This is a genomic window from Devosia riboflavina (assembly GCF_000743575.1).
Taxonomy (GTDB): domain Bacteria; phylum Pseudomonadota; class Alphaproteobacteria; order Rhizobiales; family Devosiaceae; genus Devosia; species Devosia riboflavina.
The window spans coordinates 111,376-162,653 of the sequence record NZ_JQGC01000012.1 but is presented as its reverse complement, the minus strand read 5'-3'; the positions used below and the strand labels follow the sequence as shown (position 1 = coordinate 162,653).

Sequence of the window (51,278 nt, the reverse complement as noted above, 5' to 3'; positions counted from 1 at the left end):
GCGGTTCCGGACGGGGCCGGTCGGGGCGCACCAGGCCCGCAGGTTCGTCGCTCATTATGTCCTCCTCCAGTTGGGGCCGAGAGCCCCGGCATAGGCTGCGCCGACGAGCCCAGCCCGGGCGCCGTGCTGAGCCGGCAACAGGGCAACGCCGCGCAGGTGCGGCGGCAGGCGCCGGTCGACGGCTTTGCGCAGCAGCGGTTCGATGACGTCAAAGGCATTGGCCACACCGCCTGCGATGATGATGGCTGCCGGATCGAGCAGAGCGACGGCCGAGCCAATGGCTGTGCCCAGCGCCTCCATGGGGCGGGCCAGCAGCGCGAGCGCGGCGGGATCATCGGCGCGAGCGGCGGCGATGAGGTCGTGGCCCCTGGCCAAGCCGATTGTCTGGCTTAATTGGTCGAGCGCGCGGCCGGCAGATTGGCGTTCGAGCCAGCCGCTGACGTCTTCGCCCGGATCGGCGAGATCGGCGGTGGCCCAGCCGAAGGAACAGGCGCCGCCGGCATGGCCGGCAATGATCGTGCTGGAGGCGAGTACGGCTGAGCCTATGCCAGTGCCGATGGCGAGGAGGACGGCGTCGGACAGTCCCTTCGCGGCGCCCGCACGGACTTCGGCAAGGAGGCTCAATTGTGCGTCATTGCCGAGGCCGATGGAGGTGCCGGGCAGAGCTTCGGCGAGGTCGAGGCCATCGAGATAAGGTAGGTTCGGCACCCAGCGGCAGATCGAGCCCTGGGCGAGGCCTGGTATGCCGAGGCCAAGGGCGTTGGCCTTGTGCCTGGTGAGCAGGGCGCGAACGAGATCCAAAAAGTCGGCACGCGCTTGCGGCGCGGCGACGTCTTCGACAGGCGTTACGTTGGCCGGGTCGGCGCTATCGGCTAGGCCAATGCGGCAGCGCGTGCCGCCGAGATCCACGGCAAGAACCACGCTCATCCCTTCACCCCCGTGGCAACGATGGAATCGACGAAGAAGCGCTGGAGGAAGACGAAGAGGATGACTGGCGGCAGCACGGCGAGGGTCGCCCCGGCCATGACGAGGCCGGTATTCATGGCGCCGCGATTGTAGCTGAGGAGCCGGCTGAGCGAGATGACGATGGGATATTGATCGGTATTGCCCTGCAAGACGGTCAGCGGCCAGAGATAGCTGTTCCAGTGATAGACGAAGGCAAAGAGAGTCAGCGCCGCTATGGCCGGCAGCACCGAAGGCGCGACGATCTTGAAGAGGATCAGGAATTCTGAGGCGCCATCCACGCGGGCGGCGTCGATGAGATCGTCGGGCACGCCCTTGATATATTGGCGCATGAGGAAAATACCGAAGGCATTGGCGAGGTTGGGCACGACCACGCCGAGCAGATTCGCATTGAGCCCGAGATAGCCGGTGAGCCGATATAGCGGGATCAGCGTCACGATGGGCGGCAGGAACATGGTGGCGATCAGGACCGCAAAGAGCCAGTCACGGCCCTTGAAGCGATACTTGGCGAAGGCATAGCCGGCCATCAGGCTCGTGACCACGATGGCGACAGTGGTCACGAGGGCGATGAAAGCGGAATTGACGAAGGAACGGCCAAGGTTGACGACGCCGGCGACCTCCGTAAAGGCGTTGAGATTGGGCGAGCCGGGCCACCAGACGGGCGGCACCTGCATGCTTTCTTCGGGGGTTTTTAGGCTCGACAGCACCATCCAGACCAGCGGGAAGGCTGCGGCCACGGCAATGGCGAGAATGACCACGGTCAAGGCGCCGCGCCGCCAGGTCCGGGGATGGCGCCGATAGGGACGCATGCTGCTCATCGTTGCTCTCCCCGGTCGCGGAGTAGGGTGAACAGGAGGACGATCACCACGATCAGCGACAGCATGAGCGTGACGGCCATAGCCGAGCCGAGGCCGCCCTGGGCGCGTTCGATACCGACGCGGCGGATGTGATAGGTCATCACATTGGTCGAGTTGACTGGCCCGCCCTGGGTGATGAGGGCCACCGGCTCGAACACCTGCACCGCATTGATGACGGCGATAACGGCCGAAAACAGCAGCGTATTGCGCAGGAGGGGCAGGGTTATGCGCCAGAACTGCATCCAGGCCGAGGCGCCATCGACCAGTGCGGCCTCATAGAGCGAGCGCGGGATTTGTGTGAGGCCGGCCACGGCGAGCACGGTAAAATAGCCCACCTGCTGCCAGACGTTGAGAAGGACGATGGAAACCAGCGCCGTTCTTGGCGAGGAGAGCCAGGTTTGCGGCGGAATGCCAACCCAGCCGAGCATCTGGTTGATCGGTCCCTCGGTCGGCGAATAGAGCTTTGACCAGACGAGCGCCACGGCGATCATCGGCACCATGTAGCTCGAAAAGAGCACAGTGCGCAGCAGGATGCCGCCGGGTGCAAAGGTCTGGTGGACCAAGAGGCCAAGCATCACCGACAGCGGCAGGATGAGGACCACCGAGAGCGCGGTATAAATTGCGGTATTGGCAAAAGCCGCGCGAAAATCGCGGCCGATGGAGGTTGGCCCCAGAAGATCGGCAAAATTGGCAAGGCCTACGAAGCTCGCGGTTTCAAAGCCGGTTTGCGTCGACCATTGCGTGAACGAGAGGCCGATGGTCAGCACCATGGGCACGAGGACGAAAATGGCAATGAGCCCCGTGGCGGGCGCGAGCATGCCGATGGTCGAGCGGGTCTGGCGGCCTGTCATCCGGAAAATCTGCTTGGGGTAAGATGTACGGGCGGGGTAAGTGGCCCCGCCCGCGGGATGGATGACTATTTCGCGTTGCGTTCCAGGATTTCCGTGGCGTCAGCCTGGGCATTGGCCTGGGCATCGGCAGCGGTCACCTGGCCGAACTGCAGCGCTTCAAGCGTCTGCTGCAGGGATTCGGAAAATTCCTGGCCGCCCAGAACCACCGGGAAGGGCTTTGCGTCGGATAGGGTCTGCGTATAGCCGAGGAGGAACGGATCGCTCGAAAGACGGTCGCCGAAGGCGGCAACGTCGGAAGTCCGCGAGGGTAGGATGCCCATGGACATCAGGATATCGCCCATGGCCGAAGCCCCGTTCTCGCCCGAATCCGGGCCATTGAGCCAGGAGAGGAATTTCCAGGCTGCTTCCTGTTCTTCGGGCGCTGCCTGGGCGTTGACCACGGTCATCCAGGAATAGGAGATCGAACGCGCCGTGTCGCCCGAAGGGCCGACCGGAATGGGCGCGGTGGCGATATCAGTGAAGGCATCGCCCATGCCGGCCTTGAGGGCGGATTCCCACCAATTGGCCATGATGATCATGCCGGTCTTGCCCGAGACGAAATTGTCGAGGAAGGGGCCGGTGGTATTGGCGTCGGCGGTTGCCATGGCCGGGTCCGAAAAGCCCGAGGTGATGAGCTTTTCATAGAGCTCAAAGGTCTCCTTGGCCGCCTGGCTGTCGAGCACCGGCTTGCCATCGACGATCAGGTCGCCGCCATTGGAGACCAGCAGCGAGGCAAAGGGATGCAGCACGCCCGCGGCCCAGGAATTGATGAGGCCAAAACCCTGCTGGCCCTTCGAGGCATCGGTCAGCTTTTCGGCAGCGGCGAGGAATTCGTCCCAGGTTTTGGGCGCCTCGGCAATGCCGGCTTCCTCGAAGAGGCGCTTGTTGTAGTTGAGCGCATAGACGTCGATTTCGTTGGGGATGCCATAGAGCGAACCGCCGACGGAGGCAGCGCTGACGACGCCAGTGGGCCAATTGGTCGTGGTATCGCTGGCAACGGCTTCCGGCGCGGCGCTGACGAGGCTGTCGCGCACGAGGTCCGGCAGCCAGGCGTCATAAATGCCGGCAATGGTCGCGCCACCGGCGCCCCCGCCCGACGTGCGGAGCGTCGTCAGCAGATCGCCAAAGGGTACGGCGCGGACGGTGATGGTGTCGCCGGCATTGGCGGCTTCATATTTGTCGATGGCGGCGTCGAGCAGCGCCACCGTATCCGGCCCCCAATGCGTCAGAAACGAAATCTCGGCTGCCTGCGTCCCCACGCTCGTCGCCATCATCAGCGCGCCGATTGTGGCCAGGTGCCATCCCTTGCATGCTTTCATTGTCGTTCTCCCATCCTCATGCCAGCGGCTTCTCCAAACCGCTGCACGAGGTAGTGTTATGACGTTATAACGACTCTTGCAAGACGAAGTTGTAGATCGGGCGCGGGCATGGCGTGAGCGGCGCGGAAATAGGGGTGTTTGCTGTCAGGGAGGTTTGGCGGGCGACGCGTTGGGCAGCGGCATCCCCAAGCGGAATGCCGCGCTTGCCGGAAGCTCAGGCCCCGAGGATAAAATTGTCGATAAGGCGCGTATTGCCGAGATAGGCAGCCAAAGCGAGGAGGCAACCGTTAGCGCCGACGGTCTCAAGCGGGGCGAGACTGCTGCGGTCACGGACTTCCCAATATTGCACCGCGATGCCTGGCTCGCGGGCCAGTATAGACCGGCCGATGGCTTCGAGTTTTCCGGCGCCGCGTTCGCCCGCGTCATAGGCCTCGGAGGCGGCGAGGAGGCTCTGGTAGAGTAGCGGGGCAATGGCGCGCTGGGCGGGCTCGAGATAGACGTTGCGCGAGCTCATCGCCAGGCCGTCTTCCTCGCGCACGATGGCGCCGCGGACGATTTCGACGGGAACGTTGAGATCCCGCACCATGCGTTCGATCACGGCACATTGCTGCGCATCCTTCTGCCCGAAGAAGGCGAAATGCGGCTGTGTCAGGTTGAACAGCTTTAGCACCACAGTGGCGACACCACGGAAATGACCGGGACGCAGGGCGCCACAGAGCGGCAGGGAGACCGCTTCTTCGATGACATAGGTGGAATTGTCGGCGGGGTAGACTTCGGCGGGCTCGGGCAGGAACAGCGCATCGACGCCTGATGCTTCGAGGAGAGCGATATCCCTCTCGATCGGTCGAGGATAGCGCGCGAGGTCTTCCGTGGGGCCGAATTGCAGCGGATTGACGAAAATGCTGGCAATGACCGTGTCGCAATGCGTGTGGGCAAGGTCCATGAGGCTGATATGGCCTTCATGGAGGGCACCCATGGTGGGGACGAGGCCAAGGCGGGCGCCGGCGGGCAGCGCATTGCGCCAGGCTCGCAGCTCGGAAATCGTGCGAAGGATTTTTGTCATTGAAGGGTGGTCCAGCTAGGTCAGGCAGCGCCGGCGCGCTTTTGCAGCGCCGAGGCCTTGGTCTCGGCGACATAGTCGGCCACGGCCGTTCGCACGAGCCCGGCCGCATCCGCCCGCGGCTTGGCAAAGCTCGGAGCGGGGCGCGTGTTGAGACCGATGAGGTCGTTGATCACCAGCACCTGGCCGGCGCAGCCGGGGCCAGAGCCGATGCCGATGGTCGGAATCGCCAGTTCGGCCGTGATCGCCGTCGCCACCTCGGCAACGATGCATTCGAGGACGATGGCGAAGGCGCCGGCCTCTTCGAGGGCGCGGGCCTCCCGAGAGAGACGATCGGCGGATTCAGCGGCCTTGCCGTGGGTGTAGTAGCCGCCCAACTGGTGCACGGCCTGTGGCATCAGCCCGATATGGGCCATGACGGGAATGCCATAGTCGGTCAGCCGCTTGATGACGGGCACCATGGAGAGGCCGCCTTCGATCTTGACCGCCTGCACGCCCGAATGCTGGAGAATGTCCACGGCGCTGCGAAGTGCCGTTTCCGGATCCGTGGTCGTGCCGAAGGGCATGTCGCAGACGACGAGCGCGTGTTCGGTGCTGCGCGCCACGGCAGCGGCATGGCGGATCATATCGGCCAGCGTGACCTTCAGCGTCGTTTCGTGCCCGAGCACGACATTGCCGAGGCTATCGCCGACGAGGATGATATCAATGCCGGATTGATCGACCAGGGTCGCCATGACGCTGTCATAGGCGGTCAGCATGGCGATGGGTTCGGCGCGCTGGCGCAGCCGGCCGATATCGCGAATGGTCAAACGCTTGGTTGCTGACGGGACTGACATCGTGGTCTCCACGGCTAATCTTCGAACCTGCGCCCTTGGACGCGACGCGTTGATACTCGGACATCAACGCCTATCCCAGCCCTATATAGGTATTAGGGGGCTGCTATGTCCAAACCGAGGTCCAGAATGGGCGCGCTATGGGTGAGCCAACCCGCCGAAATGATATCGACGCCCGTCGCGGCGATGGCGGGGGCTGTCTTGGCGGTGATCCGCCCGGAGGCTTCCTTGATGGCGCTCTTGCCGATGCGGCGGACGGCTTCGGTCAGGGTCGGAATGTCCATATTGTCGAGGAGGACGGCATCAACGCCGACAGACAGGGCTTCGTCGAGCTGGTCGAGCCGATCGACTTCTACTTCGATCTTGACCAGATGGCCCGCCCCGGCACGGGAGCGCTCGATGGCGGTGCGCACGCCACCGGCTATGGCGATGTGATTGTCCTTTATCAGGATGGCATCGTCGAGGCCAAAGCGATGATTGGCCCCGCCACCAGCCCGCACGGCGGCCTTTTCGAGCGCGCGGAGGCCGGGCGTGGTTTTGCGTGTGCAGGCGATCCTGGCATGGCCATGGGGGCGCACGGCTTCGACCAGTTCGGAGGTCGCGGTGGCGATGCCGGAGAGGCGGCAGAGGAGATTGAGGGCGACGCGTTCGGCCCCGAGAATGGCGCGGGCGGGGCCGAAGACATGGAGGATAGTGTCGCCGGGCGCGACCCTGCTGCCATCGGGCCGATGTACGGAAATCGCGATGGAGGGGTCCATGAGGGTGAAGGCGAGCCCGGCAAGATCCACGCCGCTGACGACGCCAGGATCACGGGCGACGATGGCGCAATTGGCTGTGGCTTCGACGGGGATGACGGCATCGCTGGTGATGTCGCCGGTGCGGCCAAAATCTTCGAGGAGGGCAGCGCGAACGATCGGCTCGGTGATGAGACGCGGCAGGGTCAGGGACGAAAAAGTATCGTTCATGCAAAGGCTTCCATGGCTTCGGCCCGGCTTTCAGCCAGTTCCCTGGCGCTGTCGAGGGCTTCGGTCAGCGTTATTTCGATGTGGCGGGGCGTGTTCGACGTTCGGGGGTGGTCGGCCCGCTGATGCGCGCCGCGGCTTTCGTGACGGCGCTCGGCCGAAACGGCGATGAGGAGAGCGACGAGCGTCGCGTCCGGCGCGTTCTCGTCCTGGGCGAACCAGAAGTTTCTTATGGCGCGTTGCAGGCCTGCGGCATCGCGGACCACGCCGACGTCGCGATCCATCTGCCGGCGCAGGCTGGCATTGGCTTCTCCCAAGGATGGTGTTCTGTGGGTCGACTCCAGGCGTCGTGTGTCAGGTGCAGTGCTGGACTTGATGTCCTCGGCAATCCATGCGGATTGAACCGCCGCTTCAAGAAGCGAATTGCTGGCCAATCGATTGGCACCGTGGAGGCCGGTGGAAGCGACTTCGCCGCAGGCCCAAAGGCCCGGCACGGTCGTTTGGCCGGAGGCATCCACCTTGACGCCGCCCATATGGTAATGCGCGGCCGGTCTGATGGGGATTGGCTGTTTTTCCGGGTCGAGGCCAGCCGATGCACAGAGAGCGGAAAAGCCGGGGAAGCGATTGTGAACGGTTTGGCCGAGGGTGGGGCGGGTATCGAGGAAGGCTTGTTCTCCGGCGACAATCTGCCGGAAGACGGCATTGGCGACGATATCGCGCGGCGCCAGCTCGGCGCCAGGCACGGTTTCCATGAAGCGTTCGCCGCTTGCATTGACAAGAATGGCGCCTTCGCCGCGCAGGGCTTCGGTGGCCAGCGGCATCGGGTCCTGGCCGATGGCGATGGCGGTGGGGTGGAACTGCACGAATTCTAGGTCGCGGAGCACCGCCCCCGCACGAGCGGCAAGCGCGAGGCCGGTGCCGATGGCGGTCACGGGATTGGTTGTGTGCGCATAGAGGCCGCCGACGCCGCCGGTCGCCAGCACCACGCTGCGGCCGGGAAGCACTATCGCGTCGGTTGCTTGTCGCCCTCCAGCGGGCAGATAAATGACGCCACCGACATGGCCATTTGCAGTCATGGCTAGGTCGAGCACTTTTCCTTCGAGAAGGGTGATCGATGGTGTGTTGCGCGCGGCGCCGATCAGTCCGTCTATGACGCGTCGCCCGGTGCGATCGCCGCCGGCATGAACAATGCGGCGGCGCGAGTGCGCGGCTTCGAGGCCGAGGGCGATAGCCTTTCCATCGCCCATGCGATCAAATCCGATGCCTTGTTCCAGTAGCCAGGCGATGGCGGCGGGGCCGGCTTCGGCAATACGCCGGGTTATCGAGGGGGCGCCGAGCCCGGCAGCAGCGGTGAGCGCATCTTCGGCATGAAGGTGCGGGGTGTCGTCTTCTCCGAGGGCGGCAGCAATGCCTCCTTGCGCGAGGGCCGTCGCCGCATTGGTGCCGAGCGGGGACGCGGTGATGAGCACAACCGGCAGCGGCGCAAGCCGCAGGGCTGTGGCGAGGCCCGCAATGCCGCCGCCAATGACGATGACTGGATTCTGATCCATGTCGATGGCCTCAGGCGACCGCCAGCATGCGCTCGACGGCGGCGCGTGCTCGATCGGCCAGCAGCGGATCGATATGCACCTCGTGCTGCTCCTCTTCGAGCGCCGCACGAATATTGCCCAGGGTGATGCGCTTCATATGCGGGCAGAGATTGCACGGTTTTACGAATTCCACGTCGCGGAATTGCTGGGCCAGGTTATCGCCCATGGAACATTCGGTCACGAGCGCCACGCGCTGGGGGCGTTTATAGGCAACGAAGTCGGCCATCATCGCCGTCGAGCCGGAGAAATCGGCTTCCGCAACCACTTCGGGCGGGCATTCGGGATGGGTCATCACCGTGACACCGGGATAACTTTCGCGCACGGCCCGAATGTCGTCGGGGGTAAAGAGTTCGTGCACTTCGCAATGGCCGGCCCAGGTGATCACTTCGATTTCTGGTGCTTGCGCCGCGATATTGCGGGCCAAAAATTCGTCGGGCAGCATGATGACGCGGTCAACGCCCAGCGAGCGGACGATCTTCAGCGCATTGCCCGAAGTGCAGCAGATGTCGGACTCGGCTTTCACGGCGGCCGAGGTGTTCACATAGGTGATAACAGGCACGCCGGGGTGGCGGCGGCGCAGTTCGCGCACGTCTGCCGCGGTGATCGATTCGGCGAGCGAGCAGCCGGCGCGGCTATCGGGAATGAAGACGCGCTTGTCCGGATTGAGCAGCTTTGAGGTCTCGGCCATAAAGTGCACGCCGGCCATGACGATGATATCGGCATCGGTCGCCGCGGCCTCGCGCGCCAGAGCGAGGCTGTCGCCGACGATATCGGCGACCGTGTGGAAGATTTCCGGCGCCTGGTAATTGTGGGCAAGGATAGTGGCGTTCTTCTCGCGCTTGAGACGCAGGATCGCTTCGACATCGACGGCCAGCAGCGGCCATTCGAAGGCAGGCACATGGTGCTGCACCCGCTCATAGACGAGGGGCAATGGCATAATGCCAGAAGTGGATTCCGAGACCTGCAACGCACTACCTCCGAATATACTCAATTTGAGTATTAGCGGTCAAAACGAAACCGGCGTCTCTGCGCCGGTAAGGGTTATGCTAGGACTGAGTATAAGGATGCGTCAAGCGTTAATTGGGTGGGCGCTTCGTGCTCGACAGCCTGAGGCCCGGGGAGGGGCGCTCCAGCAGCACCTCGCGGCGGAAGCGCACCAGGCGGGCGGGCCGACCGCCGGTCTCGGTCTGGAGCTCGCCGGTCTCCTCGACCAATCCCTGTGTTTCAACGAGGCGACGGAAATTCTGCTTGTGCAGCCGTATGCCAGAGAGGCCCTCGACGGTGCGCTGCAGATCGAGCAGCGTAAAACTCTCGGGCATGAGCTCGAAAATCACTGGTCGATACTTGATCTTGCCGCGCAGGCGCCCCAGCGCCGTTGCGAGGATGCGCCGGTGGTCGAGGCCCATCGGGTAGTCGGTCATCGCTGTGAGGGGAGTGGTTTCCCCATCGCGTCGGGCCTCTCGGACAAAGCCCGCTTCGTAGAGAAGTTCATAGCGATCGAGCACCAGCTCGTCGCTCCAGCTATCGGTTCCGAGACCGAAAGCCAGGGCCGCCCGCTTTTCCCGCAGGGCGCCGGCGTCTCCTGAGTCCTTCACCCAAGTCTTGAGATAGGTTTCGATGGTTTCCAGCACGGCGGGCCGGCCATCGCGCCAGTCTTCCCAGGGCAGATAGGTGTAGACATTCTGCCAGCGGGCGCCGCTGCGGGCAGAGGCGCGCAAGGCGCGGACGAGGGCGAGATAGGCAATGGAAAGCGACCTGCCGCCGCGGCCAGGCATGTCGATGCGGTCGGTGTCGCCGAACGTATAGAGCTGCTCCACATAGCCCAAATGGAGGTTCGTCTGCTGCTCGACCCAGGCCCGTAGGCCAGCTTCGAGCGTGCGATGCCCCGATTGCAGGGGGCCGGCGGGCAGGGTGTCGACTGGCACGTCGGGACGCACCAGCACCATAGGCTCATCCACGCTGGCGGCAATGATGACGGCGCTGAGTTCGGCAAAGAGGGCCAGGCCTTCGACCTCAGATGCAGCGCTGCTTCTATCGGCTTGGGATGAAGGCATTTTTCCAACTTGCACGGTATGGGTGCACTATCATGGAGAAGTCAGGATGGGGCAAGTTTCGCCGATCAAGGCGTGCACGCCTTTTCCGACCGGTGTATGACAAAACCGCTTCATTCTTGCGACCCCAGCTCATCTCCCCAGGACCATGGCCAAAGACGATACCCTCGCCAACCAGATCGCCAGGATATTGGCCGATCGGATCATTTCTGGAGCGCTCGAACCGGGTACGCCATTGCGGCAGGATCACGTGGCCGAGGAATTCGGCGCAAGCCACGTCCCGGTGCGCGAAGCTTTCAGGCGGCTCGAGGCGCAGGGGCTGGCGGTGAGCGTGCCGAGGCGCGGGGTGCGGGTGGCGGGATTCTCGCGCGCCGAAGTGCGTGAAGTAGCCGAAATGCGGGCGGCGCTGGAGGTTCTGGCGCTGCAGCACGCGGCGCCGCATTTGACGCGCGCCATTCTCGATGAAGCCGAAGAGATCAACAACGAGGGCGACAATGCCCCCGATGTTCAGGCCTGGGAGCAGGCCAACCGCAGGTTTCATCGCACCCTGCTCGCGCCTTGCGGCATGCCGCGGCTGCTCAAGGCCATCGACGATCTGCAGGCCGCAAGTGCCCGGTTCCTCTTTTCGGGATGGAGCGCCGAATGGGAAGCTCCGACCGACCGCGACCACAGTGCGATTCTCACCGCCTTGCGGGCCGGGCAGGTGGAGCACGCTGGCTCCATCCTGAAGCGGCATGTGCTCCTGGGCGGGCGCTCTCCCCGATAATCCGCAACTTATTTCTGCCTGCGAGGACGCGCGCCCTTGCCAGGTCGATCTATCTATGGATTCTTTTAGCGATAGATAAATGAAATTATCTATAATTATGAAGGAGCCATGGAATGGTCACTGATAAATCCGCCGCCTCTGCCTTGATCGGCATCCAGAACAAGTCGCTGCTCTGGCAGGCTGGCGCCGTTGTTGCCGGCACGCTTTTCCTTGCCGCGGCCTCCTATGTGGAGGTGCCGCTGGTGCCGGTGCCCGTCAATATGCAGACGCTGGCCGTCACCCTGATCGGCGCCGTCTATGGTTGGCGCCTCGGCGCGCTGACCGTCATTACCTGGCTGGTGGAAGCGGCCTTGGGCATGCCGGTGCTGTCCGGTGGCGCTGCGGGTGCGCATCACTTTGTCGGGCCGACGGCGGGCTATCTCTTCGCCTTTCCGCTCGTCGCCGCCATGACCGGGTGGCTTGCCGAGCGCGGCTGGAATGGCAATCGGCCCGTTCTCGCTTTCCTCGCCATGCTGTTGGGCAATGCCCTCTGTCTGGCTCTCGGTGCTGCGTGGCTCGCCGTCATGATTGGCGCCCAGGACGCCTTCACCTTCGGCGTGCTTCCGTTCCTGGTTGGCGGTCTGCTCAAGTCGGCACTGGGCGCCGCGCTTCTCTATGCGCTTTCCCGTCGAGTGGCCGCGAAGCGCTCATGACCATCCGGCTTCGCCCGCATCATCTGCTTTGTCTGCTGACCTATGTCGGCAAGGGCTATTCCGCCGATTTCACGCGGAACTATGACGCGATCGCCGGGCGATTGTCGGCGGGCGAAACTATCCGGATAGTCGATGGCCCGGACGACATCTGCACACCGCTGCTGGATGATCCGACCGCGCATTGCCGAAACGAGAGTATTATCGAGCGCGACAGAAAGGCGGCCGACGATGTCGGCCGCCTTTTGGGGGCATCCATAGAGCCCGGAGTCACGATGGAGATTGGCCCCGAACTGCTTATTGCCTCGCGAACCGCGTTTCGCCTGGGGCAGACGCGCACGGCTTGCGCCGGTTGCGAGTGGAGCGATCTATGCACCGCGATCGCTTCGGACGGTTTTGCTGGGACGCTCGTCAACTGACCGCCCCGAAAAGCAGAGTTGGCGACATCTGTCGCCAACTCTTGGTTTTTGAGGAAACTCAGTCTTCGTCGACGAAGACTTCCTTACGCTTCTTGCGGATCGAGGGGAGGATCGCGATCAGCACGGCCAGCAGCGCCAGGCCGAGAAGCGTTGCCGAGATCGGGCGCTCGAGGAAGATCATGGGATCGCCGCGCGAAATGATCATGGCGCGGCGCAGGTGCTCTTCGAGCAGCGGCCCGAGGACGAAGCCGAGCAGCAGCGGCGCCGGTTCGCAACCCAAGCGGATCAGCACATAGCCGAGAATGCCGAAGAAGCCGATGGCATAGATGTCGAAGACGTTCTGGTTGATCGAATAGCAGCCGATGCAGGCAAAGAGCACGATGGCGGGGAACAGCGCGCGATAGGGGATGGTGAGCATTTTCACCCAGAGCCCGATTAGCGGCAGGTTGAGCATCACCAAAAGCAGGTTGCCGATCCACATCGAGGCGATGATGCCCCAGAACAGCGCGGGCTGGTCGTTGATGACATTGGGGCCGGGCGTGATGCCCTGGAGGATGAAGGCGCCGACCATCAGCGCCATGACCGGGTGGGCCGGAATGCCCAGGGTCATGAGCGGAATGAAGGAAGTTTGCGCCGCGGCGTTATTGGCCGATTCCGGACCGGCGACGCCCTCGATGGCACCATGGCCGAATTCTTCCGGGTTTTTCGACAGGCGCTTTTCAGCCGAATAGGAGGCGAAGGACGCAAGGATATGACCCCCGCCGGGCAGTATGCCGAGCACGGAGCCTAACGCCGTGCCGCGGATGACCGGGGCGATGATGCGTTTGAACTCTTCCTTGCCGAGCCAGAGATTGCTCACCGACTTGACCATGACCTCGCGCCCCTTCTCGTTTTCGAGGTTCCGCAGGATTTCGGCGACACCGAAAATACCCACGGCCACGGAAACGAAGTTGAGGCCGGAATAGAGCTCGCGCACCCCGAAGGTGAAGCGCGGCGTGCCGGTATAGATGTCCTGGCCGACCATGCCGAGGAGCAGGCCGAGCACGATCATGGCGAGGGCTTTCAGGATCGACCCATGCGCCAGGGCAATGGAGACGAGAAGGCCGAGCACGATCAGCGCGAAATATTCAGGCGCGCCGAAATTGAGCGCCGCTCGGGCAAGGGGCGGAGCGAAGAAGGCAAGGAGCAGCGTGCCCACCGTGCCGGCAAAGAACGAACCCAGCGCCGCCGTGGCGAGCGCATGCCCGGCACGGCCTTTCTTCGCCATCTGATAGCCATCAATGGCCGTCACCGCCGATGAGCTTTCACCTGGCAGGTTGATGAGAATGGCCGTGGTCGAGCCGCCATATTGGGCGCCGTAATAGATGCCCGCGAGCATGATCAGCGCCGCGGCCGGTGAGAGCGAAAAGGTGATCGGCAGCAGCATCGCAATGGTGGCCGTGGGGCCGATGCCGGGCAGCACGCCGACCAGGGTGCCGAGCAGCACGCCGATGAAACAGTAGAGAATGTTGATGGGGTCGAGGGCGACGGAAAAGCCGAGGCCGAGAAAGCCGATGATATCCATGTGACGCTCCTATTGACCCAGCCAGGGCCCGAACCACGGCACCGTCATGCCAAGGCCGATGACGAAAATGGCCGTGCAGAGAACCGTCAGCCCCACGGCGAGGAGGCCAGCGAAGAGGGGAGAGTTGAGCCGGCTGGCCATGGCCGAGGCGAAGGCGGCAATGAAGACCACGGGCACGAAACCCAGGCCGCGAATGGTGGCGCCGAAAAAGACGATCACGCCGACAATGAGCACGATGCCGCGCCAGGAGGGCGGCAACGGCTTTTCCCGGTCCGGTTTCTCCCAGCCGCTGGCGGCAACGCCGATGCCAAGCAAGGCGAGCACCGTGCCGAGCAGCAGGGGCATGAAGCCGGGCCCCATGCGGAAGGGCGTGCCGACCTCATAGTTCAGCGCTTCGAGCGCGAAATAGGCTCCGGCAAGGACGAAGATGCCGCCCGCCAGGATGTCCCGGAGTGAAAACTTGGCCAGCATGGCCGCCTCCTCGATTTTAGATGTTGGACGCATGGGGCGCACAAGGCTGCGAGGCTCTCGCCCCCCACCCCTCCCCTCCCCGCAAGGGGGAGGGTGTCTGCCGGTGGGCTGGACGGGATAGTGCCAAACACTCGATCGGCACCTCCCCCTTGACGGGGGAGGTTGGGAGGGGGTGGTGGCACGCTCGAAAAGTTGCGAGCCCTTACTCGGCGTAAACGCCGGCCGCCTCGATGACACCGCGCCAGAGTTCGATCTGGCTGGTCAGCATCTCGGTCAGTGCTGCGGGCGTCGCTTCTTCCGCCGTGACCGGGGCCGTGCCGAGTTCGGCGAAGCGGGCGATCACCGTCTCATTGGTGAGCGCGGCTTGCAGCGAGGTTTCCAGACGTTCGATGATGGCCGGATCGGTGCCGGCCGGTGCATAAAGCCCGTGCCAGACGCCGATTTCGAGATCGAGACCGGATTCCTTGGCAGTGGGAACGTCGGGCAGGTTGGCGAGGCGCTCAGGCGAGGTCACGGCATAGGCCTTCACTTCGCCGGCCTGGATCTGCGTCGTCGTATTGGTGGTCTGGTCGCAGATCATGTCGATCTGGCCGCCGATGATATCGGTCATGGCCGGACCGGCGCCCTGATAGGGCACGGTGGTCATGATGGTCTCGGTCGATTCCATCAGCAGCATGCCGCAGAGCTGGCTGGCCGAACCGATGCCGGCATGGGCATAGGTGACGTTCTCGCCATTGGTCTTGATATAGGCCAACAGCTCTTCAAGCGTAGTGGGCTCAAAGTCCTTGCGGGCAACCAGCGTCATCGGCACGGAGGTGATGAGGCCGATGGTGGCGAAGTCGGTCAGCGGGTCATAGGGCAGGCTGCGATAGAGCGTCGGCGCGGTCGACATGCCGATATGGTGCAGCAGCAGGGTGTAGCCATCGTTCGGCGCGGTGGCGACCTGGCCGGCACCCAGCGTGCCACCGGCGCCGCCGACATTCTGCACCACGACCTGCTGGCCCAGATCTCCGCTCATCACCTCGGCGACGAGACGCGCCACCGTATCGGTCGGGCCGCCGGCGGTGAACGGCACCACGACCGTAATCGGCTTGGTCGGATAGGTCTGCGCAAAGGCGGTGCCGGAGAGAGCGAGCGTGGCGATGAACGCGGTGGCGATAGTCTTTTTCATTGGATGTCCTCCCGTGAGTGATCTTGTAGCCGGCTCCTCCGCCGGTCTAGCCCAGGCTTTGCAAACTGCGTGCCAAATCAAAATTGCAGGTCAGGCCTGCGGTTTTTGCAGGGCGCTCTGGCAAAGTTGGCGGAAAATTGCCAAGATGCCCGTCGAAGGCTGGCAATTTCTTGCCAGAAATGCACATGTCGAGCCGCTTTGCGCTACGCGAATTGCTGGGACGTCGTCAGCTTCTGCTGATATCGGCCGCCTTGCTGGCGGTGCTGGCCTGCGGCTGGGTGGCGTTCGAAATCACGCTGGCCGGCGCCATTCGCAGCGTGGGCGAACAGGCCGAGCGGCGCCTGGTGCTGTTCGATCGGACGCTCGAAGCGATGATCGAGCGCTTTCATTATCTGCCCTCGAGCATGGCCCTGGCGCCGGAGGTGCGGGCGGTGCTGGCCGAGCCGGACAATGCCGCACGGCGGGAACTGGCCAATGGTTTCCTGTCGCGGCTCAACGATACGGCGGGGGCAGGTGAGCTCTTCGTCATGGCCGATGACGGGCATGTGGTCACCGCCTCGAACTGGTGGGCCTATGACAGCTTTGTCGGCGAGAACCTTGCCTATCGGCCTTATTTCGAAGAGGCCATGGCCGATGGCGACGCAAAATTCTACGCCGTCGGCACGGTAACGGGCGTTGCCGGCTACTTTCTGGCCCGGCGGATCGACGGGGAGAACGGTCCCCTGGGCGTGGCCGTCACCAAGATCAATCTCGGCGAGATCGAAGCCAATTGGTGGCGGTCGGGGGAGCTGATCGGCATCGTCGATGTCAACAATATCACCATTCTCTCAACCCGGCCCGATTGGCGCTACCGCCCGATCGCGCCGGTTGCCCAGGCCGACTATGCGCGCATCGCGCCGCAATTGCGCTACGGGCCGCAGGGCGCGCGCGAAGTGCCGGTGGCATCGGCCGTCTGGCCATCGCGCGGCGCCAGTTTCGCTTATATCGGCGGAGAAGATGCCGACACGGCCGGCGTATTCATGGTCGACGAATTGCGGCTGCCGGCGCATCAGTGGCGTATCATTTCCTTCACCCCAACCGGACCGCTCTTTCGCGATGCCTGGCTCGCGGCAACGGCCGCGGGTCTCGGTGTTGCGGCGCTCTTGATGATCCTGGCGCTTCTGGCGCAGCGGCGGCGATTGGTGGCCCAGCGTCTTGCCGAACACGAGCGGCTGGAGCAGCGGGTCGCCGAGCGCACCGAAGATCTGCATATTGCCAATGAGGCGCTGCGCGAGGAAATCGCCGAACGTATTCGTGCCGAGGATGCCGAGCGGCAGGTGCAGGCGCATCTGGTGCAGGCGGCGAAACTTGCGAGTCTTGGCCAGGCCTTGGCCGGGGTGGCTCATGAAGTGAGTCAGCCCGTTTCGGCGCTGACGACGCACCTGGCCAGCGCCAAGCTATTGGCCACGCGGCGTCAGGACGAAGAGATCGGCTCGGTGCTGGGGCAGATAGACAAGATCGTCGATCGGCTCGCCGCGCTCACCGGTCATTTGAAAACCTTTGCACGAAAACAGCCACCGGCACCGATTGAAGCCGATCTTGGAACGGTCATCGCCAATGCGCTCGACCTCGTCGACCACAAGCTGCGGCAATTGGGTATCGATGTCGAATATAGCCGCCCGACGGCGCCGCTGAAGGTCGCAGGCAACCCAGTCCATATCGAGCAGGTGCTGATCAATCTTTTCACCAATGCGGCAGACGCCATGGCGGGGCAAAAGGTGCGGGTGCTCTCCATTGGCGTGCGCAATGCCGGCCGACAGGTGAGTGTCGTCGTCACCGATACCGGCGCCGGCATCCCGGCCGAGGCGCTGCCCAGCATTTTCGATCCCTTCTATTCCACCAAGGGGCCGGGCGAAGGCCTCGGGCTGGGCCTCTCGATTTCCTATGGGCTCGTGCGCGATCTCGGCGGCAGCATCAGCGCTGTCAGTCCATCCGGGCGGGGCGCAAGCTTTACCGTGACTTTGCCGCTGGCCGGGGCCGCGGCCACACATGAAAGAGAACGCATTGACTGACGCCAGCGTGCTCATCGTCGACGATGAAGAAATGATCCGCACAGCCCTCGAACAATGGCTGCGCCTCTCCGGCTTTGCCACGCATGTCGCCAATGATGCAGCCTCGGCGCTGGAGCGGCTCGACGAAATCCGGCCCCATGTCATTCTCAGCGATGTGCGTATGCCCGGCCTTTCCGGCCTCGATCTGCTGCGAAAAGTGCGGGAGCGGATGGTGCCCTCCGAGGTTATCCTGATCACCGGCCACGGCGACGTCCCCATGGCCGTTGAAGCCATGCGGCAGGGTGCGTTCGATTTCCTGCAAAAGCCCTATGTGCCCGACAAACTGGTGGCGAGCCTCAAGCGGGCGGTCGATCAGGTGGCGCTCAAGCGCGAGATCGCTGATTTGCGCCGCCGGCTCGATGGCGGCGAGGCGGAACTGGCCACGCGCCTCGTCGGCAATTCGCCGCCCATGGAGCAGTTGCGCAATACCGTGCGCGAGCTGGCGCATATCCCGACCGATGTGATCATCCTGGGCGAGACCGGAACCGGCAAGGAAGTGGTGGCGCGCTGCCTCCATGATTTTTCGCCGCGCGCCAAGGCGCCCTTTGTGGCCGTCAATTGCGCGGCCATTCCCGCCGAACTGATCGAGAGCGAGCTTTTTGGTCACGAAGCCGGCGCCTTTACCGGGGCAGGGGCTCAGCGCGTCGGCAAGTTCGAATATGCCAATGGCGGCACGCTGCTGCTCGACGAAATCGAATCCATGCCGCTCCTGGCACAAGCCAAGGTGCTGCGGGTCATCCAGGAGCGGGTCGTGGAGCGGGTCGGATCCAACAAGCAGATACCCCTCGACCTGCGCATCGTCGCCGCCTCAAAAGTCGACCTTGCCGAGGAAAGCAAGGCCGGACGTTTCAGGGCCGACCTCTATTACCGGCTCAACCTCGCAACCATCACCCTGGCACCGCTGCGGGACCGCGGTGAAGATTGCATCCTCCTCTTCCACCATTTCCTCGGCGCGGCAGCGGCACGTTTTGGCCGACCGGCACCGCAACTGCATCCCGCCGATATCCAGGCCCTGATGCACCACGACTGGCCCGGCAATGTCCGCGAACTGAAGGCCGCCGCCGATCGCTTCGCCATCGGTCTCGACGCGACAGGACGCTCGCTCGGCGCCATCATCGGCCCGGCCACGCGCGACCTACCCCCTTCGACCGGCGGTCTAGCCGAGCGCGTCGCCGCCTATGAGCGCCACCTGATCGAGGCCGAACTGACCCGCCACAACGACTCCATCACCGCCGCCGCCGAAGCTCTGCAAGTGCCTCGCCGAACGCTAAGCGAAAAAATGTCGAGACTGGGCGTGCGACGGTAACAGGCAAAGAGCCGGAGCGCGTTTGCGTATCGAGACAACGATTTGAAGGAATTTTGGCTGGGGAACCTGGACCCTACCTTTTGATTGATACGTATAGTGATTTCAATGGGTTAGCAAGATCATTGGTCGAAAAAGTGGATCGCAGTGGATCACCTTTGTGGATAGTCACGTTCACGGTTTGACCCGGCAATTGTCATCAGCTAGAAGATAGTTAACGGCGTGGTCGCGATGGAATCGGAAAGCCAATCCGAAAAACCTAGCGGTAGCTACGTTGCCCATGCTGGGACCTGGGACGAATCCAACAAGATGGCTCCTCAAACGGGAAGCTTTTTGGACAATCCGAACGGAACACCTAGAGGCACATGGGGCGCACCAGAGGCTAACGCGCTAAGCCGAAGGTGCCCTGATGAACCGTCTAACGGCTGGTTAACCCGTTCCGGCGGCTAGCTTCACGCAACCTTCTGGTTCCGTGGCCACGGACTGAGGATTTCATCATGAAACCCAAAGTCTCTATAGATGTGAAGATAAACGTTGCCGCCTGCCTAATTGGTATTGCGGTGATCTTGTCGGTCATACTTTGACCAGAAGCCGGGCTTGCCCCGGCTTCTTTCATTTCCCTGTTCGGCTCATCCCCAAAGTGAATGAAATGCTCTTGCGCCTGAACGGGACGTGATTTCGGTTGGCATCGACCAATTCTCGATGGACGCCAAATTTGCGACGCTTAGGATCAGTGTAAACGCTTTGGGGCACTCAATGTTCTTCACTAGGCTAGGCACTATGGCCGCTTGGCTCGCGCTTCTCATGGCGACGGGCCGAATTGGTATCTCCGTCTACATCATCACCAGCGTACCCAATGCCGATGAGGCTAGGGCGTGGGCAGCTCGCTACCTTGGGCAAGCGCCAGCTCAAGCCATCGATCAAGCTGCGATGGTTGCCGCTTGCGCGATTGCTTTGGGTATCTTGGTCGAGATCAGCCGTGCGGTGCGTCGATGATGAAGGATGAAGCCGCCCATAAGCGCAGTCCGATCATATGGGTCGCGCTGACCCTCACCGTCTTGTTTCTTGCTCTGTTTGGGGCATTGCTACTTAACACGGCTATGCCTTCTGAGTGTCCAGCCGGTGTGTGGCTACTAGAACGGCTGGCGTGCCTTTCACCTAACGAGCTTGGCGACACGTTTGCGGGCGCTTTCGCTCCTGTTGCCTTCGTTTGGTTGGTGACGGCTGTATTACTGCAGCGTGACGAATTGGCCGCGCAACGCCAAGAGCTTCGCCAGTCGCGAGAAGTTGCTGAGCAGCAATTCGAAGAGTCAAAGAGGAACGTGGACTACATCCGTCAGCAAACGGAGCTGATGATTGGTGAGCATGAGGAAGCCGAGGCGAGGGCAGAAATCAAATCCCTAGTTTCCGCCATTGTTGACGCTCTTCAGAGCTTCGAAGCGATGGCGGAAAATATGAAAGTAACCCATGTTTTCGATACGCTGTCCCCATTCAAAAAGAGCAGCGAGCCCTCAATCCCCCGGCAGCTAGAGGGCTACATCAAACAGGTAATAGAATTTTCTGAAATAGTCCCTGATCTCAATAGTGATAATGGGCCGGTCGAGTATGAGGAACCTGCGCATTTAGAGAGATTTGAGGCTGATCTTCAGCAACTATTGCGAAAAACTATGAAGGTCGGTCAACAGGGTGCGCACGATCCGTTAACGCCAGATTTTTTGGGCAAGGGATTGGCCGCGGTGCATTACCTACGGACTAAAGATGACCCGCCTGACTACTTCTTTGAAAAAACCGAAGAATAGAGATTCACATTTTGTTCGTGCTCAGGCATATTGTGGTAATATAATACCACATGAGCAGGGCGTTTGTTTTTCATCGAGTATATTCCCGGCCTCTTCCGCAAGGCCGATCCTGAGCCGACCCCGCGCGCGCCGGTGACACTCACCGACCCGCTGGCCGCTCTGTTCTTCGGTGCCCAGCCGACCTATTCGAATATTTCGGTGACGCCCAAGACGGCCATGCAGGTTCCCGCCGTGGCATTGGCAGTTCAGACCATCGCCAATGCCGTAGGTGGCCTGCCGGTGAAGCTCTACGTGCGCAAAGGCAAGGGCAAGGAAGCCGACCCGGCACACCCTGCCTTTACCCTTGCGCACGATGAAGCGAACCCTTGGACCAGCGCTGCCGAGCTTCGGGCCCAGCTCACCCGCGATGCCCTGTTGCATAACAACGGCGGCTTCGCGCTGGCCGTGCGCGGCGGCAGTGGCAATGTTGTCGAGTTCCACCGACTTGACCCGCTCACGGTCGAAATCAAGATCGATGAGGCGACCAGCGAACCCTTCTACCTTGTGGGGAAGGGGCAGAAGCGGAAGCGCCACGAATATTGGGACATTCTACATGTCCGACAGGTCGATGGTGCGCCGATCAACCTGGCTCGTAACGCCATCGGCCTCGCCATCGATCTTGAACTCCATGCGGCTGGCCTCTTCGCCAATTCGGCCCGTCCATCCGGCATCCTGAAAACCAATCAGAAGAACGATACCGCCCTCGCTAATATGAAGGCCGTTTGGGATCGCACTTTTGGCGGTCGCAATTCAGGTGGCACCGCATTCCTGCCTGAAGGCACCGAGTATCAGGCGCTCACCATGACCAGCATTGATGCGCAGTTTCTAGAGACCCGTCGCCATCAGGTTGAAGAGATCGCCCGCGCGTTCAACGTTCCGCCGACCATGCTCTATGACCTTGAGCGTGGCACTTGGTCCAATACCGCCCAGATGGACCAGCATTTCCTCAACTACAGCCTGAAGCCTTGGCTTGAGGCGTGGCAGTGGGCCTATGCCCGCGTGCTGCTCAAGCCGGAAGAGCGCCGCACCCATTTCTTTGAGTTCATCACCGCTGACCTGATGACGGTCAACCCTGCCGAGCGCACGGAGATATACGGCAAGATGGTCGCGATGCGCGCCATGACGCCGAACGAGGTGCGGGCAGGGCTGAACATGCCTGCGCTTCCCGGTGGCGATGAACTTGCCAATCCCTACACTACGACCAGCGCACCGCCGCAGGCCGATAACGACAATCCCCCTGATACCGAGAAAGACGCCGCCTAATGCACAATGCATTCTTTGGCGACCGTGAGCGGGACTTCTCGCTCACGCCGCACCTGATTCCAGAATTGGAAAAGCTCACCGGCAAGGAAATCGCCGCAATTATCGAAGGCACCCGCCGCATGGGTTACGCCGAGATGGTTCATGCTGTTCGGTTGGGTCTGATCGGTGCCGGTGCCCACCCCCAGGAAGCCGCTGAGTTGGTCCAGACCTACGTAGAGGCTCACCCGCTTGGTGAGCTCCATTTGTTGGCGCTGAACATTCTCACCGACCTTTGGACCGGCACAAGTGAAGGCGTAACCGATGAGGTTGCAGCCTAATGGAAAAGCTCGAAATCAAGGCTGAAGTCAGCATCGACGACGCTGGCACCATTACCGGCATTGCGTGGCCTTTCGACCGTCCCGATAGCGTTGGCGATGTGATCGAGAAGGGAGCATTCGCGCTTCCGCCAGCACTGCCCATCGTCATGGAGCATGACCAATCTCAAGTCGTCGGCGTCTGGGAAAGCGCAGCCGAAACCGATGCCGGACTTGAGGTGAAGGGCCGTCTCTTTGTGGAAGGCATCGGCCCAGCCCGTAAGGCGCGCGACCTTATGCAGCGCAAGTCCATAACCGGCCTGAGCATTGGTTTCCGAGCAGACAACTTTCAGCGCCTGCCAACCGGCGGGCGAAAATTCGATGCGCTCACCGTCACCGAAATCTCTCTTTGTCGCCGCCCGGTCCATTCCGGCGCGCGGATTACCTCTGTGAAGTCCATGGAACAGGATACCCATATGGAAAACGAGAATACTGCCGAAACTCAGGTTGAGCTGAAGGCTGCAAACGACAACATCGCTGCGCTCACTTCGCGGTTGGACAAGCTTGAAGCCAAGGCCAATCGCCCGGTTGCAGCCAATGACAACCAGCCCAATGCGGCCAATGACAACACCGAGCGCAAGGCGTTCGCTGACTTCATGCGCAACGGTGACGCCACCGAAGTGAAGTCTCTGGGCTACGGTTCTCCGTCTACCGGCGGCATTCTGGCACCTGAGCAGGTTGCCGCGTCCATTCTGGAAAAGGTTGCCGAGTTCTCCCCGGTTCGCACCCTTGCCCAGACTATCAGCATGTCCGGCCCGCTGCTTCAGCTCCCGCGCCTGGTTGATGAAGTTGACCCGGTTCCGGTGGCCGAAACCGCTGCCCGCACCGAAGATGAGCCGACCTTTGACCAGATCGACCTCAAGCCCTTCGAAATGGCCATCATCGTTCCGGTGACGCGCATCCTGCTTGAAGATGCCCAGATCGACCTCACCGGCTACCTGAGCAATCACGTTGCGCGCCGCTTCGGCCAGAAGGAAGCCGCTTGGTTCGTCAACGGTAACGGCACCACGCAGGCCGAAGGCGTTCTCACATCCGACGACATTGGCGAGCACGAGGTTGAAGCCATCACCGGCGACGACCTCATCGACCTCTTCTATTCGATCAAGACCGCCTATTCGTCCAATGGCGCTTGGATGATGAACCGCAAGACCATGTCGGTTGTCCGCAAGCTCAAGGACACTGATGGCTCCTATATCTGGGAGCGTGGCATTGCCGGTGGCCAGCCGCCGATGCTTCTGGGCCGTCCGGTTTATGAAGCGGTGGATATGCCCGACATTACCGCTGAAGCCACGCCCATCGTCTTTGGTGATTTCGCAACCGGTTATGCCATCGCAGACCGGACCGGTTTCGAAATCATCCGCGATGACCTCACCGGTGCTGGCAACGGCATTGTAAAGCTGCACGCGCGCCGTCGCGTGGGTGGTCGCGTGATCATGGGCGAAGCTCTGGCCAAGCTCAAGATCGCTGCCTAACCATGAAGCTGGGCGCGGACGGCATCTATGTCGAATTGGCAGGCGAGGCTTACGAGCTTCGCCCGTCTCTCCGCGCCAGCATGCGCCTTGTTCGGCGGCATGGGCTTCATGGCCTCTTTGATGCCGTTCAAGCATTCAACGTCACCATCATCATGGACATGCTGCGGGAAACGGCCATCAGGCCCAACCTGTTGCTGGCAGAGATCGCCGCGCATGGCCTTGGCCGTGTCCGTCACTGTCTCACCGCCCCGCTGGCAGAATTCGTCCTGGCTATCGCTGGCATCGATCCTAACGGCACCACGCCGCCTGAAGCCTCGACCGGCAAGCCTGCCAATCCTGAGCAAGTGTTCGCCCAGCTTTATGGCATCGGCACCGGCTGGCTTGGCTGGACACCAGAGCAGACATGGAACGCAACACCCGCCGAAATCATCGCGGCCAAGACTGGCCGCACCGACCTAATCATAGACGTTCTGAGGGCCGTCTTTGGCTCAACCGAAGCCGAAAAGACCGCACCAGCAATCGACAGCTATTCCCCCGAAGTCCTCAAACAGATCGAAGAGCAAGGCCACGATCCTGCATTCAACCGTAGTGCCTACGCGGCCTTCAAAGCCAAGGTGCTGAGCTAATGCCCTTCGCTCCACCCCGTCTTTGCAGTTGCGGCAACATCGTTCCTTCTGGTGAGCGTTGCGCCTGCCAGATCGCCAGCGACCGCGCCCGCAAAGCTCGCCATGATCGTCGCCGCCCATCGGCTCGCGAGCGCGGATACAACAATGAATGGCGCAAGGCCCGCGCTGCCTACCTGATCGCGCATCCTTACTGCGTTCGATGCGGCAAGCCCGCCAGCCACGTTGATCACATCACCCCGCACAAGGGCGATGACCGCCTTTTCTGGGACCGGACGAACTGGCAGTCCCTCTGTGCCCATTGCCACAACAGCACCAAGCAGCGCGAAGAGCGCCAACAGGTGCAGCAGTGACCGACAACATGCTCACACATGACGGCATTACCCAGCCCATCAATGAATGGGCGCTGGACTATGGGATTTATCCTGATGTGATTGCCGACCGTTTGGAACGCAGATGGTCTGTAGAGCGCGCCATCACCACACCAATGGTTGTCGTACCAAGGCAGCGGCTCAACAAGCCAGAACCACGCACGGCTCAGCGCCCAGCCAGCACCAAGCGGGGCAAGCGTCTTACCTACATGGGGCAGTGCCTTACGGTGTGTGAATGGAGCGCAGTGATTGGCGTCACCACACACACCATCAACAACCGCATTCGCAAAGGCATGCCCATTGAGGGTGTGCTGAGCCGTGCCTTGCCTATCGGTAGGCCGGGGGTGGCCCAGAACCTATGCCCCTCTAAGGGGACCGGCGGCGGGTCCGTCGCGCAAGATATTCCGCAAATAGAGTTTTCTGAATGACCGCACTGACTGACTTCAAAGGCCAGCTCAACATCACCGATGATGAAGCCGATGATGCCGTACTCACCCGCATGATCACCGATGCGCTGGACCACACCGGCAGCGCAATCGGCGCAGATGCCCAGCTTTCCTATGATGAGTTGCCCGGTGGCCTGCGTCGCGCCGTGCTGATGCTCGCCGCCCATTTTTTCGAGAACCGGGAAGCCGTGCTTGTCGGCGTCGGCACCAATGAACTGCCTTTTGGCTATGCGGACCTCATCGCACCTCATCGAAAGTGGGTGTTTTAGTGGCCTATTCTGCGCAATTGCAGCGTCTTTTGACGCGGATCGAGAGCATTCCAGACGCCATCCGCGAGGATTTGAAGCCCGTTGTCGTCAAATCGGCGGAAGAATTAGCCGGTTTGCAACGGCATCTTGCGGAGGCATCGCGCGATACCGGCGCGCTGATCGACTCCATTGAGGTGACGCCACCCGGCGGCACGACCCCGGCCTATAGTCAGCCCGGTGGCTCCCGCACCGCCCATGAGCTTGAGGCCATCGTGACCGTTGGCGATCACGTAGTTCGCTACCCGCACCTTGTCGAATACGGCACCGCCGAAGCCGCAGCGCAACCATTCTTCTGGCCTGCGGTCCGACTGCTTCAGAACCGCATTAACAATCGTACCAACCGTGCGGCAGCAAAGGCCGTGCGCAAGCATTGGAGTGAATAGTGATTGAACCCAGCCTTGCCTTGCAAACGGCCACGCGCGCCCGTCTCTTGGCGTCTCCGCAGGTAATCGAGGCGGTTGATCCGCTCGATATCCGCGATGGCGACACCCGCCCCGAAGCGTTCCCGAGCATCGTATTTGGCAATGCGCAGGTCGAGGTAGCAGGTCACTACAACAACTATCGCAATGTCACCTGCTATCTGGACCTACACATCTGGGGTGAAACGCCAGAGCGGACCAAGGACATAGGCGCTGCCGTGTCGAAGGCGCTCTGCGACACTCTGCCGGTTCCCGGTTTTGACCTCACTGATGGTCTGCGCACCGAGCGCAGTATCTATATGACCGACCCATCCGGTTGCGGGCATGGTGTCGTGAGCCTCAGCGCACTAATGGGGTATCACCTCTAATGCGCGCCGGTCTTTTGTCGCACACAATCACCTTGCAGCATGGCACCGAAACGGTAAGCGCGGCAGGCACCGTTACGACCGCCTGGACGGATTTTGCCACGATCCGCGCCGAGCTAGTGACGCACTCCATTGCCGACGCCGCCATGGCTTACGGCGAAGCAGTCAAGGCATCGCTGGTGTTCCGCATCCGCCACTTCCACGGCCTCACAACCGATAACCGGTTGGTCTATCGCGGGCAGGCGTTCGGCATCACCAATCTGGTAGAGTTGGGTCGTCGCGCGATGGAGCTTCATTGCGAGGTGCTGAAATGAGGGGACGCAAGCCCAGCACCATCGTCGGCGGTAGCAGTCCGGTGACGGAAGTTCCTCGCCCGCCCAGCTACATGAGCAAGGACGCCAAGGCAGAATGGCGCAAGATCGCGCCCATCCTCATCACCGAGCGCAAAACGCTCACCGAAGCCGACCTCGCCACGCTGGAAAACTACTGCCTTGCTACCGGCACGATGCGGCAGGCTCAGCGCATTCTGAATCTTGAGGGGCTGGTGACGGCAGCGGGAAAGCGCCATCCGGCTTTCAGCATCATGAATGCCGCCCAGACTACACAGCGCCTCTGTGCTGCCGAACTGGGCTTGACGCCCGTAAGCCGTTCGCGGCCTGCCGTGCGCGACGATGGCGACGACGAAGAGGCCGGCGCTATCTTTGGTTGATCCGTTCCCGCATTGGCTTTTTGACGACAGCGAAATTCCCGACCCCTTTGGCTATGGCGAGCGGGCGGTGAATTTCGTGCGTGCACATCGTCACCCAGCATCGGTATTGCCGAAGCAGGCATTTGAGCTGGTGCGCTTTCAGGAACGGTTTATTCGGAAGCTCTTTGGTGCGCGGAACCCCGACGGTTCCCGGCAATACACGGATGCCCGCGTTATGATGCCACGCGGCGCGCGTAAGACTTCGCTTGGCGCGATCTGCGCTTTGCTGAACCTCTATGGACCAGAAGCACTAAGCAGCCCAAAAGTGCTGCTTGCGGCCTATAATCGAGAGCAGGCCCGTATAGCGTTCGATGAAGCCGTAGGAATTATTAGCGTTACGCCACCGGTTAGGAAACGGCTCACCGTGCGGGACTCTAAACATGAAATTACTTATCAGGTGGGCCACGGTAAGCTCAAGGCTATCAGCGCCGACGCCAAGACCTCCTACGGCGCCTCGCCGACCTTCGCTTTGATTGATGAAATCCATGTTTGGGATAATCCCAAGCTCTACAACACCATTTGCACCGGGCTTAGAAAGCGCTCCGGCACACTCAAGCTCATTATCTCGCAGGCCGGACGCGGGCAGGGGACCATCGCGTTTGAGGAGTTCGACTATGCCCGCCGTGTTGCGACCGGCGAAATCGACGCGCCCCATATTCTGCCGGTGTTGCTCGAAACGCCGACCAATGCCGACTGGCGCAGCGAAGAGGTATGGCGTCGGGTCAATCCTGGCCTTGATCTTGGCTGGCCCGACATTGAGAGCTTCCGGCGTGCGGTAATCGAAGCCGAGCACAACCCGATCGTGCGCGACACCTTCAAAAACGAACACCTCAACATGTGGCTGAATTACTCTCAGTCGCCTCTCTTCGACATGGGCACCTATGACGAGGGGCAGTTTGAAATCGATTTTGACGAGCTGGCCGACCTGCCTTGCTTCCTTGGTGTTGACCTGTCTCGCTCTGGTGACTTGACTGCCATCGTCACCGCGTGGCGGCACGATGATGGCAATATCACCGTGCGCCCGACCTTCTATCTGCCGGACCACGAATTGCAGAAGCGAGCCGACCGCGATCAAGCGCCATATGTGCGCTGGCGCGATAGTGGGCACCTAAAGACGGTTCCGGGCGCTACTATCGAGCCTGAACAGATCGAAGCCGAAATCCGCGAGATTGTCGCGGCCAACGACAATGTGGTCGAGGTGGCCTTTGATCCGGCACTAGCAGGCTCGATGCTTCGCCGTTTGGTGGCGGATGACATTCCGGCTTTTGAGTTTAACCAGCGTCGGCAGTTCATTGGGCCTGCCGTTGCCGACCTTGAGCGCGTCGTAAATGGTCGCCGCATCCGGCACAACGGCCATCCCATCTTGCGCGCCCATTTCGACAACGTGCGCGCCGTTATCGGGTCCGACGACATAACCATGATGAAAAAGGCCCGCGCGACAGACCGCATTGATGGTGCCTTTGCCGCCGCCATGGCCGTGTCCCGCGCCGTCGCAAACGACAATTCTCCGTCCGTTTGGGACGACCCAGATTTCATTTCAAAGGTTTATGGATGAACGACCAGATTTTGGCCGTCTCGATCGAGGCGCGCATCAACAAGCTCGAACGTGAAATGCGCAAGGCCAGCGCAATCACCGGCAAGAATTTCGACGCCATGGAAAAGCGCAGCAAGCGCGCTGCCGGTGACATTGAAAAGCACTTTGCTGGTATTGGCGACCGTATCGGCGGTATCGGCAAAAACATCGCCGCTGGTTTCATAGGCGGTCTGGTCGCGGGCGGCATTACTGGTGTTGCCGCGAAATTCGCAGACGTTGCCAAGTCGGTTGCCCAGATCGGTGATGAGGCCAAGCGCGCCGGTCTAGACGTACGGCAGTTTCAGGAATTGCAGTATGTCGCTGAGCAAAACCGGCTTGGTGTCGATAGCCTTGTCGATGGCATCAAAGAGCTGAACATCAACGCTGACGAGTTCATCCTTACCGGCGGCGGCACCGGCGCTGAAGCATTCCAGCGGCTTGGCTACAATGCCGAGTCATTGCGCGAGAAGCTGAAAGACCCTTCCGCGCTCTTCACCGAAATCATCGGCAAGCTAGGCAGTCTCGACAGGGCTGCGCAAATTCGAATTGCCGACGAGATTTTCGGCGGTACGGGCGGTGAGCGGTTTGTCCAGCTCATAGAGCAGGGCGAGCAAGGCTTGAACCGAACCCGGCAAGAGGCGCATCAGCTTGGCCTTGTTTTGAGCGCCGAGACCATTGCCAAGGCTGATGAGCTAGACCGCAAGTTCAATGCTATTGCCAATACGGTCGGCACCGCCCTCAAGCAGGCCATTGTGGACGCGACCGGCGCGATGGTCGATTTCATCAACAGCCTGCCAAAGTCAGACGCCGAAGCGCTTGGTGATATGCAGGCTCGCGTGGCTGATGTCCGCGCCGAATTGGAAGAGCTGACGCGTCATGCGGATAGCGCTTTCCCGTCTCTAACCGGCGCCATCTATGACGTTGTCGCCGCGTTCCTGGCTAACAAAACTAGTGCCGAGGATGCCAAGACGGCGATGCTGGAAATGGCGCGCGCCAATCCAGACTTTGCCCCCATTGCCGGCGACATCAATGGCCTGATTTCGCTACTCACGATGCTTACAGGGCAGGCCCGCGAGGCAGCTTCGGCTTTGGCGTCCGTCAATATGGACTCTGTGGGCACCATGCCCACGTTTGATGAGTTTGGCGCAGCCTTGGCACCGCCCACGCCAGCGCCAGCACCTACGCCTACATCATGGGGCAGGGGCGGCGGGGGGCGTTCGTCTGCAATGCGCGAAGAGCGGGATACAGCGAAAGAGCTTATTGCCGAGCTAGAAAACGAGCTTCGCCTCATCGGAATGAGCGAGATCGAAAAGCGCATCGATGCCGAACTGCGTCGTGCCGGTGCCAGTGCGACCGATGGGCAGAAGCAATCCATCCGCGAACTGGTCATGGCAATCGAGACCGAGAGCGCAGCCATGGACCAGATGCAGAGCGCCATGGACAACGCCAAGGGTATGGCAAAGGATTTTCTAGGTGGCTTGCTGAGCGACCTACGCAATGGCGTTGACGGTGCCACTGCGCTTGCAAACGCCTTTGGTCGGCTGGCCGACAAGCTGCTCGATATGGCGTTGGATCAGCTCATCAACTCGCTTTTCGCCAATCTCATGGGCGGGGCGGGAGGTGGATTGTTTGGCGGTCTCTTCGGCTTCAAGGAAGGTGGTATCGTTGAGGCCGCAACGGGCGGTCTTATCCGTGGTCCCGGTACTGCCACGAGCGACAGCATTCCGGCCCGGTTGTCGGATGGCGAGTTTGTCGTTCGAGCAAGCCAGACGGCGAAGCATCTGGACCTCTTGCGTGCGATCAATGACGGGAAGGTGGCCGCGTTTGCAACGGGCGGCCTTGTCGGTGCGTCGGCATCCCTTCAGGCGGCAAACAGCAACATTCGCCATGCGAACGACAACAGCGTGGCAACCAGCGTCAACATCAATGCGCCGGTCACGGTGAACGCATCGGGCGGCACCGCCGAGCAAAATGCCGATCTGGCCAAGACCGTAGCGCGGACATTGGAAGGTCAGCTTCGCGGCCTAGTTGCCGACGAAATGCGCGTGGCAATGCGCCCCGGTAACATGGCCAACGCCCGCAGCAGATAGCTTGTGATGTTACGTGTTAACATGTAGACTATTCATGTTAACTAGTAATGGAAATCTGTCGTGCCGAAACACATCGTCGTCCCGGATGAACGCGAGAAGAAGTTGGTCGAAATTGCCGCTTCCCACAATGTCACTGTAGCTGAAGCGGTAGGGTTGCTGCTCAATTGGGCCATCGAGGCCGGAAAGGTGCAACCCGGCATTCCCGGTATTGAAGTTCGCCGTGTAGCAGAAACAGTCGAGATCGATTTTGGTGATTTTGTTCGGGTTATGCCGTTGGGGCACGCAAAGGGGTTTGCATCTGCGATTGGCATAATGGTTGGACCTCACCAGACCTTCATGCACGAGGGCGTCAAAATGATCGCCCAGATTGATGAAGGCGGCGAGCGATACCTGGGCCTCAAGCGCCGCGGTAATAGCGTCAAGGTTCTAGGCGAAAACGGTGAAGAACGAACGCTAGCGCCATCGGTCGCGCTAGACTTGGCGGCGCTGGTGAAGGCCGCAGCCGAATAGGATTTTCCAGCATCCCAATTTTCGTGCCGCTATAGGCGGTCACTGAAATGAAAACCCCTCAGACGCGAGCAACGTCCAAGGGGTAAATGCCGCTCTCAAGGGCAAGAAATGTATATCGAAACTGGATCCAAAAATCAACTGAATTTCAGTTTATTAGTGCCAGCCGCTAACCTTCGAATTGTTGGGAACCGGCTGGTCAAAGGCGACACTGAAATTGGGACGCCGTGGCTCTTCGGGAATGACGATTTTCTATTTGAAATTCAGAATCTTAACGGCGGTGAGCTGCCTGATTGTCTAGCGCACACATTTGCTCCAACTCACACACCCCTAAATCCTACCCATAACACCTACACACAAAACGAAACCAAGCGCGGGCGCGCAGCGCCCAAATCTTCCCGCACACGAGGCCCAGCGAAGCTCACCAGTGAACAGCTTCGCTACAAGCAGGCCGTGGAAGCCATGAACGACATTCCGCACACCATGGAATTCTCGCTCAACTTCTCCTTTGCCCAAGAGGGGTCCTTTCTCGCTACACCCGATCCGGTTCGTCTCTTCGAGCATCGCTTGAACCAATCTCTTCGCAAGCATGGTCTTGCCGGGACACCCTTTGCGTTCGCCTTTGACGTAAACGAGCATCAGCGCCTTCACGCCCATGGCGTGATTGTCGTGCAGCCAGAATTACAGAAAGCCGTAAAGCTGGCTCTACGGCATGCAGGCGGCATTGTGGAGGGTAAGGCAGGGTCGCGCCAAGTCATGCTCAAGCGCGAGGCAGATAGGCACCCGTCCGGTTGGCACCGATACACAACCATGAGCCACGCAAAGGTGCGAAAGCTATTTGCAGATCATAGCGTCTCGGTTGACCGAACATCATATGTCTCGGTTCCATATCGGCGCATGATAAAGTGAAATAACGGCAGAATAAGTAAGCGTTTACTTATGTCTGTCTCTGCTGATCGTATAGCCAAAACAAAATTCAATTACCAGATTTGAACTTCGATTATTTTCGCGCGAATCTCTTCCGGCAAATACGAACCGGAACACCTTGAATGCGTGAAATTTACATCGAGCAAGACCAGTATGCAGCACTCATCGCGGCGCTCATGAACCTGAAGCCCGCTAACCCATTCGGCGGCGGCATCGAGCAATCCGACATTATGGTCGCGCTAGGCGAAGGGGCGAATATATGGCCCTCTTCGGTCATCGAAGATGCGGGGCAAGGATATCGGCTTCAGCGCGCCAATCACCAGCCCATTCCGGCCAAGAATGACAATCAGGATGACGACGACTTTTGAGGCTCGCCGGTCCAATCGAGTCAAAACGCCGCATCTGAATTATCTTATTGAAGCTATTCAAAATTTCGCCTTACCTCTCCCGAGCTATTGGGGGAGGGCTCATGGCAAAGAAAACGGAAAACAAATCTGGCATCCGGCCAGAATTCTTAGTGTTGGCGGTATGCGTCGTCGCAATTGGCGCAATCGCATTCGTATCTCTGACACGCCAGCCACCTAGCGCCCCGCAGATGACCGCCGCAGAGATCGACAAGGCCGTCCAGGAGGCCCGCCAACGGGCGGAAGCGCGCTCGCTGCCACCCATGCCAGTGCCGAGGTCCGACACCGATTTTAGGCAGGCTACGGACGACGAACTGCGCATGGGACTCAACCAATGCAAAGACGCTATCGCTGCCAGCCTCAAGGGGCCTTACGCGTACTATTTCGGCAAGTACACGCCTCAGAAGCTCGACCGTTTATATGCCGCGAAGTCTGCTCTTGGCAGCACCATCCCCCGGCCCAGCAGCTTGCTAGACGACTTCGGTTTCGATGACGTTGAGCACAATCTGGCTCTGCTGCGGTCTGAGAGCGGCGAACGCGTAAAACCCGCGTTCGTTGTAGAGCATTCTCGCGAAGGCTTCATCGTCCAGCACTATGTTGCCGTGTATGAGTGCGAACGCGACGGGAAAGCATTTCCGTCATTTGAGGAAGTTCGTTGGGAACAATTCAGCTAGGTCCAAGCAAACCTTCTTAATGGGACCGATTGACTCCTAAGCAACTAGACATCGCTCTGCCAAATTGCGAGCTTCGCAAAAATTGTTTGGGGGAATGATTCTTGGCGTTTGCGATTGGCCTTCGCGTGTATCGCGTTTCGATTACCCGGAAGTCGGATAAAGAGCGCATGACTATCGGTCCGGCGGCCGCTCCGTGCGATCTCTTTGCATTTGCAGAGCAGTTTGCTCAGATCAAACAAGAACCGACGGTAGAGAGCGAAGAGCAAAGAACCTGGTTTTTTGAGCCTAAAGACACTAATTCCATAAGGACCGTGCACGGTTATATCAATTATGGAACGCACGGATTCGAGAGTAAATTTAAAGACGTAAAAACGCGCAAAGAAAAGTATTCGCGGCAATCTAGCGATTTAGAGGAAATACCCTTGTATTTCCAGATGTGGATTCCGGAGGATTCTGAATTTGCGTTGATGGCATTTCAGTCTTTTCAGTCGAGGTCTTGTGTCGGATTCGTCCGCGCATCCATGATCGCGAGTTTTGAAGAGCGTTATCCTCAGTACCGTCTAAATTTTAACGTCGTGGCGAACCACGCTACCTTTCTAAATAGTGCACCTGTTAAGTCCGTAACGTTTCACCGTCCAAAGACTGTGAGCGACCGGGCAGAAAGATACTTCCTCGGCAGAGGCAGCGATGAGGTTGACTACGATCTAACCGTACGCGCGAGAAAGCGCGGCTATAGCCTCTCTACCTATGGCGAACTCAAGGACAGATTCCCCGCTACGACACAGGGATATGTGGAGTTCGATGGGCACCAGTTCGAGAACGTCACGGCGGACGTGCAAATTGGCCGCAAGCGGCGCAGCGTAGGGGTGTATGGTACTGGCTTCGATGCCGGCTATCTGGATATTTCAGAACAGGTGCGACGGGAGCCGAGCGGTCACCCGGTTTTTGCAAGCATAGAGTCAGAAGTGGATGAGATCCTTCAAGATTTCTTCGCAGGGATGACAGCCTGATGCAGAAGGTAAACATATTTGGCATTGTGACGGGTCATTTGGACTCGCTACGCAACAGTGATGGAAAGTTCCTGCTGTCAGATATTTTAACGTTCTACGTTCTTCCGGTTCTGGTTGGAGTTTTCTGTCTTCTTGTTTGCTTCAAGATATCGAAGGACGCGATCGGCCTCTCTATATCGGTGTTTTCTATATTTGCTGCGCTGCTGCTAAGTGTGCAAGTTGCGCTCTATAGTGTTTCCCTCCGGCCCCTATCTCCTCCTGCCGACCAAAAGAAAAACAAGGTCTTCGAGAAGGTAAAAGAGGAAAGAGGGGCTGTTATTAGGGAGCTAAACAACAATATATCGTATCTTGTATTGTTGTCTGTGTTTTTTATTACGGCACTTTTGTTGGCGTATATCGTTAACCCCGGGGGTGTGATATCTTCAGCGCTGTGCGTTGCCATCTACGTGCACTTCTTTCTCACGTTGCTGATGGTGGTAAAGAGGGCGAGCATAGTGTTTTCCCGTGAGTACGAAACCTAGTCGCTGGTCTTTGGCCGGAAGTTTTGGGGTTGGACCAGCGAGCTAGACATTGCGAAACTAGGCGTAGGCAACCGCCTCGATAAGCTCCACGCGCTTCTGCAAGGTGCCTTGCGGCATCTGCCCATAACGGGCGGTCATGCTGGACTTGCTATGGCCCATCAGGAAGCCAAACTCCTCATCCATAAACCCAGCCTCACGCATCGCATCCGAGAAGCCGTGTCGGAAGCTGTAGAGCGAGACACCACGGCCCTTCTTAATGCCAATCTGCGTCAGATACGTGCCGAATTTCTTTTCGAATTTGCCCGCAATCTGCCCTCGTTCATTGCGCTCCGCCTCTGGGAATATCCGGCGCTCACCAGCTTGCCGCTGTCGCTCGACATGGTCGATAAACCCCATTTCGATCAGCGTGGAATGCACCGGCACAACCCGGAACGAGCCCTTGGTCTTGAGGCTCTTTTCTTCGTCGCCTTCGTCGGTAAGGTGCATCACCCAGATACCGTGCATACGGCGCACATCATCCACCAGTAGCTGAGCGATTTCACCGGGCCTCGCGCCGGAATACATCATGACATGTGGGAGCCAATAGCGGTGATCGTCTCGGATCAGGTAGTTGCCGGGTACTTGCCATTTCATTTCATTCTTGCAGCCAGTGAAGAACGGTGAGGCGAACAATATCTTGCGTTCTTCGCTGGTGAAGGGGCGCACATTGGTCTTGTTCTTGTCGACCTTCAGGTACATGTCGGTAAACGGGTTGGCCGGAATGTAGTCGTGAGCGGCCAGCCAGTTGCAGAAGGCTCCAAACGCCGCCATGTAGCGATTGACCGTCTTGGCCGAGATGACAGTTTTGGGCTTATCAAGCCGTCCGTTGGCTTCGATGATTTCGCGGAAGGCCATCCCTTTGAAAACAGCAATCTCAGCCGCCTTCACCGGGTAGGACTGCAACAACATCTTCCATTCACGTACGGCCTTTTTGTCCAACTTGGAGACGGGGAAGTCGGCACCAACCAGTTCGATGAATGTGCCAATGTCGCGCCGCGCTTGCATGAACGTCGCTACCGAAATGCCTTTCGGATTTTCTTTCTCATACCGGTCAAACAAATCCATCAGCCTTTCACCCGGCCTTGCGATCTCAGCGGAGGCCGTTGGCCGCGTTACGATTGGATCGCGCGGCTGGCCTGCGTAGTCGCCAGTATCGCGTTCACCGGCCCTTAGAAGCGCTTCTATTTGCGCTCGCATCAGTCGCAAGCATAGATCGCGGTATTGAGCGCTGCCTTTTATGAGGATGAGCTTGTGGCGCTCGATGTAGCTGTCGGCCGCCCATTGAACCAAGACAGTTTCGCCGCGTCCAAGGTGGTCTCTCAGTGCTCGAATGTGATGCTGGCGAACCAAGTCGCTCTTGGGCGCCACTTCGACTGGCGCAAGCCGCGCAAGGTCATCAAGGCGCAACTCGTCTGAATAGTGCTGCCAAGTCGCTTGCGCAAAGTCGGCTTCAGAGATTTCTCGGCGGGCGCGTAAGTCCGCAAATTTGTCCTGCCATTCGGACAGTACAGCCAGTTTTCGAGCGTTGGCAGTGCGGCGATCTTTTGTGTTGAGCGACTTCACCAATTCCCGGCTAGGGAAGTGGTGCGCGAGATCGACGGGCACGACCTGCCGAGCGTAGTAAACTGAACCGCGAATTTTGAGATTTGAACCTGTGGTCAAGGCATATTGCTCCTTCCCCAGGTCTGTAGTGATCCGAAAATTGGGATGCGACGGAATCTGCAAAAAGTGCAGGTTCGTGGATCACCAAAGTGGATCAGTCACGCACTCGGAAACCCCTGCAAAACAAGGAGTTATTGAGATATCAATGACTTATATGCCGAGGCCGTAAGAGTGCAGCGGCTAAGTCCTTGTTAGACCTAGAACCTGCGACGTAGGATTGCAGCGACGCCGACTGTAAGAGTGCATGGATTATGGGGTTATCGGCTGTAAGAGTGCCACGGTCTTTTGTGGGGACAAAAAAGAAGGCCTGATCGGGCCTTTGTTCGCTTCCGACGGATTTTGAGTTGGCTAGCTGGTGAACCCTGAGATTGGATGGCGAGTCGAATGCCTGCCCATGAACTCTATGAAGTTGTCCAGGTTGGATAGATCACAAACCATGACCAGCAATTCGCCCTCGTCGGCGATATCCGCAAGGCACTTGAAGGCGAAGTCGTCACCATTCGGAATCTTGCTGGCGTTCTCAATGTCAGATAGCGAGATCGGTGCTACGCGGCCCGGGCCGCCGCAGCCGCGAGGATGAATGCGCAGTCCTTGCGCCGGTAGAAGCGACTGCGCTGGTTGGGGAACTCAAAGGCGCTCTCGGGCAGGTCACGATACTGGCGGTCGAAGCGACCGGCGCTCGAGATGCCAAGGGCTCTCTTGAGCTCCGGCGTCGAGACATAGGCAGCCACGAAACGTTCGATCTGCTCCCGGGGAAACAGCAATGGGCGAGCACCGCTCGTCGGGACCAGGATCTTGTTCCTGACGAGCTGGCCGACCACAACGATGTCACTATCTATCATTTGGGCGGCAACCTGCGTTGTCACCTCCGGTGGCAGGTCTCGCAGGGAACGGGTGAGAGGGTGCGCCCTCAACAGTTCCACAAAGGGGGCTTCATCTGCCACATAGACGTCCCGCAGCCAATCGTTCACCTCATCGTCTTCGCGCAAGAGACGGACATCACCAGACATGGCGAGGTGCCAGGCAGCGGCAAATGGCAAGGGACGCAGACCGCTGTTTTTCAAGACTGCCTCCATCGTCGGAAATAAACTCGCCCCCCGTTCGTGTGTCACCGCGGACAGAAAACTGGCAAGTCGTTCCCTTACATCAGCTTCATAGAAGGACTTGCTCGCCTCGATCAGCAAAGACACCGGTTCGGGAACGGCGTTCAGGACACCAATCTCTTCGAGACCAGTCACAACCTCGACGCCGGCCTTGAGCACGAAGGCGGCGTTGTTGAGTGAGACTGTACCAACCGCACGCGGCAACAGGGCTGCGAATGCTTCCTTGGACGTCGGCACGCCGGCAGCCGCGGGGTCTGGAACCTGCTTGAGCACGGACTTCAGGCGAGTAACGATCATCTGGGCTCGAGTAAGGTCAAGATCAAATTCCTCCGCTAGATTTTTCGCGTTCAGCCATGCAAAGGCACCGGTACGACGCAGGCGTGTCGCCACCCGTGAGCCCGACCGCATCTCGGAAAGCAACGACTTCGCAGCTGGCGAAATATGCGGGCATTTGACCAGACGCTCAAATCCGGTAGTGGCCACAGGTCGGTCGACCGTCCAGTGTGGCAAGTCCTTGCGGGTCAGCGTGGTGCCCGCCCAATCAAAGAACGTATCGAGACCGCCGGCTAGGACCTGACCGACACTGTGCAAGCTGGTGGGCTTCAACGGCAATGATGGCGACGAGGGGCCAAGTTGGCCAATAGCTGCCTCGTTGGCCACGCTCATCTCCACCAGGATGTGGAAAATTTCGCCTGGTCCCAATGACCGCCATGGTTCGGGGAAGCGGAGGCAAGACCGTTCGCGCGTTTTGGGATCTGTGTCGACGAGGCCGGCGATGTTTCGGAGCAATTCCCATTCCTCTTCAGGCACCATCGGCTGAAGATGATCGCGCAGGTCTGTCGACGGAAGGCCTCGATCATCGATGCATTTATCGCACTTCTCAGGCCCGCAAAGTCGCCGTCGCCCGAGTGGTTTGGCGCATACCGGACAGTCCGAAAGCAACAGCTCCATGGTGTCCGGGTCGAAAGCGATGGGACGAACATCCCAGATGGCACGATGATAGGGACTGATTTCCAAGGCCCTGGGCGACACGCGGCGCCGCTCGCGCTCGAGAAAGGTCAAACGCAGGAACTGGCCATGGAAGTCAACGCCCCGCACACCGGATCCCAGCATGCGGCTGTCAGGGTGGAGGCGGTCACGGATAAGTGCCGCCGACACACCCAAGCGACGGGCCAAGGCATCGATCTGTCCTTCATTAAGGTCGAGGCTGGCCAGGAAGTCCGGGCGGTTGGTCGCGATTCCGGCCTGCGCGAGGGCAGCGATCGGATTAGCGAAAACGGTCCTGGCAAAGGTGCGGTCGATGAACCCCACAAGGCTCTCATCGGCTTTGGGCTCAAATGTGAGAAACGCCGGAACGACATCAGCCAGGGGAACGAGCTTGTCCTTGCTATAGCGCCAGCTCATTGCGCCGCCTCCATTGTCAGCGCTTCGATGGCCTCCAGTTTAGTCTGCGTCGCCTTGGAGGCATTTTTGCTGGCAAAAGGGTCTGGTCCCGGCGTTTCAAGACCCCGGTTCCAGGCCCTGAAGGCCTTGGCGATGTGAGACCAATCCAGCGGCATGTTTTCCTCGAAAGACTGCTCGAGGGCGAGACGAAGAATGCGCACAACCGTCCCCACCACGCCACGAGCCATATCGAAGACAATGGCACGCGTGGCTACGTCACCAATCAAGTCGAGCGGCTTGTCGATGACCTTCTTGTTCAGCATCTCTCTTTCGAAGCGTCCAACGAACTGCATGAAGTATTGGACGTCCTCCGGATCGTCGAGCGACGCAGGTCCGAAGTCGATGGTACGTTTTTGGCGGGAATGGTTCTCGTTGAATTGCAGCAGCCGCTTAACCTTGTCGGTCCCAACGAGGACCAAGCTGAAGAGACCATCATTCACAAAGCTCTTAAGAGCCGTTGCAAGGGAGTCGAGGAGCACCGGCCCAGAGTTCTGGATCATGCTGTGACATTCGTCGAGGACTACGATGCGGGTCTTCTTGGCCCGGGCTTTTTCGAGCAAGTCAAGGTTCACGCGGGCTTCCGAATAGTCGCGCTGATTCAGCACCTCGTGCGCAGCTGTCAGATCGCCGAAGGCCAGCAGGATTGCAGACTGCAGATGCCGCGTTGATTTCACGGAACTTCGCACCGTTACCACGAGCACTGGGATCTCATTCGGATCGAGATCGGGGTCGGAAAGCACGCTATCCACATAGGTGCTCAGCGACTTGGTCTTGGTCGCGCCCGAGGGGCCGATGACGGGCAGCAGATAGAGTTCCTCAGCCTTTACGGGCCGGCCACCAACGGCAGCGACCCGAGCTTCATGTCGGCGGGATGCGCGGGTCGTCTCGTGCATCAGGTTGCCCAGCGCGGCATGCAACTGGGTTTTGCGGGGATGTTCGACCAGAATGGCTTCGAAACAGTCCATCTTTTCGTCTTGAACCGGGGTCCACGTCATTTCCATTCTCCGTCAAGATCATAGGGATTGCGCTTCGGAGCGTTGGCAGCAGGCGGCAGGAAGAAATCCTTCTCCTGCTTTGCCGCAGGCTTCGGCATTTCCTCCTGAGGGTTCGATGCGGCGGCACGCTTATTTGCGGCCTTTCGGATCTTTGTCTTGGTCGCTTCGCCGCCCCGCAGGGTGCTCACGGGCTTCTGCGAAGAGTTGGCGCGGGTCTGGGCTGGCAGGTCGATCGGCTGGGCGTTACCGTAGACAGACGGTTCGGCCTCGCTGAACCGTACGACGCCTTCGATAACGGTCGGCGCCTCCTGGGCAATGCCACGGCGGGCATCGGCACCGGTCCGACGAGGCGTAACCTGTGCGAGCTCCTCCCAAGCTCGACGAAGGCTGTCGCGCGCCAGGAGGCGTTCCTCTTCGGTAGAGTATTCGAGGTCCAGTTCCTTGGCGTGTTCACGCACTCGATCTGCGGCCCAGAAACTCAACCCGCGGGTCATGGTCTGGTCGACGTTGGGCAACGTGACGTAATGCTTGGGCTCGGCGCCTTCGTTCCAGACTTCGATCTTGCTGCAGTCCGCGGGATTGTACTTGATCTTCACCCTGGCCCTGACCTGCCCGTAGCTTTTGGTGGGCAAGGACTTGATCGGCTGCAATCGGACCATGTCGTTGAGAATCTTGGTCGTCAGCTCGGCGTCATGGAAGCGCATGTTGCGATACCTGACGCCGGCACGGCTGATCGAAGCCTCATCCACCTTTCCGAGCAACTGGTCCAATGCGTTAAAATCGTCGACAAACTCGCGCCCGTGGCGCTCGATGCCTTCATCCCAACGTCGGGCGGGGATGGCGTCGATGCCAGCGTGGGGCCGGTAATGATATTGGTCAATAATGAACCGGTGCAGGAAGTATTCGATTTCCCGATGGTAGACTGGCTTCTCGCGCTGCGGATCAAGCCTGGCCTTTCTCATCGTGGTGACGTCGTACGGCACCGAGGCAGGCAGCTTGTGGAAGAAGTCGTTCAGCGTATCGAAGATCTTCTCGCCGATTGCCTTATACGCCGGTGAATGGATCGGGGCATAGTGGATCTCGAACCCGATGTCCTCCGCGGCATCTCTGAGGCTGCCTGAGACATGCTCGAAGGCGTTGTCGATGAGGATTGTGTTTGGCAGAATCCAGCAGTCATAGGGCCGCTCAATATCAGGATACTCTGTCTTCACGTAGCCCTTCGGCATGAGGACATGTTTGATGACAGTGGCCATGGAGTAGACGGAAGGTGGTTCGGCGCTGATAAGAAACCCGACAATGCAGCGACTGAAGACGTCGATGGCAACGGTCAAGGTGGGACGTCCCAGCGGCATCCCATTGTCGTCGAGAAGAACCCAACTATCGACAATGGTATGATCGATGATGATCAGCTCGCCCGGAGCGGTTGCGTCGAGATGTTTAGAGACACCCTTCCACGCCTGATCGGCCTCAAACGCCGAGGTCTTGAGCGCGTGGTTCTCCCTGCAGTTGCTGGCCTTGATCCGGCGGTAGAGCGTGCTGGCGTCCTTGGGCGGCATAAGCTTGTCCAGACCAGCGGTCTTGCGCTTTGCATTGACCTCCTTGATCTCCTTAATCAGGAAGGCCCAGGCGTCTTTTTTGTCGCGAGTTCGCAACCCCCAATAGAAATTCACGGCCTTGTTCAGCAGGTCCTCGACCGTCAGATCGAGCCGGGCCCGGCTCGTTCGTCCGCGTTTGGAGATGAAGTCTTTCAGGTGACGGTCCCCCGGCGCACCCTTCTGCTTGATCGCACGCCTCAGCGTGTCCGGTGAGAACGTGTGGGTAAGGCCCTTGTCTGACGCAGCTTTGCGTTTGCGGTTCATCAGCTTCTGCAGCCCGACATCACCGAGCCCCACAGATGTGTCAGCGTCGAAGGCGCGGACATAGAACAGGAGTGTTCTTGCTCGCATCAGTTCTTCTGGCTTCTCATCGGGGGAGACATCGTCGCTTTCGACCAGAGGGCGGCCTTTGCGATCGCGTCGGTCACGCAGTCGGATGACTTCGCCGCGGCCGAGCTGATCGATCAGCTCGGTCTCGGTGATCTGCTTTTCCTTGTCCGTTCCGTGCCGCTGCAAGAGCAGGACGCATCCTGAAAGCTCGCGAACGAAGCGGTACATGCCATCGGGGAATGCAAAGACCTCGTCGGTCCTGATCTTGAGACTGATGCTCTTCCCCATCAGATGGCCTCCATCTCCAGCACATCGATATCGACGCTCGGACCAAAGAGCTTGGGCAGGGAGCGGAGCACGGAAGCCGGCCCGGGACCTGCAATCAAGGCGACGGGGCTATCGGTTTGAATACGGCGAGTGACATCGATGAATGCCACTCGACCGACGATCATCCGGTGCAAAAGGTTGACCGCGTCGCATGGTTGATAGAGGCCGTTGGCTGCTAGGGTTTCGATGGCCTTGCCGAACGCAAGCGTGCCACCTTCGCGCTCTGCGGCTTCCATGAAGCGCAACCGATCTGCGCTGGTGACGCGACGCTTGTTATGGAGGCTGATCATGCGAGCATTGGGCCACAACGGCCGGATTTCCAAGTCCTTGTCCTGGGACAGACGGAGAAAGGCCCAGCCAAGCGTTGCGTATACCTGTTCGGCATAGTCGAGCTTGTCGGCGTAGGCTGACGAACGCTTGAACTGATGCTGCGTCTGCTTGGTCTCGATGACCTCGATCGTGCCGTCATCGCGTTGACGGATAGCGTCCGGAAAATAAATGAGAGGCTTCGAGCGATTGCTCATGAAGATCTCAAGCCTGTGGGGCTGATGCTGATAGTCCACAATGCGGGGGTCGGCCTCGCAAATCCTGACATGCATGCGTTCGTGCTGGGCTTCGCACGGCATGCTGAATCCTGCCTTTACAGAAGGGAAGACGCTGGTAGCGCGAATAGAGCCGTGACCTACGATGGTGCGGAAAGCACCGCCGGACGGCGACATGACGATGCGGGCGGAGGTATGCGGCAGACGAACCGAATGTTGGAAAGCGTCTCTGTTGTTCACGTACACGGAATTACTCCGCAGATTGACGGTACAGCCTTGGGGCTGCTCCGATCCTGACGAGGTGCGAGGTGACAGAAAAAGGGCGATCAGAGCGTCTTAGCGGCGACCGATGGACTGGCGGTCTCAATGAGGAGACGCTCGGCCCAGCTACGCATCGCCGGCTTTGCGGAGGGCGGTGCTATGGTGATCGCCGCAGCCCCTGGAAGGCCGGCGCAGAGCGTCGCTGGATCAAGGAAATCGCAGTTGATCGACACCTCGCCCACACCAGCGCCCTTCAACTCCATCGCGGTCTTGATCGCCCGGATGGTGTTTTTGGCGATGAGTCCTTTCGACGTGATGACCGTAGAGAGGAGCGAGCGGGTTGTCGTGTCCATGACGGCCACGAGATAAGGCCGTGAACCGTGCGCCATGCCATCGATACGACAGCAATCGACGAGCAAGTTGCAGCCGGCCTTTCCGGCGGACGAGTCGTGATAGAGAGAACTGCTCCGGAGCATGGTGGCCTGGCTGGGGGCGAGTGCTTCAGAGGTGCGCTTGGGCATGATTTCTCCTTTTCACGCCCGGAGAAAGCTTGACGTTTGGTTGCGTCCAGCAGATACTCCAAAGCGTGGATGCGGCTGCGAAGCCGGTTTCCATGGCAATGGGCCCTTGGGTCCATTGGTCTCAGTCGGCTTTCGCCGGCTTGTGTGGGCCGCGAGGCCTGTCGGATGCGCGGATCGGCTGTGAAGCCGGTTAGCAATGGGCCGAAAGGTCCATTACCGTGCTTGGACGACGAACCCCGTGCTTGCAGGCTGTTGGGGGAGCGTCGTTGATTGTTCAAACGCCCTGGAGAAATCCGGGGCGTTTTTATTTTTTGGTATCTTGTCAGAGCTAAGCTCTTTCCGATCCGTCTCCATCTTCACCGAAAATACCCGGGTTTGAAAAGACCCCCACGGCATTTTTCTGCCAGGCAGAGGGGAGTAATGATCGAGTCCAGACTCCACCTTATTCGCGTTTCTTAAACCATTACGTTAAGAAGAAGTGAGGTCGGTGTGCAGAACTGTCGAATGGAGACTCGACCGTCCTAGTCGGGCCTGTTGACGCATCGAGCACATTGACGAGGATAAAAGCGCTCATTTGCCGCTCCAATGTTGACACCGTGAAAAATGATGATTCGGGAACCTCAGTCATTACCGTCGACAGGTTATTTTGTTGCAAAATTATCACGCTACGGACCATTTTGGGGATGCTGCTGAGCCGGGGAATACGGTGTTTCCACCTGATGTTGGCTGCCGATCATGGCCAGAATTTCCTCCCGGTGAACCGTTTTCCTGGTCAACAATGTATCGGAGAGCATGTTGAGAGATGCTCGATTCGCCCCGAGAGTTTCCAATGCGCGATCTGCCAGGGTGGCTAGCCGAGCCTCCACGGCATGGCAGGCAATGGGATCACGCATGAGGTGAAACATCACCTCACCTGGTTCGCAGCGCCACCGTGGACCCCCGGGAAACAGTCCAAGAGTCAAGTAAGCAACGGCCAACGTCCGGACCGCTAGCGCGAGATCGCTCGAGGAGGAACCCCCCGAGCCAGAACTCGGTGATCCGAAAATCAGAATCTCGGCAGCCCGTCCGGCCAGGAGCATTTCGACGCGATTCTCAAGCTCAACAGCCGTTTCGAGTTGATTATCAGGTGTGGTCAACTGGGTGTGGCCACCACTGTTGATGTCAGCACCTCCGGGCTCGATCGTAACCATCGTCAAGCTCGTGGGCATGTGCAGCGCCGCGAGAAGAGCATGCCCAGACTCGTGAACGGCAATACGTCGAGCCAGATCTGGCGGTCTTTCCCGGTCCGGGATCAGAATAGACTTGAGGTCCTCGAGTGAAATCTCTCTTGCGGCTCGGCGGGCACGCCGGCGTGCGCTGCGAACCAGATCCATGATGTCTGCGCCGGTCATCGAGCGACTGGCACAGATGGCAGAAACCTCACCGAGATCTGCGTCAGGAAGAGCCGGTCCCAAGTGATGGCGAAGGATGCGCGAGGCTCCATTCGCGCTTGGTGGTCCTAAGTAAACTGCCCTTTCCAAACGCCCGTTCCGCAAGATGGCAGGCGAAATCGCGTGCAGGCGGTTCGTCGCTCCGACGACGATGACGCCGGCTCTGTCGCCAACTGCACCGTCCAGGGCGATCAGGAAGTCAGCGACCACAGGCGACCAGTAGTCGCGATTCTTGGCGTCAGTAGCATCGAGATTGGGTACCTGGTCCAGCTCGTCTAGGAAAAGCAGACAAGGGGCGGCACTTCGAGCTCGCTCGAACAGGTCGCGCTGGGCGCGAATGACGGTATCAAGGTATCCGGTGGTACTGGCGAAAAGTTCGGCAATGCTGCCGATGATGACTGGAACACCGAGGAACTGTCCCAAAGACCGGGCGTATGTGGTCTTGCCTGTTCCAGGCGGACCGTGCAGCACGATGCCCCGATCCACGTCTGCCCAGCCGATTTTGCCGGCGGCGACGTCTGCCAGATCGATCTTGAGATCCTTCGCCCAAAGTTGAGCATCCCCGAATTCGACAGCATCTTCCATTGACGGCAAGACTTCGCCCTCACGAGCCATGCCAGTCTTATTAGCGATCGCTTGGCTCAATTTCTCCACCGCTAAGGTGGCAGTGGCCCCCACAGTAAACGCCGAACAGATCTCGTCGAAATCGAGGACACCGACGTTGAGGGTGTCTAGATGGCGGGGAATCTGACCTGTGCAGATGCTTTTCATGAAAGCACGCAGGAGCGCCGCGCCAGGTGCCGGGATGGTCACCGTCATGGACGCTACCGTTCTCAGCAATGGTGGAAGCGATCCGTGAGTCACGGCCACGCCAACCATGATATGATTGACCTCGATGTGGTGTTTGACGGCCTTGCGGTCATCTTTGCTGGACTTCGCCGTACCTGGGTAAACGGGATGCACCTTGTCGTCCAGTTGGGCAAGCGCTTCACCGATAGGCTCCTGCCACTCCATGGAGGGCACGATGACCACCAAGTGACCGCTGTCTCCCTTCGCGAGCGCGTTCCGGACCTGCTTCGGAAGGCTGCGCTCCACTGCGAGGTCGGCCAAACGTTCTTGAACTGTGCGTTCGTCCTTCGCCTGCTTGATTGTCCTCATCTCATCGAACTCCTCGAAGAACAGTAGATCGTCGAGCTTACCCATGCTGCTTCCCTTCGGACCCACGGGGCTCAAGGCGGTAATATCGATTCAGCGTCCTCGCCCAGTTCTTGCCTTTGTCGATCGCGAAAACCTCCGAAGTCATGGCCGGCCTGAAGTCTGGTATCCGGGGGTGCCCCTCGACGGTACCGACAAGGGCAAAGCATGATCGCGACATCACTCCCCACTCCCGCAAAACCGGTGCATCGGACAGATCTGCAGCAGCGGGGAAACTACCGGACGCGAGGCGGCGAAGGTCTGCTGCAAGCGCCTCGAGGCGATCGGCGGTGCTGAGAGGGTCGGCACCAATGAAGTCCACAGCGTTATGGCGACGAGTCATAGCGGCTGCACCAGATGCACCTCGGTGCTGGGAAGAATGCGCTTGTTGAGGTCGACATAGAGCCCCCCTTCAATCACCAGCGCCATGATGGCTGCAACGGGCTCGTCGCCTCTCACCATTGCGGCAAGATCCAACAGGGGGGCGCTGCCACCGTTGTCGAGGAGGAGAGCGAGGATCTTCATGCGATCCGTCAGGCCAATTTCAGCCCCTGCCGCACCGGCGATCATCAAAGAGTTGCTCAACCGGGGCTCGCGCCGGATGAACGCTTCCGGCACCAAGACCACGGTGTGCCCAGCAAGCGCTGCCAATGCCTTGAGCTCGAGGAAGCCGCCCTTGCGGTCCCCACGCCACGCTGAGTTGCAAACGCAAGCGAGATGGATAACACGCCCAGAATAATCTACTTTGACGGTTGTGAAGTCATCGGGGCCGATCATGAGGTCGTCGGCCAGCTCGTCCAAGGCATCATCGTCGGCCAGACGCTTGATAGAAGGGTGCACCAACACCAGGGTTTCAACGGCATGGCGGAGGGTGCGACGGCGGCATTGAGTGGGCGCGGCTTGAAAACCGGCAAAGCTGGTTGGAGGACGAGTGACATCGACATCGAGCATGTTGGTACTCCATGAGAAATTGGGAATAGTGAAGTGGGAACGATGTAGTGGGGGCTGGACCCGCTTCTACGGATCAGACTCGAGCGATATTTCGTACGGCAACCCATAGGCCTGGAGCATGTACCCGAGGTCTCTGACTCCAAACGTCGAGGGGTCCAGGCCCGGCGGAAGCAGAATGATATTGCGGCCGAGCTTCCCGGTGGTGATCGTTAGTTCGTCACGTGCGAAACCCGCTCGATAGATCAACTGCGACAACAATGTTTGCACGTCTTGGGCCGAAGGCTTTGACATGGGCATGGGGCATCTCCGCTGGAAAAAATACAGCCGGTGAAAAGAAGCAATGAAGGTGCAGTCTGCTAAGGCAAACAGTCGGTGCCGGTCAGCAATTGCATGGCGCGGCATCCAACAGGATCACCGATATGCCGGCTGCAGCAGGCATGGTCGACGCCCATCCGCACCGGATCGCGGATCAACTCGATCAGCATACGTGCCCGTTCTCGGCCGGCATCGCGTCGAGCGAGCATGGTGATGGCGCGTTGTGGAAGGAGGACGCACGGCCGACCGCACCTCTCCATCTCGGCCTTCAGCGACAGAAGGAGCTTCATGGTGTCAGGACGGAACCAGTGCCGGGACGGAACGCCGACCAGGGTCACCAGCCGCTCGTCGAGCATGGCCTGGCAGGTCGCCAACGAGGCAGCCTCCAGCCCCAAGGACACAGCGAAATGGGTGACGAGGGGATCCGAGCCGATCACGGCCACTTCGTCCAGCCGGGAGAGCGAGTCGAACAGGATGGACGAAAGCTTCCGCCGGGTATCCCGGTGGCGCAGCGTACGGGATTTCGATTTAAGGTCTTGGGGACGCACGAACAAAGACACAGGTTCACTCCCTGCATGCTACGAACAGGCCGAACACGATGAATATTCAGGACGTCGTGCGGGCTATGCACGCGGGGGAAGGTCTTGTTGTGGTGCCTGATCGATGGGCACCTGCGGCTTCCAATGCTCTAGTCACTATAGGTATTTACGGCGGGAGTCAAGCCGTAATGTACATTTTGTGCAACGAACGCCGATTGCGTTAAGTTTCGGTTATCATCAGAACGATTCGGAACGGCGTCTTGAGCCAACAGCAGCACCATCCAACTCCCGCCCAGATCCGGGCAGGACGAGCCCTCCTCGACTGGAGTCAGCAGGAGCTTGCGGGGCATAGCGGCATCGGTCGCCGGACCGTGGCGGCCTACGAGAACGGTGGCAACAGGGTGATGCCCACCAGCGTCGTGGCCATGAAAGAGGCTTTGGAGCGTGCCGGCATCAGGTTCAGTGGCGAAGACGAACCCGAAGGCGTGCATCGGGTCCCTGCTAGCCGTGAGATTCCCGATCGTGACGTGAGGTGACGCTGGGATGGGCGTTATCCCTCGGCAATGAGGCGACGAACTTTGGCCAGCCTGACCTCGAAGCCTTCCTCGGCAGCAAGGGTGCCGAAGAAGCGACCGTCCGCCGTCACCAGCTGTATCGATGCCTGGTGCTCCATCTGGTAGTCGCCGTCTTCGGTGGGCACCTTCTCAAAGAAGATATAGCGGTCGCGGGTCATCTTGGTGACTTCGTCGAGTTCGCCGGTCAGGCCGGCGATGCGAGGGTCGAAGTACTCCACATAGTCCTTCATGATCTCCGGCGTGTCCCGCTCCGGATCGACGGAGACGAAGACGACCTGCAGCTTGTCCGCATCCGGTCCGAGCGCCTCGAGGATGGCCGACATCTCGGCCAGGGCAGTGGGGCAGACGTCGGGGCAATGGCTGAAGCCATAGAAAAACGCCGAAGGCCTGCCGAGGAAGTCGGCCTGCGTGAACGGAGCGCCGTCTTGGTTCACCAATGAAAAGGGCTTGGCATAGATGGCTTCCCCAGCGTTCGCTGGCGCGAACCGGGGGCCAAAAGCCAGGAAGGCAGCGCCGGCAGCTGCGATCGCCACCAGCAGCCAAAGGATACCTCGAAGCCTGCGCAAGCCGGTCATTGGCCGTGACCTTCATGAGCAGCGCCGGATCCGGTGGACCGCTCCTCCACCTTGAACGTAACGTCGATGCGACCAGCCTTCTCGAACACCAGCGTCGCCGGCACCTCGTCGCCGGCGCGGTACCGCTCGACAGGTTGGACGAACATGGCATCCATGCCGTTGTCCAACCAAACGGTCTCACCGGCGGGGATGACGAGGCCCTCCGTCATGGGCTGCATGCGCGCAATGCCGTCGGTCAGGGTTGACCGGTGCATCTCCACCTTCTCGGCAGCGCTGCTCTCGATGGCAATAAGACGGTCATCGGGTGTCGCCCATGTTCTGGATGGAGAGATAGCCACCGAGTACGGGGGCATTGGGCGGCGCCTCCTCGATCATCGGATGATCGACATAAAGCTCGCCCACGGTGAACTCGTGTGCAGTGCTGGGGATCACGATCCCCAGCATAAGCAGGGCGTTCAGAATCCTCTTCATGTTCGTCTTTCCTTGGTAGAACGGAGCGTCAATTTCGCCTGGACGCTAACGGCGTGTGTTTCGTTCGGACATGTGACCGGATGATGCACATGAGCGGCATCATTCCGGCGCTGCGGCGGTGGCGGCGGTCGGAGGGATGGGCTCGTTTCCGGGCGCCTTACCATGCAGCATCGGCGTCAGCACGAACCAGCCGACGATCAACGCCACCAAGCTCCACAAGCCGAACTGGAATAGCCTCAACGATAGGGGAGGCCTGTACCGTTCGCTCATACGCGGCCACCCATGCCTTTCCAGCCGAGCAGCCGCATGGCATTTGCGGTGACGAGCACCGTGGCGCCCGTATCGGCCAGGATTGCGGGCCACAATCCGGTAACCCCAATGACGGTGGTGACCAGGAACACTGCCTTGAGCCCGAGGGCCAGGGTGATGTTCTGACCGATGTTGGCCATCGTTGCCTTCGATAGGCCGATCATGTCGGCGATGTCGGTGAGCCGGCCATGGAGCACCGCGGCATCGGCTGTCTCCAACGCAACGTCGGTGCCGCCGCCCATGGCGATGCCGACATCGGCCGCGGCCAGGGCAGGGGCGTCGTTGATGCCATCGCCCACCTTGGCCACAACCTTGCCTTGCGATTGAAGCTCTCGAACGATCCGCTGCTTGTCCTCGGGGAGCAGGCCGGCTCGAACATCCATACCTAAAGAGGTGCCGATGGCGCTGGCGGTGCGCTGATTGTCGCCGGTGAGCATCACTGCTCCGACGCCCGCATTTCGCAAAGCCTGCAGACCGGCCTTGGCGTCGGCCCGAGGCTCGTCGCGAATGGCGAAGATGCCGGCGAGCGTGCCGTTGGCAAGCAGCACCGAGACCGTCTTGCCCTCGTCATTGAAAGCGACGATGCGTGCCCGCAACTCGTCGGGGATCGTGGCGCGTTCAGCGGCTGCCTCGATAGAGCCGAGAAATGCCTTGTCGGTGCCGATGCTGCCGGTGACGCCCTTACCGGGAACCGCCGCAAGATCGAAACCGGGAGGCACGGGTGCCTTGTCCGCCTTGGCCCTGGCGAGAATGGCAAGGGCGAGCGGATGGCTCGATCCGGTCTCCAGCGCCGCGGCCATCGATAGCACCTGGGTTTCGCTGCGGCCGACGGCGACGATATCGGTGACCTTCGGCTTCCCTTCGGTCAGCGTACCGGTCTTGTCCATGGCCACCATGGTGATGGTGCGGAGCTGTTCGAGCACGGCGCCGCCCTTCATCAGCAGGCCTCGCCGGGCGCCCGCCGACAGGGCAGCGGCAATGGCGGCCGGGGTGGAGATCACCAGTGCGCATGGGCACCCGATGAGGAGGATGGCGAGGCCCTTATAGACCCACTCGCTCCAGGACTGACCGAGCAGGAGAGGCGGCACGATCGCCACCAAGGCGCCGACCAGCAGAACGCCGGGCGTGTAGACCTTGGAGAACCGGTCGATGAAGCGCTCGGTCGGCGCCTTCGATTCCTGTGCCTCCTCCA

Annotated in this window: 54 protein-coding genes (1 of these 54 running past the window's edge); 27 read left to right on the top strand and 27 right to left on the bottom strand. The window is 60.1% G+C overall.

The window, feature by feature from the left end:
- Nucleotides 1-54: 54 nt before the first annotated feature.
- The 10 genes from JP75_RS14010 to JP75_RS13965 all read right to left on the bottom strand — a co-directional run bounded on the left by JP75_RS14010 (nt 55) and on the right by JP75_RS13965 (nt 10,527).
- Complete coding sequence (locus JP75_RS14010; RefSeq protein ID WP_035083940.1) at nt 55-927, bottom strand: ROK family protein; 873 nt, start codon at nt 925-927, stop codon at nt 55-57.
- Nucleotides 924-1,772: a carbohydrate ABC transporter permease gene (locus JP75_RS14005; protein ID WP_051960713.1), complete on the bottom strand. Its 849-nt coding sequence runs from the start codon at nt 1,770-1,772 to the stop codon at nt 924-926. Before JP75_RS14005 ends, JP75_RS14010 begins: the two co-directional genes overlap by 4 nt.
- Nucleotides 1,773-1,777: 5 nt before the next feature.
- Nucleotides 1,778-2,671 (bottom strand): carbohydrate ABC transporter permease, encoded by an 894-nt coding sequence (locus tag JP75_RS14000; protein ID WP_035083938.1) that lies wholly within the window; start codon nt 2,669-2,671, stop codon nt 1,778-1,780.
- A gap of 65 nt (nt 2,672-2,736) precedes the next feature.
- Nucleotides 2,737-4,029 (bottom strand): ABC transporter substrate-binding protein, encoded by a 1,293-nt coding sequence (locus tag JP75_RS13995; RefSeq protein WP_035083937.1) that lies wholly within the window; start codon nt 4,027-4,029, stop codon nt 2,737-2,739.
- A gap of 214 nt (nt 4,030-4,243) precedes the next feature.
- Nucleotides 4,244-5,092 (bottom strand): pantoate--beta-alanine ligase, encoded by an 849-nt coding sequence (panC, locus tag JP75_RS13990; RefSeq protein ID WP_035083935.1) that lies wholly within the window; start codon nt 5,090-5,092, stop codon nt 4,244-4,246.
- A 20-nt stretch (nt 5,093-5,112) separates the two neighbouring features.
- On the bottom strand, nt 5,113-5,925 hold the full coding sequence (gene panB, locus JP75_RS13985; RefSeq protein WP_035083933.1) for a 3-methyl-2-oxobutanoate hydroxymethyltransferase: 813 nt from the start codon (nt 5,923-5,925) through the stop codon (nt 5,113-5,115).
- Nucleotides 5,926-6,017: 92 nt separating this feature from the next.
- The gene (nadC, locus tag JP75_RS13980) at nt 6,018-6,887 is read right to left on the bottom strand and encodes a carboxylating nicotinate-nucleotide diphosphorylase (protein ID WP_035083931.1); all 870 of its coding nucleotides are present in this window, start codon (nt 6,885-6,887) and stop codon (nt 6,018-6,020) included.
- Nucleotides 6,884-8,434, bottom strand: a complete 1,551-nt coding sequence (locus JP75_RS13975) for an L-aspartate oxidase (protein ID WP_035083929.1) — start codon at nt 8,432-8,434, stop codon at nt 6,884-6,886. Before JP75_RS13975 ends, nadC begins: the two co-directional genes overlap by 4 nt.
- A 10-nt stretch (nt 8,435-8,444) precedes the next feature.
- Complete coding sequence (gene nadA, locus JP75_RS13970) at nt 8,445-9,410, bottom strand: quinolinate synthase NadA (protein WP_051960712.1); 966 nt, start codon at nt 9,408-9,410, stop codon at nt 8,445-8,447.
- Nucleotides 9,411-9,549: 139 nt separating this feature from the next.
- Complete coding sequence (locus JP75_RS13965) at nt 9,550-10,527, bottom strand: NUDIX hydrolase (RefSeq protein ID WP_035083925.1); 978 nt, start codon at nt 10,525-10,527, stop codon at nt 9,550-9,552.
- A 145-nt stretch (nt 10,528-10,672) separates the two neighbouring features.
- Between JP75_RS13965 and JP75_RS13960 the strand changes: the two genes are divergently transcribed.
- From JP75_RS13960 to JP75_RS13950, 3 genes are all read left to right on the top strand, one after another.
- On the top strand, nt 10,673-11,290 hold the full coding sequence (locus tag JP75_RS13960) for a GntR family transcriptional regulator (protein WP_035083924.1): 618 nt from the start codon (nt 10,673-10,675) through the stop codon (nt 11,288-11,290).
- A 113-nt stretch (nt 11,291-11,403) separates the two neighbouring features.
- Nucleotides 11,404-11,982 carry a biotin transporter BioY gene (locus JP75_RS13955; RefSeq protein ID WP_035083923.1) on the top strand — a complete coding sequence of 193 codons (579 nt, stop codon included), beginning with the start codon at nt 11,404-11,406 and terminating at the stop codon, nt 11,980-11,982.
- Nucleotides 11,979-12,398, top strand: coding sequence for a DUF1284 domain-containing protein (locus JP75_RS13950; RefSeq protein ID WP_035083921.1), 420 nt, complete (start codon nt 11,979-11,981; stop codon nt 12,396-12,398). The genes JP75_RS13955 and JP75_RS13950 overlap by 4 nt, the downstream gene beginning before the upstream one ends.
- Nucleotides 12,399-12,456: 58 nt before the next feature.
- On the opposite strand, the gene JP75_RS13945 is transcribed toward JP75_RS13950, so the two are convergent.
- The 3 genes from JP75_RS13945 to JP75_RS13935 form a co-directional block, all read right to left on the bottom strand.
- Entirely contained in the window at nt 12,457-13,962 is a 1,506-nt protein-coding gene (locus tag JP75_RS13945) for a tripartite tricarboxylate transporter permease (RefSeq protein ID WP_035083920.1), read from the bottom strand.
- Between the two features lie 9 nt (nt 13,963-13,971).
- Entirely contained in the window at nt 13,972-14,433 is a 462-nt protein-coding gene (locus JP75_RS13940; RefSeq protein ID WP_051960707.1) for a tripartite tricarboxylate transporter TctB family protein, read from the bottom strand.
- 202 nt (nt 14,434-14,635) lie between these two features.
- Nucleotides 14,636-15,604: a tripartite tricarboxylate transporter substrate-binding protein gene (locus tag JP75_RS13935; protein ID WP_035083918.1), complete on the bottom strand. Its 969-nt coding sequence runs from the start codon at nt 15,602-15,604 to the stop codon at nt 14,636-14,638.
- Between the two features lie 185 nt (nt 15,605-15,789).
- Here JP75_RS13935 and JP75_RS13930 point away from each other — a divergent pair, with 185 nt between their 5' ends.
- The 23 genes from JP75_RS13930 (at nt 15,790) to JP75_RS13820 (ending at nt 34,909) form a co-directional block, all read left to right on the top strand.
- On the top strand, nt 15,790-17,655 hold the full coding sequence (locus tag JP75_RS13930) for a sensor histidine kinase (RefSeq protein WP_035083917.1): 1,866 nt from the start codon (nt 15,790-15,792) through the stop codon (nt 17,653-17,655).
- Nucleotides 17,648-19,000 carry a sigma-54-dependent transcriptional regulator gene (locus tag JP75_RS13925; RefSeq protein WP_341872284.1) on the top strand — a complete coding sequence of 451 codons (1,353 nt, stop codon included), beginning with the start codon at nt 17,648-17,650 and terminating at the stop codon, nt 18,998-19,000. Before JP75_RS13930 ends, JP75_RS13925 begins: the two co-directional genes overlap by 8 nt.
- 777 nt (nt 19,001-19,777) lie before the next feature.
- Nucleotides 19,778-19,993, top strand: a complete 216-nt coding sequence (locus JP75_RS13920) for a hypothetical protein (protein WP_152565846.1) — start codon at nt 19,778-19,780, stop codon at nt 19,991-19,993.
- Entirely contained in the window at nt 19,990-20,796 is an 807-nt protein-coding gene (locus JP75_RS13915) for a hypothetical protein (protein ID WP_035083912.1), read from the top strand. Before JP75_RS13920 ends, JP75_RS13915 begins: the two co-directional genes overlap by 4 nt.
- A gap of 63 nt (nt 20,797-20,859) precedes the next feature.
- Nucleotides 20,860-22,098, top strand: coding sequence for a phage portal protein (locus JP75_RS13910; RefSeq protein ID WP_201772940.1), 1,239 nt, complete (start codon nt 20,860-20,862; stop codon nt 22,096-22,098).
- Nucleotides 22,098-22,415 carry a gene transfer agent family protein gene (locus tag JP75_RS13905; RefSeq protein ID WP_035083911.1) on the top strand — a complete coding sequence of 106 codons (318 nt, stop codon included), beginning with the start codon at nt 22,098-22,100 and terminating at the stop codon, nt 22,413-22,415. The genes JP75_RS13910 and JP75_RS13905 overlap by 1 nt, the downstream gene beginning before the upstream one ends.
- Nucleotides 22,415-23,923 carry a phage major capsid protein gene (locus JP75_RS13900; RefSeq protein ID WP_035083909.1) on the top strand — a complete coding sequence of 503 codons (1,509 nt, stop codon included), beginning with the start codon at nt 22,415-22,417 and terminating at the stop codon, nt 23,921-23,923. Before JP75_RS13905 ends, JP75_RS13900 begins: the two co-directional genes overlap by 1 nt.
- Nucleotides 23,924-23,925: 2 nt before the next feature.
- Entirely contained in the window at nt 23,926-24,549 is a 624-nt protein-coding gene (locus JP75_RS13895; protein WP_035083907.1) for a phage tail assembly chaperone, read from the top strand.
- Entirely contained in the window at nt 24,549-24,899 is a 351-nt protein-coding gene (locus tag JP75_RS25900; protein ID WP_035083905.1) for an HNH endonuclease, read from the top strand. Before JP75_RS13895 ends, JP75_RS25900 begins: the two co-directional genes overlap by 1 nt.
- On the top strand, nt 24,896-25,345 hold the full coding sequence (locus JP75_RS13885) for a hypothetical protein (protein WP_152565845.1): 450 nt from the start codon (nt 24,896-24,898) through the stop codon (nt 25,343-25,345). The genes JP75_RS25900 and JP75_RS13885 overlap by 4 nt, the downstream gene beginning before the upstream one ends.
- Nucleotides 25,342-25,632 (top strand): head-tail connector protein, encoded by a 291-nt coding sequence (locus JP75_RS13880; RefSeq protein WP_035083903.1) that lies wholly within the window; start codon nt 25,342-25,344, stop codon nt 25,630-25,632. The genes JP75_RS13885 and JP75_RS13880 overlap by 4 nt, the downstream gene beginning before the upstream one ends.
- A complete protein-coding gene (locus JP75_RS13875) occupies nt 25,632-26,054 on the top strand; it encodes an HK97 gp10 family phage protein (RefSeq protein ID WP_051960705.1) in 423 nt (140 codons plus the stop codon). The genes JP75_RS13880 and JP75_RS13875 overlap by 1 nt, the downstream gene beginning before the upstream one ends.
- A complete protein-coding gene (locus JP75_RS25360) occupies nt 26,054-26,458 on the top strand; it encodes a DUF3168 domain-containing protein (RefSeq protein WP_051960704.1) in 405 nt (134 codons plus the stop codon). Before JP75_RS13875 ends, JP75_RS25360 begins: the two co-directional genes overlap by 1 nt.
- The gene (locus tag JP75_RS13865) at nt 26,458-26,769 is read left to right on the top strand and encodes a phage head closure protein (protein WP_035083902.1); all 312 of its coding nucleotides are present in this window, start codon (nt 26,458-26,460) and stop codon (nt 26,767-26,769) included. The genes JP75_RS25360 and JP75_RS13865 overlap by 1 nt, the downstream gene beginning before the upstream one ends.
- The gene (locus JP75_RS13860; protein WP_035083901.1) at nt 26,766-27,164 is read left to right on the top strand and encodes a phage terminase small subunit P27 family; all 399 of its coding nucleotides are present in this window, start codon (nt 26,766-26,768) and stop codon (nt 27,162-27,164) included. Before JP75_RS13865 ends, JP75_RS13860 begins: the two co-directional genes overlap by 4 nt.
- On the top strand, nt 27,127-28,758 hold the full coding sequence (locus JP75_RS13855) for a terminase large subunit (protein WP_084587679.1): 1,632 nt from the start codon (nt 27,127-27,129) through the stop codon (nt 28,756-28,758). Before JP75_RS13860 ends, JP75_RS13855 begins: the two co-directional genes overlap by 38 nt.
- Nucleotides 28,755-30,866 carry a phage tail tape measure protein gene (locus tag JP75_RS13850; RefSeq protein WP_051960702.1) on the top strand — a complete coding sequence of 704 codons (2,112 nt, stop codon included), beginning with the start codon at nt 28,755-28,757 and terminating at the stop codon, nt 30,864-30,866. Before JP75_RS13855 ends, JP75_RS13850 begins: the two co-directional genes overlap by 4 nt.
- 60 nt (nt 30,867-30,926) lie before the next feature.
- Nucleotides 30,927-31,376 (top strand): hypothetical protein, encoded by a 450-nt coding sequence (locus JP75_RS13845; RefSeq protein WP_035083899.1) that lies wholly within the window; start codon nt 30,927-30,929, stop codon nt 31,374-31,376.
- Between the two features lie 108 nt (nt 31,377-31,484).
- Nucleotides 31,485-32,282 (top strand): hypothetical protein, encoded by a 798-nt coding sequence (locus JP75_RS26280; protein ID WP_152565844.1) that lies wholly within the window; start codon nt 31,485-31,487, stop codon nt 32,280-32,282.
- Nucleotides 32,283-32,422: 140 nt separating this feature from the next.
- Nucleotides 32,423-32,668 carry a hypothetical protein gene (locus tag JP75_RS13835; RefSeq protein WP_035083897.1) on the top strand — a complete coding sequence of 82 codons (246 nt, stop codon included), beginning with the start codon at nt 32,423-32,425 and terminating at the stop codon, nt 32,666-32,668.
- 101 nt (nt 32,669-32,769) lie between these two features.
- Complete coding sequence (locus tag JP75_RS13830) at nt 32,770-33,378, top strand: hypothetical protein (protein ID WP_035083895.1); 609 nt, start codon at nt 32,770-32,772, stop codon at nt 33,376-33,378.
- A 101-nt stretch (nt 33,379-33,479) separates the two neighbouring features.
- Nucleotides 33,480-34,388: a hypothetical protein gene (locus JP75_RS13825; RefSeq protein ID WP_035083893.1), complete on the top strand. Its 909-nt coding sequence runs from the start codon at nt 33,480-33,482 to the stop codon at nt 34,386-34,388.
- Complete coding sequence (locus JP75_RS13820; protein ID WP_035083891.1) at nt 34,388-34,909, top strand: hypothetical protein; 522 nt, start codon at nt 34,388-34,390, stop codon at nt 34,907-34,909. Before JP75_RS13825 ends, JP75_RS13820 begins: the two co-directional genes overlap by 1 nt.
- A 57-nt stretch (nt 34,910-34,966) precedes the next feature.
- Here JP75_RS13820 and JP75_RS25895 read toward each other — a convergent pair whose 3' ends face one another.
- The 10 genes from JP75_RS25895 to JP75_RS13765 all read right to left on the bottom strand — a co-directional run bounded on the left by JP75_RS25895 (nt 34,967) and on the right by JP75_RS13765 (nt 48,177).
- Nucleotides 34,967-36,610: a site-specific integrase gene (locus tag JP75_RS25895; RefSeq protein WP_035083889.1), complete on the bottom strand. Its 1,644-nt coding sequence runs from the start codon at nt 36,608-36,610 to the stop codon at nt 34,967-34,969.
- Between the two features lie 545 nt (nt 36,611-37,155).
- On the bottom strand, nt 37,156-39,117 hold the full coding sequence (locus tag JP75_RS13810) for a hypothetical protein (protein ID WP_035083887.1): 1,962 nt from the start codon (nt 39,115-39,117) through the stop codon (nt 37,156-37,158).
- Nucleotides 39,114-40,151: a TniB family NTP-binding protein gene (locus tag JP75_RS13805; protein ID WP_035083885.1), complete on the bottom strand. Its 1,038-nt coding sequence runs from the start codon at nt 40,149-40,151 to the stop codon at nt 39,114-39,116. The genes JP75_RS13810 and JP75_RS13805 overlap by 4 nt, the downstream gene beginning before the upstream one ends.
- Nucleotides 40,148-42,364, bottom strand: coding sequence for an integrase catalytic domain-containing protein (locus JP75_RS13800; RefSeq protein WP_035083883.1), 2,217 nt, complete (start codon nt 42,362-42,364; stop codon nt 40,148-40,150). The genes JP75_RS13805 and JP75_RS13800 overlap by 4 nt, the downstream gene beginning before the upstream one ends.
- Entirely contained in the window at nt 42,364-43,191 is an 828-nt protein-coding gene (locus JP75_RS13795) for a TnsA endonuclease N-terminal domain-containing protein (RefSeq protein ID WP_152565843.1), read from the bottom strand. Before JP75_RS13795 ends, JP75_RS13800 begins: the two co-directional genes overlap by 1 nt.
- 80 nt (nt 43,192-43,271) lie before the next feature.
- Nucleotides 43,272-43,727: a hypothetical protein gene (locus tag JP75_RS13790; RefSeq protein WP_035083879.1), complete on the bottom strand. Its 456-nt coding sequence runs from the start codon at nt 43,725-43,727 to the stop codon at nt 43,272-43,274.
- Between the two features lie 665 nt (nt 43,728-44,392).
- Entirely contained in the window at nt 44,393-46,360 is a 1,968-nt protein-coding gene (locus tag JP75_RS25345; protein WP_051960699.1) for an AAA family ATPase, read from the bottom strand.
- A complete protein-coding gene (locus tag JP75_RS27365; protein WP_051960698.1) occupies nt 46,353-46,694 on the bottom strand; it encodes a DUF6634 family protein in 342 nt (113 codons plus the stop codon). Before JP75_RS27365 ends, JP75_RS25345 begins: the two co-directional genes overlap by 8 nt.
- Nucleotides 46,691-47,302 (bottom strand): hypothetical protein, encoded by a 612-nt coding sequence (locus tag JP75_RS13775; protein ID WP_035083877.1) that lies wholly within the window; start codon nt 47,300-47,302, stop codon nt 46,691-46,693. The genes JP75_RS27365 and JP75_RS13775 overlap by 4 nt, the downstream gene beginning before the upstream one ends.
- A 356-nt stretch (nt 47,303-47,658) precedes the next feature.
- Nucleotides 47,659-48,177: a hypothetical protein gene (locus tag JP75_RS13765; RefSeq protein WP_035083873.1), complete on the bottom strand. Its 519-nt coding sequence runs from the start codon at nt 48,175-48,177 to the stop codon at nt 47,659-47,661.
- A 239-nt stretch (nt 48,178-48,416) separates the two neighbouring features.
- Between JP75_RS13765 and JP75_RS27360 the strand changes: the two genes are divergently transcribed.
- Nucleotides 48,417-48,692: a helix-turn-helix domain-containing protein gene (locus JP75_RS27360; protein WP_051960697.1), complete on the top strand. Its 276-nt coding sequence runs from the start codon at nt 48,417-48,419 to the stop codon at nt 48,690-48,692.
- Between the two features lie 14 nt (nt 48,693-48,706).
- Here JP75_RS27360 and JP75_RS13755 read toward each other — a convergent pair whose 3' ends face one another.
- The 4 genes from JP75_RS13755 to JP75_RS13745 all read right to left on the bottom strand — a co-directional run.
- Nucleotides 48,707-49,306, bottom strand: coding sequence for an SCO family protein (locus JP75_RS13755; protein WP_035083871.1), 600 nt, complete (start codon nt 49,304-49,306; stop codon nt 48,707-48,709).
- Complete coding sequence (locus JP75_RS25340; RefSeq protein ID WP_051960696.1) at nt 49,303-49,560, bottom strand: copper chaperone PCu(A)C; 258 nt, start codon at nt 49,558-49,560, stop codon at nt 49,303-49,305. The genes JP75_RS13755 and JP75_RS25340 overlap by 4 nt, the downstream gene beginning before the upstream one ends.
- Nucleotides 49,561-49,603: 43 nt before the next feature.
- Nucleotides 49,604-49,777, bottom strand: coding sequence for a hypothetical protein (locus JP75_RS26580; protein WP_160194692.1), 174 nt, complete (start codon nt 49,775-49,777; stop codon nt 49,604-49,606).
- Nucleotides 49,778-50,043: 266 nt separating this feature from the next.
- On the bottom strand, nt 50,044-51,278 hold the 3' portion of the coding sequence (locus tag JP75_RS13745) for a heavy metal translocating P-type ATPase (protein ID WP_035083974.1). 979 nt of this gene lie beyond the right edge of the window; the window shows 1,235 of its 2,214 coding nt (coding positions 980-2,214); its start codon lies beyond the right edge, outside the window; its stop codon occupies nt 50,044-50,046.

What these genes read in the sequence shown, in the direction of transcription:
- JP75_RS13820 (WP_035083891.1), top strand. Translation starts at nt 34,388, where the DNA reads ATGCAGAAGGTAAACATATTTGGCATTGTGACGGGTCATTTGGACTCG.
- JP75_RS13805 (WP_035083885.1), bottom strand. Translation starts at nt 40,151, where the DNA reads ATGACGTGGACCCCGGTTCAAGACGAAAAGATGGACTGTTTCGAAGCC.
- JP75_RS13810 (WP_035083887.1), bottom strand. Translation starts at nt 39,117, where the DNA reads ATGAGCTGGCGCTATAGCAAGGACAAGCTCGTTCCCCTGGCTGATGTC.
- JP75_RS13755 (WP_035083871.1), bottom strand. Translation starts at nt 49,306, where the DNA reads ATGACCGGCTTGCGCAGGCTTCGAGGTATCCTTTGGCTGCTGGTGGCG.
- JP75_RS26280 (WP_152565844.1), top strand. Translation starts at nt 31,485, where the DNA reads ATGTATATCGAAACTGGATCCAAAAATCAACTGAATTTCAGTTTATTA.
- JP75_RS13915 (WP_035083912.1), top strand. Translation starts at nt 19,990, where the DNA reads ATGATGAAGGATGAAGCCGCCCATAAGCGCAGTCCGATCATATGGGTC.
- JP75_RS13775 (WP_035083877.1), bottom strand. Translation starts at nt 47,302, where the DNA reads ATGCTCGATGTCGATGTCACTCGTCCTCCAACCAGCTTTGCCGGTTTT.
- JP75_RS26580 (WP_160194692.1), bottom strand. Translation starts at nt 49,777, where the DNA reads ATGAAGAGGATTCTGAACGCCCTGCTTATGCTGGGGATCGTGATCCCC.
- panC (WP_035083935.1), bottom strand. Translation starts at nt 5,092, where the DNA reads ATGACAAAAATCCTTCGCACGATTTCCGAGCTGCGAGCCTGGCGCAAT.
- JP75_RS13920 (WP_152565846.1), top strand. Translation starts at nt 19,778, where the DNA reads ATGGCCGCTTGGCTCGCGCTTCTCATGGCGACGGGCCGAATTGGTATC.
- JP75_RS13955 (WP_035083923.1), top strand. Translation starts at nt 11,404, where the DNA reads ATGGTCACTGATAAATCCGCCGCCTCTGCCTTGATCGGCATCCAGAAC.
- JP75_RS13865 (WP_035083902.1), top strand. Translation starts at nt 26,458, where the DNA reads ATGCGCGCCGGTCTTTTGTCGCACACAATCACCTTGCAGCATGGCACC.
- JP75_RS25900 (WP_035083905.1), top strand. Translation starts at nt 24,549, where the DNA reads ATGCCCTTCGCTCCACCCCGTCTTTGCAGTTGCGGCAACATCGTTCCT.
- JP75_RS14010 (WP_035083940.1), bottom strand. Translation starts at nt 927, where the DNA reads ATGAGCGTGGTTCTTGCCGTGGATCTCGGCGGCACGCGCTGCCGCATT.
- JP75_RS13860 (WP_035083901.1), top strand. Translation starts at nt 26,766, where the DNA reads ATGAGGGGACGCAAGCCCAGCACCATCGTCGGCGGTAGCAGTCCGGTG.
- JP75_RS25345 (WP_051960699.1), bottom strand. Translation starts at nt 46,360, where the DNA reads ATGGGTAAGCTCGACGATCTACTGTTCTTCGAGGAGTTCGATGAGATG.
- JP75_RS13950 (WP_035083921.1), top strand. Translation starts at nt 11,979, where the DNA reads ATGACCATCCGGCTTCGCCCGCATCATCTGCTTTGTCTGCTGACCTAT.
- nadC (WP_035083931.1), bottom strand. Translation starts at nt 6,887, where the DNA reads ATGAACGATACTTTTTCGTCCCTGACCCTGCCGCGTCTCATCACCGAG.
- JP75_RS14005 (WP_051960713.1), bottom strand. Translation starts at nt 1,772, where the DNA reads ATGCGTCCCTATCGGCGCCATCCCCGGACCTGGCGGCGCGGCGCCTTG.
- JP75_RS13940 (WP_051960707.1), bottom strand. Translation starts at nt 14,433, where the DNA reads ATGCTGGCCAAGTTTTCACTCCGGGACATCCTGGCGGGCGGCATCTTC.
- JP75_RS13830 (WP_035083895.1), top strand. Translation starts at nt 32,770, where the DNA reads ATGGCAAAGAAAACGGAAAACAAATCTGGCATCCGGCCAGAATTCTTA.
- JP75_RS13895 (WP_035083907.1), top strand. Translation starts at nt 23,926, where the DNA reads ATGAAGCTGGGCGCGGACGGCATCTATGTCGAATTGGCAGGCGAGGCT.
- JP75_RS13930 (WP_035083917.1), top strand. Translation starts at nt 15,790, where the DNA reads ATGTCGAGCCGCTTTGCGCTACGCGAATTGCTGGGACGTCGTCAGCTT.
- JP75_RS13790 (WP_035083879.1), bottom strand. Translation starts at nt 43,727, where the DNA reads ATGCCCAAGCGCACCTCTGAAGCACTCGCCCCCAGCCAGGCCACCATG.
- JP75_RS13965 (WP_035083925.1), bottom strand. Translation starts at nt 10,527, where the DNA reads ATGCCTTCATCCCAAGCCGATAGAAGCAGCGCTGCATCTGAGGTCGAA.
- JP75_RS13835 (WP_035083897.1), top strand. Translation starts at nt 32,423, where the DNA reads ATGCGTGAAATTTACATCGAGCAAGACCAGTATGCAGCACTCATCGCG.
- JP75_RS13905 (WP_035083911.1), top strand. Translation starts at nt 22,098, where the DNA reads ATGCACAATGCATTCTTTGGCGACCGTGAGCGGGACTTCTCGCTCACG.
- JP75_RS13855 (WP_084587679.1), top strand. Translation starts at nt 27,127, where the DNA reads ATGGCGACGACGAAGAGGCCGGCGCTATCTTTGGTTGATCCGTTCCCG.
- JP75_RS27365 (WP_051960698.1), bottom strand. Translation starts at nt 46,694, where the DNA reads ATGACTCGTCGCCATAACGCTGTGGACTTCATTGGTGCCGACCCTCTC.
- JP75_RS13935 (WP_035083918.1), bottom strand. Translation starts at nt 15,604, where the DNA reads ATGAAAAAGACTATCGCCACCGCGTTCATCGCCACGCTCGCTCTCTCC.
- JP75_RS13995 (WP_035083937.1), bottom strand. Translation starts at nt 4,029, where the DNA reads ATGAAAGCATGCAAGGGATGGCACCTGGCCACAATCGGCGCGCTGATG.
- JP75_RS14000 (WP_035083938.1), bottom strand. Translation starts at nt 2,671, where the DNA reads ATGACAGGCCGCCAGACCCGCTCGACCATCGGCATGCTCGCGCCCGCC.
- panB (WP_035083933.1), bottom strand. Translation starts at nt 5,925, where the DNA reads ATGTCAGTCCCGTCAGCAACCAAGCGTTTGACCATTCGCGATATCGGC.
- JP75_RS13975 (WP_035083929.1), bottom strand. Translation starts at nt 8,434, where the DNA reads ATGGATCAGAATCCAGTCATCGTCATTGGCGGCGGCATTGCGGGCCTC.
- JP75_RS25340 (WP_051960696.1), bottom strand. Translation starts at nt 49,560, where the DNA reads ATGCACCGGTCAACCCTGACCGACGGCATTGCGCGCATGCAGCCCATG.
- JP75_RS13880 (WP_035083903.1), top strand. Translation starts at nt 25,342, where the DNA reads ATGACCGCACTGACTGACTTCAAAGGCCAGCTCAACATCACCGATGAT.
- JP75_RS13800 (WP_035083883.1), bottom strand. Translation starts at nt 42,364, where the DNA reads ATGGGGAAGAGCATCAGTCTCAAGATCAGGACCGACGAGGTCTTTGCA.
- JP75_RS13850 (WP_051960702.1), top strand. Translation starts at nt 28,755, where the DNA reads ATGAACGACCAGATTTTGGCCGTCTCGATCGAGGCGCGCATCAACAAG.
- nadA (WP_051960712.1), bottom strand. Translation starts at nt 9,410, where the DNA reads ATGCCATTGCCCCTCGTCTATGAGCGGGTGCAGCACCATGTGCCTGCC.
- JP75_RS13945 (WP_035083920.1), bottom strand. Translation starts at nt 13,962, where the DNA reads ATGGATATCATCGGCTTTCTCGGCCTCGGCTTTTCCGTCGCCCTCGAC.
- JP75_RS13900 (WP_035083909.1), top strand. Translation starts at nt 22,415, where the DNA reads ATGGAAAAGCTCGAAATCAAGGCTGAAGTCAGCATCGACGACGCTGGC.
- JP75_RS13960 (WP_035083924.1), top strand. Translation starts at nt 10,673, where the DNA reads ATGGCCAAAGACGATACCCTCGCCAACCAGATCGCCAGGATATTGGCC.